At 71.8% G+C, this 56,728-nt stretch carries 50 protein-coding genes, 2 pseudogenes and 1 riboswitch (1 of these 53 cut by a window edge); of the genes and pseudogenes, 36 read left to right on the top strand and 16 right to left on the bottom strand.

Translation table 11 applies throughout. From position 1 onward, the window contains the following. Positions 1–1,058: the beginning of a DNA topoisomerase (ATP-hydrolyzing) subunit A gene (locus tag ACF068_RS27210; protein WP_392276928.1), read on the bottom strand. The gene continues 1,396 nt to the left of window position 1, outside the view; only the first 1,058 of its 2,454 coding nucleotides appear in the window; its start codon is at positions 1,056–1,058; its stop codon lies beyond the left edge, outside the window. A 261-nt stretch (positions 1,059–1,319) separates the two neighbouring features. Between ACF068_RS27210 and ACF068_RS27205 the strand changes: the two genes are divergently transcribed. The 4 genes from ACF068_RS27205 to ACF068_RS27190 all read left to right on the top strand — a co-directional run bounded on the left by ACF068_RS27205 (position 1,320) and on the right by ACF068_RS27190 (position 6,131). Then, the gene (locus tag ACF068_RS27205) at positions 1,320–2,657 is read left to right on the top strand and encodes a M16 family metallopeptidase (protein ID WP_392277000.1); all 1,338 of its coding nucleotides are present in this window, start codon (positions 1,320–1,322) and stop codon (positions 2,655–2,657) included. Beyond that, the gene (locus ACF068_RS27200; protein ID WP_392276927.1) at positions 2,654–4,048 is read left to right on the top strand and encodes a M16 family metallopeptidase; all 1,395 of its coding nucleotides are present in this window, start codon (positions 2,654–2,656) and stop codon (positions 4,046–4,048) included. Before ACF068_RS27205 ends, ACF068_RS27200 begins: the two co-directional genes overlap by 4 nt. A gap of 233 nt (positions 4,049–4,281) precedes the next feature. Further along, positions 4,282–4,443, top strand: a riboswitch (cyclic di-AMP (ydaO/yuaA leader). Between the two features lie 13 nt (positions 4,444–4,456). After that, positions 4,457–5,245 (top strand): M23 family metallopeptidase, encoded by a 789-nt coding sequence (locus ACF068_RS27195; protein ID WP_392276926.1) that lies wholly within the window; start codon positions 4,457–4,459, stop codon positions 5,243–5,245. 190 nt (positions 5,246–5,435) lie between these two features. Continuing rightward, positions 5,436–6,131 carry a GntR family transcriptional regulator gene (locus tag ACF068_RS27190; RefSeq protein WP_392276925.1) on the top strand — a complete coding sequence of 232 codons (696 nt, stop codon included), beginning with the start codon at positions 5,436–5,438 and terminating at the stop codon, positions 6,129–6,131. A gap of 166 nt (positions 6,132–6,297) precedes the next feature. Here ACF068_RS27190 and ACF068_RS27185 read toward each other — a convergent pair whose 3' ends face one another. Further along, positions 6,298–6,579, bottom strand: a complete 282-nt coding sequence (locus tag ACF068_RS27185) for an HPr family phosphocarrier protein (RefSeq protein ID WP_030021209.1) — start codon at positions 6,577–6,579, stop codon at positions 6,298–6,300. A gap of 174 nt (positions 6,580–6,753) precedes the next feature. On the opposite strand from ACF068_RS27185, the gene ACF068_RS27180 reads away from it, so the two are divergent. The 4 genes from ACF068_RS27180 to ACF068_RS27165 all read left to right on the top strand — a co-directional run bounded on the left by ACF068_RS27180 (position 6,754) and on the right by ACF068_RS27165 (position 12,241). Beyond that, positions 6,754–9,624, top strand: a complete 2,871-nt coding sequence (locus ACF068_RS27180; protein ID WP_392276924.1) for a GNAT family N-acetyltransferase — start codon at positions 6,754–6,756, stop codon at positions 9,622–9,624. Between the two features lie 126 nt (positions 9,625–9,750). Further along, a complete protein-coding gene (locus tag ACF068_RS27175; RefSeq protein WP_073755400.1) occupies positions 9,751–10,335 on the top strand; it encodes a DUF5998 family protein in 585 nt (194 codons plus the stop codon). After that, on the top strand, positions 10,335–11,540 hold the full coding sequence (locus ACF068_RS27170; RefSeq protein WP_392276923.1) for an alkaline phosphatase family protein: 1,206 nt from the start codon (positions 10,335–10,337) through the stop codon (positions 11,538–11,540). Before ACF068_RS27175 ends, ACF068_RS27170 begins: the two co-directional genes overlap by 1 nt. A gap of 53 nt (positions 11,541–11,593) precedes the next feature. Beyond that, positions 11,594–12,241: a thymidine kinase gene (locus ACF068_RS27165; protein ID WP_392276922.1), complete on the top strand. Its 648-nt coding sequence runs from the start codon at positions 11,594–11,596 to the stop codon at positions 12,239–12,241. 39 nt (positions 12,242–12,280) lie between these two features. Here ACF068_RS27165 and ACF068_RS27160 read toward each other — a convergent pair whose 3' ends face one another. Further along, the gene (locus ACF068_RS27160; RefSeq protein ID WP_392276921.1) at positions 12,281–13,075 is read right to left on the bottom strand and encodes a VOC family protein; all 795 of its coding nucleotides are present in this window, start codon (positions 13,073–13,075) and stop codon (positions 12,281–12,283) included. Between the two features lie 278 nt (positions 13,076–13,353). Here ACF068_RS27160 and ACF068_RS27155 point away from each other — a divergent pair, with 278 nt between their 5' ends. Continuing rightward, positions 13,354–14,181, top strand: a complete 828-nt coding sequence (locus ACF068_RS27155; protein ID WP_392276920.1) for a sulfurtransferase — start codon at positions 13,354–13,356, stop codon at positions 14,179–14,181. Between the two features lie 188 nt (positions 14,182–14,369). On the opposite strand, the gene sepH is transcribed toward ACF068_RS27155, so the two are convergent. From sepH to ACF068_RS27140, 3 genes are all read right to left on the bottom strand, one after another. Then, positions 14,370–15,416 carry a septation protein SepH gene (sepH, locus tag ACF068_RS27150; protein ID WP_392276919.1) on the bottom strand — a complete coding sequence of 349 codons (1,047 nt, stop codon included), beginning with the start codon at positions 15,414–15,416 and terminating at the stop codon, positions 14,370–14,372. Between the two features lie 552 nt (positions 15,417–15,968). Next, a complete protein-coding gene (locus ACF068_RS27145) occupies positions 15,969–17,294 on the bottom strand; it encodes a D-arabinono-1,4-lactone oxidase (protein ID WP_392276918.1) in 1,326 nt (441 codons plus the stop codon). After that, entirely contained in the window at positions 17,248–18,495 is a 1,248-nt protein-coding gene (locus tag ACF068_RS27140; protein WP_392276917.1) for an MFS transporter, read from the bottom strand. Before ACF068_RS27140 ends, ACF068_RS27145 begins: the two co-directional genes overlap by 47 nt. 142 nt (positions 18,496–18,637) lie before the next feature. On the opposite strand from ACF068_RS27140, the gene ACF068_RS27135 reads away from it, so the two are divergent. Together ACF068_RS27135 and ACF068_RS27130 are read left to right on the top strand one after the other, a co-directional pair. Continuing rightward, positions 18,638–19,765, top strand: coding sequence for a ferrochelatase (locus ACF068_RS27135; protein ID WP_392276999.1), 1,128 nt, complete (start codon positions 18,638–18,640; stop codon positions 19,763–19,765). A gap of 9 nt (positions 19,766–19,774) precedes the next feature. Further along, positions 19,775–20,584: an inositol monophosphatase family protein gene (locus ACF068_RS27130; protein WP_392276916.1), complete on the top strand. Its 810-nt coding sequence runs from the start codon at positions 19,775–19,777 to the stop codon at positions 20,582–20,584. Between the two features lie 160 nt (positions 20,585–20,744). Here ACF068_RS27130 and ACF068_RS27125 read toward each other — a convergent pair whose 3' ends face one another. Beyond that, complete coding sequence (locus ACF068_RS27125; protein ID WP_392276915.1) at positions 20,745–20,918, bottom strand: hypothetical protein; 174 nt, start codon at positions 20,916–20,918, stop codon at positions 20,745–20,747. Positions 20,919–21,249: 331 nt separating this feature from the next. Here ACF068_RS27125 and ACF068_RS27120 point away from each other — a divergent pair, with 331 nt between their 5' ends. The 4 genes from ACF068_RS27120 to ACF068_RS27105 all read left to right on the top strand — a co-directional run bounded on the left by ACF068_RS27120 (position 21,250) and on the right by ACF068_RS27105 (position 24,760). Further along, the gene (locus tag ACF068_RS27120; protein WP_189553714.1) at positions 21,250–21,903 is read left to right on the top strand and encodes a response regulator transcription factor; all 654 of its coding nucleotides are present in this window, start codon (positions 21,250–21,252) and stop codon (positions 21,901–21,903) included. Between the two features lie 3 nt (positions 21,904–21,906). Further along, positions 21,907–23,130, top strand: a complete 1,224-nt coding sequence (locus ACF068_RS27115) for a sensor histidine kinase (protein ID WP_392276914.1) — start codon at positions 21,907–21,909, stop codon at positions 23,128–23,130. A 394-nt stretch (positions 23,131–23,524) separates the two neighbouring features. Then, positions 23,525–23,821 (top strand): DUF4193 domain-containing protein, encoded by a 297-nt coding sequence (locus tag ACF068_RS27110; protein WP_003955561.1) that lies wholly within the window; start codon positions 23,525–23,527, stop codon positions 23,819–23,821. Between the two features lie 12 nt (positions 23,822–23,833). After that, positions 23,834–24,760 carry a hypothetical protein gene (locus ACF068_RS27105; RefSeq protein WP_392276913.1) on the top strand — a complete coding sequence of 309 codons (927 nt, stop codon included), beginning with the start codon at positions 23,834–23,836 and terminating at the stop codon, positions 24,758–24,760. A gap of 114 nt (positions 24,761–24,874) precedes the next feature. Here the strand turns inward: ACF068_RS27105 and ACF068_RS27100 are convergent, their stop codons facing one another. Next, entirely contained in the window at positions 24,875–25,360 is a 486-nt protein-coding gene (locus ACF068_RS27100; protein WP_392276912.1) for a DUF3093 domain-containing protein, read from the bottom strand. Positions 25,361–25,418: 58 nt separating this feature from the next. On the opposite strand from ACF068_RS27100, the gene ACF068_RS27095 reads away from it, so the two are divergent. The 7 genes from ACF068_RS27095 to ACF068_RS27065 all read left to right on the top strand — a co-directional run bounded on the left by ACF068_RS27095 (position 25,419) and on the right by ACF068_RS27065 (position 31,995). Beyond that, positions 25,419–25,994 (top strand): PaaI family thioesterase, encoded by a 576-nt coding sequence (locus ACF068_RS27095; RefSeq protein WP_392276911.1) that lies wholly within the window; start codon positions 25,419–25,421, stop codon positions 25,992–25,994. Beyond that, positions 25,994–26,506 (top strand): dUTP diphosphatase, encoded by a 513-nt coding sequence (dut, locus tag ACF068_RS27090; protein ID WP_189553709.1) that lies wholly within the window; start codon positions 25,994–25,996, stop codon positions 26,504–26,506. Before ACF068_RS27095 ends, dut begins: the two co-directional genes overlap by 1 nt. 1 nt (position 26,507) lies before the next feature. Then, complete coding sequence (locus tag ACF068_RS27085) at positions 26,508–27,272, top strand: DUF3710 domain-containing protein (protein WP_392276910.1); 765 nt, start codon at positions 26,508–26,510, stop codon at positions 27,270–27,272. A 281-nt stretch (positions 27,273–27,553) separates the two neighbouring features. Next, positions 27,554–30,100: a DUF4118 domain-containing protein gene (locus ACF068_RS27080; RefSeq protein ID WP_392276909.1), complete on the top strand. Its 2,547-nt coding sequence runs from the start codon at positions 27,554–27,556 to the stop codon at positions 30,098–30,100. Beyond that, on the top strand, positions 30,097–30,780 hold the full coding sequence (locus ACF068_RS27075; RefSeq protein ID WP_392276908.1) for a response regulator: 684 nt from the start codon (positions 30,097–30,099) through the stop codon (positions 30,778–30,780). Before ACF068_RS27080 ends, ACF068_RS27075 begins: the two co-directional genes overlap by 4 nt. A gap of 33 nt (positions 30,781–30,813) precedes the next feature. After that, positions 30,814–31,212 (top strand): OB-fold nucleic acid binding domain-containing protein, encoded by a 399-nt coding sequence (locus ACF068_RS27070; protein ID WP_392276907.1) that lies wholly within the window; start codon positions 30,814–30,816, stop codon positions 31,210–31,212. Positions 31,213–31,215: 3 nt separating this feature from the next. Further along, positions 31,216–31,995 carry a DUF3159 domain-containing protein gene (locus ACF068_RS27065; RefSeq protein ID WP_392276906.1) on the top strand — a complete coding sequence of 260 codons (780 nt, stop codon included), beginning with the start codon at positions 31,216–31,218 and terminating at the stop codon, positions 31,993–31,995. 107 nt (positions 31,996–32,102) lie between these two features. Here ACF068_RS27065 and ACF068_RS27060 read toward each other — a convergent pair whose 3' ends face one another. Then, the gene (locus ACF068_RS27060; RefSeq protein ID WP_392276905.1) at positions 32,103–32,780 is read right to left on the bottom strand and encodes a potassium channel family protein; all 678 of its coding nucleotides are present in this window, start codon (positions 32,778–32,780) and stop codon (positions 32,103–32,105) included. Further along, positions 32,780–33,448, bottom strand: a complete 669-nt coding sequence (locus ACF068_RS27055) for a potassium channel family protein (protein WP_392276904.1) — start codon at positions 33,446–33,448, stop codon at positions 32,780–32,782. The genes ACF068_RS27060 and ACF068_RS27055 overlap by 1 nt, the downstream gene beginning before the upstream one ends. A gap of 356 nt (positions 33,449–33,804) precedes the next feature. Here ACF068_RS27055 and ACF068_RS27050 point away from each other — a divergent pair, with 356 nt between their 5' ends. The 5 genes and pseudogenes from ACF068_RS27050 to ACF068_RS27030 form a co-directional block, all read left to right on the top strand. Beyond that, entirely contained in the window at positions 33,805–35,853 is a 2,049-nt protein-coding gene (locus ACF068_RS27050; RefSeq protein WP_392276903.1) for an APC family permease, read from the top strand. Positions 35,854–35,924: 71 nt separating this feature from the next. Beyond that, entirely contained in the window at positions 35,925–37,262 is a 1,338-nt protein-coding gene (locus ACF068_RS27045; RefSeq protein WP_392276902.1) for a class I SAM-dependent RNA methyltransferase, read from the top strand. Positions 37,263–37,553: 291 nt separating this feature from the next. After that, on the top strand, positions 37,554–37,748 hold the full coding sequence (locus tag ACF068_RS27040; protein WP_007445201.1) for a ribbon-helix-helix protein, CopG family: 195 nt from the start codon (positions 37,554–37,556) through the stop codon (positions 37,746–37,748). After that, positions 37,745–38,137: a type II toxin-antitoxin system death-on-curing family toxin gene (locus ACF068_RS27035; RefSeq protein ID WP_392276901.1), complete on the top strand. Its 393-nt coding sequence runs from the start codon at positions 37,745–37,747 to the stop codon at positions 38,135–38,137. The genes ACF068_RS27040 and ACF068_RS27035 overlap by 4 nt, the downstream gene beginning before the upstream one ends. Positions 38,138–38,402: 265 nt before the next feature. Next, positions 38,403–38,872, top strand: a pseudogene (locus ACF068_RS27030) (IS5 family transposase); the annotation flags it as partial. 650 nt (positions 38,873–39,522) lie between these two features. On the opposite strand, the gene ACF068_RS27025 reads toward ACF068_RS27030, so the two are convergent. Continuing rightward, on the bottom strand, positions 39,523–40,458 hold the full coding sequence (locus tag ACF068_RS27025; protein ID WP_392276900.1) for an MBL fold metallo-hydrolase: 936 nt from the start codon (positions 40,456–40,458) through the stop codon (positions 39,523–39,525). Positions 40,459–40,469: 11 nt separating this feature from the next. Continuing rightward, the gene (locus ACF068_RS27020; RefSeq protein WP_392276899.1) at positions 40,470–41,798 is read right to left on the bottom strand and encodes an MFS transporter; all 1,329 of its coding nucleotides are present in this window, start codon (positions 41,796–41,798) and stop codon (positions 40,470–40,472) included. Between the two features lie 147 nt (positions 41,799–41,945). Between ACF068_RS27020 and ACF068_RS27015 the strand changes: the two genes are divergently transcribed. From ACF068_RS27015 to ACF068_RS27005, 3 genes are all read left to right on the top strand, one after another. Continuing rightward, positions 41,946–42,152 (top strand): hypothetical protein, encoded by a 207-nt coding sequence (locus ACF068_RS27015; protein WP_249626581.1) that lies wholly within the window; start codon positions 41,946–41,948, stop codon positions 42,150–42,152. After that, positions 42,139–43,530, top strand: a complete 1,392-nt coding sequence (locus ACF068_RS27010; protein ID WP_392276898.1) for an amidase — start codon at positions 42,139–42,141, stop codon at positions 43,528–43,530. Before ACF068_RS27015 ends, ACF068_RS27010 begins: the two co-directional genes overlap by 14 nt. A gap of 142 nt (positions 43,531–43,672) precedes the next feature. Next, on the top strand, positions 43,673–44,305 hold the full coding sequence (locus tag ACF068_RS27005; RefSeq protein ID WP_392276897.1) for a TetR/AcrR family transcriptional regulator: 633 nt from the start codon (positions 43,673–43,675) through the stop codon (positions 44,303–44,305). Positions 44,306–44,712: 407 nt separating this feature from the next. Here ACF068_RS27005 and ACF068_RS27000 read toward each other — a convergent pair whose 3' ends face one another. Then, positions 44,713–45,639 carry a hypothetical protein gene (locus ACF068_RS27000; protein ID WP_392276896.1) on the bottom strand — a complete coding sequence of 309 codons (927 nt, stop codon included), beginning with the start codon at positions 45,637–45,639 and terminating at the stop codon, positions 44,713–44,715. Positions 45,640–46,001: 362 nt separating this feature from the next. Between ACF068_RS27000 and ACF068_RS26995 the strand changes: the two genes are divergently transcribed. From ACF068_RS26995 to ACF068_RS26980, 4 genes are read left to right on the top strand one after another with little or no spacing between them, the layout of a single operon-like run. Continuing rightward, the gene (locus ACF068_RS26995) at positions 46,002–47,585 is read left to right on the top strand and encodes a TIGR02677 family protein (protein ID WP_392276895.1); all 1,584 of its coding nucleotides are present in this window, start codon (positions 46,002–46,004) and stop codon (positions 47,583–47,585) included. Beyond that, entirely contained in the window at positions 47,582–48,814 is a 1,233-nt protein-coding gene (locus tag ACF068_RS26990; protein WP_392276894.1) for a TIGR02678 family protein, read from the top strand. The genes ACF068_RS26995 and ACF068_RS26990 overlap by 4 nt, the downstream gene beginning before the upstream one ends. After that, positions 48,811–52,926, top strand: a complete 4,116-nt coding sequence (locus tag ACF068_RS26985; RefSeq protein WP_392276893.1) for a TIGR02680 family protein — start codon at positions 48,811–48,813, stop codon at positions 52,924–52,926. Before ACF068_RS26990 ends, ACF068_RS26985 begins: the two co-directional genes overlap by 4 nt. Then, the gene (locus ACF068_RS26980) at positions 52,917–54,176 is read left to right on the top strand and encodes a TIGR02679 family protein (RefSeq protein WP_392276892.1); all 1,260 of its coding nucleotides are present in this window, start codon (positions 52,917–52,919) and stop codon (positions 54,174–54,176) included. Before ACF068_RS26985 ends, ACF068_RS26980 begins: the two co-directional genes overlap by 10 nt. Positions 54,177–54,230: 54 nt before the next feature. On the opposite strand, the gene ACF068_RS26975 is transcribed toward ACF068_RS26980, so the two are convergent. The 3 genes from ACF068_RS26975 to ACF068_RS26965 all read right to left on the bottom strand — a co-directional run bounded on the left by ACF068_RS26975 (position 54,231) and on the right by ACF068_RS26965 (position 55,791). Beyond that, positions 54,231–54,629, bottom strand: a complete 399-nt coding sequence (locus ACF068_RS26975) for a DNA-binding protein (RefSeq protein WP_392276891.1) — start codon at positions 54,627–54,629, stop codon at positions 54,231–54,233. Next, entirely contained in the window at positions 54,626–54,910 is a 285-nt protein-coding gene (locus ACF068_RS26970) for a hypothetical protein (RefSeq protein ID WP_392276890.1), read from the bottom strand. The genes ACF068_RS26975 and ACF068_RS26970 overlap by 4 nt, the downstream gene beginning before the upstream one ends. A gap of 332 nt (positions 54,911–55,242) precedes the next feature. Further along, positions 55,243–55,791, bottom strand: coding sequence for a tellurite resistance TerB family protein (locus ACF068_RS26965; protein WP_392276998.1), 549 nt, complete (start codon positions 55,789–55,791; stop codon positions 55,243–55,245). A gap of 228 nt (positions 55,792–56,019) precedes the next feature. On the opposite strand from ACF068_RS26965, the pseudogene ACF068_RS26960 reads away from it, so the two are divergent. Next, positions 56,020–56,235, top strand: a pseudogene (locus ACF068_RS26960) (DNA-binding response regulator); the annotation flags it as partial. 60 nt (positions 56,236–56,295) lie between these two features. Beyond that, positions 56,296–56,556 (top strand): SCO5918 family protein, encoded by a 261-nt coding sequence (locus ACF068_RS26955; protein WP_392276889.1) that lies wholly within the window; start codon positions 56,296–56,298, stop codon positions 56,554–56,556. Positions 56,557–56,728 lie beyond the last annotated feature (172 nt).

Genomic DNA, 56,728 nt, shown 5'->3' with positions numbered 1-56,728 from the left:
GGCTGCCCGTCGACCAGCGCCACGTTGTTGATGCCGAAGGACTCCTCCATCGGCGTCAGCTTGTAGAGCTGCTCCAGCACGGCCTCCGGGATGAAGCCGTTCTTGACCTCGATGACCAGCCGCAGCCCGTGCTCGCGGTCGGTCAGGTCCTTGACGTCCGCGATGCCCTGGAGCTTCTTGGCGGCCACCAGGTCCTTGATCTTGGCGATCACCTTCTCGGGACCGACCGCGAAGGGCAGTTCGGTGACGACCAGGCCCTTGCGGCGCGCCGTCACGTTCTCCACGGACACCGTCGCGCGGATCTTGAACGAGCCGCGGCCCGACTCGTACGCGTCCTTGATGCCCGACAGGCCCACGATCCGGCCGCCGGTCGGCAGGTCGGGGCCCGGCACGTACCGCATCAGGGTGTCCAGGTCGGCGCCCGGGTGCCGGATCAGGTGGCGGGCGGCGGCGATGACCTCGCCCAGGTTGTGCGGGGGCATGTTGGTGGCCATGCCGACCGCGATCCCGGACGCGCCGTTCACCAGCAGGTTCGGGAAGGCGGCGGGCAGCGCGGCCGGCTCGCGCTCCTGACCGTCGTAGTTCGGGTTGAAGTCGACCGTGTCCTCGTCGATCGACTCCGTCATCAGGGACGTCGCGTCGGCCATCCGGCACTCGGTGTACCGCATCGCCGCCGGCGGGTCGTCGTTGCCCAGGGAGCCGAAGTTGCCGTGCCCGTCCACCAGCGGCAGGCGCATCGAGAACGGCTGCGCCATGCGCACCAGGGCGTCGTAGATCGACGCGTCGCCGTGCGGGTGGAGCTTGCCCATCACCTCGCCGACCACCCGGGCGCACTTCACGAAGCCGCGCTCGGGCCGCAGCCCCATCTCGTTCATCTGGTACACGATCCGGCGGTGCACCGGCTTCATGCCGTCACGGGCGTCCGGCAGGGCCCGGGAGTAGATCACCGAGTACGCGTACTCGAGGAAGGAGCCCTGCATTTCGTCGACGACGTCGATGTCGAGGATCTTCTCCTCGAAGTCGTCGGGCTGCGTGGTCTTCGTGCTGCGGCGGGCCATCGCGGCTGCGGCTCCTTCACCAACAAGGTTGATCTGACGACGCCCATTGTGGACCGTCCCACTGACAACGCCGACCGCGACCCGGAAGAGGGACGCGACGGGGATCCGGGAACTCCACCGGGTGTCAGTCCGCTTGCATACAGTGGCAGGACTTCCACAGCGGTCCACGGCAGGTCGCGAGGGCCGCATACAGTGGCAGGACTTCCCAGCGGCCCGCAGCTGGATCTTTCCCCCATAGCGATCGAAGGGACGTACATGCCCATGGGTCACACGGCCACAGCCCAGGCCGGCTCCGGCGGCCTGACAGCGACCGAGCACCGCCTGGCCAACGGCCTGCGCGTGGTGCTCTCCGAGGACCACCTGACCCCGGTCGCCGCGGTCTGCCTCTGGTACGACGTCGGCTCCCGCCACGAGGTCGAGGGCCGCACCGGCCTGGCCCACCTCTTCGAGCACCTGATGTTCCAGGGGTCGAAGCAGGTCCAGGGCAACGGCCACTTCGAACTGGTGCAGGGTGCCGGCGGCTCCCTCAACGGTACGACCAGCTTCGAGCGCACCAACTACTTCGAGACCATGCCCGCCCACCAGCTCGAGCTGGCGCTGTGGCTGGAAGCCGACCGGATGGGCTCCCTGCTCGCCGCGCTCGACGACGAGTCCATGGAGAACCAGCGGGACGTCGTCAAGAACGAGCGCCGCCAGCGGTACGACAACGTTCCGTACGGCACGGCCTTCGAGAAGCTGACCGCCCTCGCCTACCCCGAGGGCCACCCGTACCACCACACCCCGATCGGCTCCATGGCGGACCTGGACGCCGCCACCCTGGAGGACGCGCGGAACTTCTTCCGCACGTACTACGCGCCCAACAACGCCGTCCTGTCGGTCGTCGGCGACATCGACCCCGAGCAGACGCTCGCCTGGGTCGAGAAGTACTTCGGCTCCATCCCCTCCCACGACGGCAAGCAGCCGCCCCGGGACGGGACGCTGCCCGAGGTCATCGGCGAGCAGCTCCGTGAGGTCGTCGTCGAGGAGGTGCCGGCCCGCGCCCTGATGGCCGCCTACCGGCTCCCGCACGACGGCACCCGCGAGTGCGACGCCGCCGACATCGCCCTCACGGTCCTGGGCGGCGGCGAGTCGTCGCGGCTGCACAACCGCCTGGTGCGCCGCGACCGCACGGCCGTGGCCGCCGGCTTCGGCCTGCTCCGTCTGGCGGGCGCCCCCTCGCTCGGCTGGCTGGACGTCAAGACGTCCGGTGGCGTCGAGGTCCCCGACATCGAGGCGGCCGTCGACGACGAGCTCGCCCGGTTCGCCGCCGAGGGCCCCACGCCCGAGGAGATGGAGCGCGCCCAGGCCCAGCTCGAGCGCGAGTGGCTGGACCGGCTCGGCACGGTCGCCGGCCGCGCCGACGAACTGTGCCGGTTCGCCGTGCTGTTCGGCGACCCCCAGCTCGCCCTGACCGCCGTCCAGCGCGTCCTGGACGTCACCGCCGAGGAGGTGCAGGCGGTGGCCAAGGCCCGCCTCCGCCCCGACAACCGGGCGGTGCTGGTCTACGAACCCGCCGGCACCGACCACAGCGACCAGGTAGAAGAGGGAGCCGACCAGTGAGCGACGCCGCTGTGTCCCTGACGTCCATGGAGTTCCACCCGCAGCCCCAGGCGGGCACGCCCAAGCCGTGGGCCTTCCCCGCGCCCGACCGCGGCACGCTGGACAACGGCCTGACCGTGCTGCGCTGCCACCGTCCCGGCCAGCAGGTCGTGGCCGTCGAGATCTTCCTCGCCGCCCCGCTGGAGGCCGAGCCCGAGGGCCTGGACGGCGTCGCCACGATCATGGCGCGGGCCCTCTCCGAAGGCACCGACAAGCACTCGGCGGAGGAGTTCGCCGCCGAGCTGGAGCGCTGCGGCGCCACCCTCGACGCGCACGCCGACCACCCCGGTGTACGCGTCTCCCTGGAGGTCCCCGTCTCCCGGCTCGGCAAGGCCCTCGGACTGGTCGCCGAGGCCCTGCGCGCCCCCGCGTTCGCCGACAGCGAGGTCGAGCGGCTCGTCCGCAACCGGCTGGACGAGATCCCGCACGAGATCGCCAACCCGGGCCGCCGTGCCGCCATGCAGCTCTCCAAGGAGCTGTTCCCGGCCACCTCCCGCATGTCCCGCCCCCGCCAGGGCACCGAGGAGACCGTCGCCCGGATCGACGCGGCGGCCGTGCGCGCCTTCTACGAGGCGCACATGCGTCCCGCCACCGCCACCGCGGTCGTCGTCGGCGACCTCACCGGCGTCGACCTCGACGCGGTGCTCGCCGACACCATCGGCGCCTGGACCGGCGACTCGGCCGAGCCCCGCCCCGTGCCGCCCGTGACGGCGGACGACAGCGGCCGGGTCGTCATCGTCGACCGCCCCGGCGCCGTGCAGACCCAGCTCCTCATCGGCCGGATCGGCCCCGACCGGCACGACCGGGTCTGGCCCGCCCAGGTGCTCGGCACCTACTGCCTGGGCGGCACGCTCACCTCCCGCCTCGACAAGGTCCTGCGCGAGGAGAAGGGCTACACCTACGGCGTACGGGCCTTCGGCCAGGTACTGCGCTCCGGCCCGGACGGCGGGGCCGCCATGCTCGCCATCAGCGGCTCGGTCGACACCCCGAACACCGGCCCGGCCCTCGACGACCTGTGGAAGGTGCTGCGTACCCTCGCCGCCGAGGGACTGACCGACGCCGAGCGCGAGACGGCCGTGCAGAACCTGGTGGGCGTCGCCCCCCTCAAGTACGAGACGGCCGCCTCCGTCGCGGGCACCCTCGCCGACCAGGTCGAGCAGCACCTCCCCGACGACTTCCAGGCGCAGATGTACGCCCGGCTCGCCGAGACGGGCACCGTGGAGGCCACCGCGGCGGTCGTCAGCGCCTTCCCGGTGGACCGTCTGGTCACGGTCCTCGTCGGGGACGCCGCTCGGATCAAGGAGCCCGTCGAGGCGCTCGGAATCGGCCAAGTGACCGTGGTCACCGGCTGATTGACGCTGTCGCCCCGCTTCCGCGACCGCTCCCGGACCCCGGCGTCCCCCGACGCCGGGGTCCACCCGTGTCCCCCTCCCGGATGCCCGGCCAAATGTCCGGTTTGTTGCGGAGATTCGGTGTCTGCCCTGTGGCGTGCGCTACAAAAAACCGTGTCTGTTTGGTGATTGAAAGATCGGCCGCTTAGCGTCTGATGGGCTGTCCGACCGGTACCCGCCGCACCCGCGGCACCGGGCAGCCATCGCCGAGTCCCCGTCAGGCGCGAGCCAGGGGAGCCGGGGACCCATGAAGTCCCTGGGGTGAATCGGACGCCTTCGCAGCCGCGGAGGGGCCCGTAGGAGACCTTCCTGCTCCGAACCCGTCAGCTAACCCGGTAGGCGAGAAGGAAGGAAAGGATCAGCCACTTCATGGCGTTCACCCGTGCCACCGGGAAGCACCGTGCCCCGAGCCGCCTGAGCCGCAAGAGCGCACACGTCGCCGGAGTCGCGGCCCTCGCCACCACCGGCGTCATCGGAACCCTCGCTTCCCCGGCGCTCGCCGCCGCCCCGGACGCCGCACCCGGCTCGCTCGAGGACACCGGCCTCAACCAGGCGGTCATCACCGACACGCTCGCCGAGCAGATCGACGCCCAGGCCGAGGCCCAGGAACTGGAGGCCCAGGAGACGGCGGCCAAGGCCGCCGCCCAGGCGAAGGCCGAGGCCGAGGCGAAGCTCAAGGCCGAGGCCCGGGTGAAGGCGGCCCGCGACGCCAAGGAGCGCGCCGACCGCGAGGCCGAGCGCAAGCGGCTGAACTCCTTCCAGGCGCCCATCGCCGGCAGCTACGTCAGCACCGGCTACCAGACCGGTGGCGCCATGTGGTCCTCCGGCAGCCACACCGGCGTCGACTTCCACGCCGCTTCCGGCACCACCGTCGTCTCCGTGGGCGCCGGCACCGTCGTCGAGGCCGGCTGGGGCGGCGCGTACGGCAACAACATCGTCATCCGGATGAACGACGGCACGTACACCCAGTACGGCCACCTGGCCTCGATCAACGTCTCGGTCGGCCAGACCGTGATGCCGGGGCAGCAGATAGGCCTCTCCGGCTCGACCGGCAACTCGTCCGGCCCGCACCTGCACTTCGAGGCCCGCACGGGCGCCGACTACGGCTCGGACATCGACCCCGTCGCGTACCTCCGCTCGCACGGCGTCAACGTCTGACCGCCTCCGCTCCTCCGACAGGCCCCGGTTCGGGACACGAACCGGGGCCTTCGTCGTGTCGCGTCCCGCACGAGGCCGAAAAGAACTCCATGGATTCCGGGCGACTGTCGGAATTTTCGGCCCGCTGCAATAGAGTCATCGCACAAGCGTCAAGCGTTTGAATTTCGCGCGGTTCACAGGGGGTTCTGGTATGCGCATTCCAGCGCACTCGGTATGCACGGCGATCCGCGACGACATCGTCAACGGCGTGTTCGAGCGCGGCAGCCGGCTCACCGAGGAACACCTGGCCCGCCGCTACGGCGTCTCCCGCGTCCCGGTCCGCGAGGCGCTGCGCACCCTGGAGTCGGAGGGCTTCGTCACCACCCGCCGCCATGCCGGCGCCTGCGTCGCCGAACCCACCGAGCAGGAGGCGGCCGACCTGCTGGAGATGCGCACGCTGCTGGAGCCCCTCGGCGCCGCCCGTGCCGCCCAGCGCCGCACCGAGGCCCACCTCAAGGTGCTGCGGGGCCTGGTCAGGCTGGGTCAGGAGCGGGCGCGCGCGGGTCGGACGGAGGACCTCCGCTCGCTGGGCGGGTGGTTCCACGAGACGCTCGCCCAGGCGTCCGGCAGCCCCGCCCTGACCGCGCTGCTCACCCAGCTCCGGCACAAGACCACCTGGATGTACGCGGTCGAGACGCCCGCCCGTCCGGCGGACGCCTGGGCCGAGCACGGCGCGATCGTGGACGCCGTGGCCCGGGGCGACGCCGAACGCGCCCGCACGCTCACCGCCGTCCACGTCGAGCGCTGGCTCGCCACCCACCGGTTGCGGCGCTCCCCGGCACGCCAGGCGGGCGCGTACGTGAGGACTTCGCAACACCGCGTAAACACCGCGGGCATCCCTCATTAACGGCGGTGCCGTATACAAACAGGGGGAATTATCGCCCCGCATTTCCCTCGCCGGAATTGGCGTGTGCCCGTTTCCCGTGACCGGACGGAAAAGGCGGAGCCGTTCCCCCGGTGTCTGGGGAACGGCTCCGCCCGAAGCTGTCGTGCGTGGTGCGCGACCGAGGGGGTCAGACCGTCTCGGGGAGCTCCTCGAGCCCCTCGGCGACCAGCTTCGCCAGACGGTCCAGGGCGGCGTCCGCGCCCTCCGCGTCCGAAGCGAGCACGATCTCCTCGCCGCCCTGCGCGCCCAGGCCCAGCACCGCGAGCATCGACGCGGCGTTGACAGGGTTGCCGTCGGCCTTGGCGATCGTCACGGGGACGCCGGCGGCCGTGGCGGCGCGGACGAAGATGGAGGCGGGGCGGGCGTGCAGGCCCTCGGCCCAGCCGACGTTGACGCGGCGCTCAGCCATGGTGTTGCCCTTCGAGTCTCGGAGGTTGTCTAGACCAGTTGTCGCAGCCAGTCTCTCATGTCCCGCAGGGTGCTCGAACCGGCCTCGCGGGCCCGGACCGCCGCTCGGCCCGCCTCACCCTGCGTTGTCCACAGCACCTCCGCGACCGGCGGCCCGCACCGTACCCTGGGGCCCATGCGGACCCCGTCGGATCAGCCGGAACACGTGTACCCCGACCACTGGGAGGCCGACGTCGTGCTGCGGGACGGCGGCACCGCGCGGATCAGGCCGATCACCACGGATGACGCCGAGCGCCTGGTCAGCTTCTACGAGCTGGTCTCGGACGAGTCGAAGTACTACCGGTTCTTCGCACCCTACCCCCGGCTCTCCGCCAAGGACGTGCACCGCTTCACCCACCACGACTACGTGGACCGGGTGGGCCTGGCGGCCACGATCGGCGGCGAGTTCATCGCCACCGTGCGTTACGACCGGATCAACGAGCAGGGGCTGCCCGCCTCCGCCCCGGCGGACGAGGCCGAGGTCGCCTTCCTCGTCCAGGACGCCCACCAGGGGCGGGGCGTGGCCTCCGCGCTCCTCGAACACATCGCGGCCGTCGCGCGCGAGCGGGGCATCCGGCGGTTCGCGGCCGAGGTCCTGCCCGCCAACAACAAGATGATCAAGGTGTTCACCGACGCCGGGTACACCCAGAAGCGCAGCTTCGAGGACGGTGCCGTGCGCCTCCACCTCGACCTGGAGCCCACCGACCGCTCCCTGGCGGTCCAGCGCGCCCGCGAACAGCGCGCCGAGGCCAGGTCGGTGCAGCGGCTCCTCGCCCCCGGCTCCGTCGCCGTCGTCGGCGCCGGCCGCGCGCCCGGCGGGGTCGGCCGCACGGTCCTCCGCAACCTCCTGGAGGCCGGCTACACGGGCCGGGTGTACGCCGTGAACCGCGCCCTTCCGGAGACGACGACCTCCCTGGACGGCGTGCCCGCCTTCCGGTCGGTCGCCGACATCGGGGAGCCGGTCGACCTCGCGGTCGTCGCCGTACCCTCCGAGCGGGTCCCCGAGGCCGTCGCCGACTGCGGCGAACACGGCGTGCGGGGCCTGGTGGTCCTCACCGCCGGGTACGCCGAACAGGGCGCCGACGGCAGGACGCGCCAGCGGGAACTGGTACGCCAGGCGCGTTCGTACGGCATGCGTATCATCGGCCCCAACGCGTTCGGGATCATCAACACCGCGCCCGGCGTCCGGCTCAACGCCTCGCTCGCCCCGCACCCCCCGGCCCGGGGCCGGATCGGGCTGTTCACCCAGTCCGGAGCCATCGGCATCGCCCTGCTGTCCGGACTGCACCGGCGCGGAGCCGGCCTGTCGTCCTTCATCTCGGCGGGCAACCGCGCGGACGTCTCCGGCAACGACATCCTCCAGCACTGGTACGACGACCCCGACACCGACGTCGTCCTGCTCTACCTGGAATCGATCGGCAACCCCCGCAAGTTCACCCGGCTCGCCCGGCGCACGGCGGCGGTCAAGCCGGTCGTCGTCGTCAAGGGAGCCCGGCACAGCGGCAGCGCACCCCCGGGGCACGCCGTACCGGTCACTCGCATCCCCCACACCACGGTGTCGGCGCTGCTGCGCCAGGCGGGCGTGATCCGCGTCGACACCGTCACCGAGCTGGTCGACGCCGGACTGCTCCTGGCCGGGCAGCCGCTCCCGGCGGGGCCCCGGGTGGCCATCCTCGGCAACTCGGAGTCGCTCGGCCTGCTCACCTACGACGCCTGCCTGACGGAGGGGCTGCGGCCCCGGCGGCCGCGCGACCTGACCACGGCGGCCACCCCGCAGGACTTCCGGGCGGCCCTCACCGAGGCCCTCCGGGACGACGGGTGCGACGCGGTGGTGGTCACGGCCATCCCCTGGGTCGGTGAGAACGGGGTGACCGAGTCCGGGGACGGCGAGGTCCTGGCCGAAGCGCTGCGGGCCGCCTCGGCGGAGGCCCCGGCCAAACCGGTGCTGGTCGTCCACGTCGAGATGGGCGCCCTCGCCGACGCCCTCGCGGCGGCCACCAGCACGGCGCCCACCGCCCCCGCCCCGCCCGCCCCGGGCGCACCCCCGGCCCCCGAGCCGCCGGCCGCCGCCGGGGCCACCGCCGCCGAGGCACCCGCTCCGGAGGCGCCCGCCGCGTCCGGCGTCCCCGCCGACGGACACCGGATCCCCGCCTACCCCGCCGCCGAGCGGGCCGTCCGGGCGCTGGCCGAGGCGGTCCGGTACGGACAGTGGCGCCGCCAGGTGGCCGACCCGGGGCGCGTACCGGAGTACGAGGGCATCGATGAGCCCGGAGCCGCCGCCCAGATCGAACGCGCCCTCTCGGAGGACGTGGACGAGCGGGGCGTCACCCTCGCCCCCGGCGCCGCCCGCGAGCTGCTCGGGCGCTACGGCGTCCCCGTACACCCCACCCTGCCCGCGCCCACCCCGGACGAGGCCGCCCGGGCCGCCGCCGGCCTCGGCTACCCCGTCGCCCTCAAGACCACCGCGCCGCACCTGCGCCACCGCCCCGACCTCGGCGGCGTACGCCTCGACCTGGCCACCGAGGAGCAGCTCCGCACCGCCTACGCGGAGTTGACCGAGACCCTCGGCAAGCCCGAGGAGCTCCAGCCGGTCGTCCAGGCCATGGTCCCGCGCGGCGTCGACACCGTCGTACGGGCCGCCATCGACCCCGCCGTCGGCGCCGTCCTGTCCTTCGGGCTCGCCGGCGCGGCCTCCGAGCTGCTGGGCGACACCGCGCACCGCCTGGTCCCCGCCACCGACCGGGACGTCGCCGAACAGATCCGCTCCCTCCGCACCGCGCCCCTGCTGTTCGGCTGGCGCGGCTCCGCCCCCGTGGACACCCCCGCCCTGGAGGAGCTGCTGCTCCGGGTGTCCCGGCTGGTCGACGATCACCCGGAGATCGTGGCCGTCGCCCTGGAGCCGGTGGTCGTCGCCCCGCGCGGCCTCTCGGTCCTCGGCGCGACCGTCCGGCTCGCCCCACCCCCCGCCCGCACCGACCTCGGCCCCCGCCGCCTCCCCAGCTACTGACCCGCCCCGGGGCCGCCCCCCGCCGCGCCCGGGCGACCGCCTCGCCCGGGAGCCGCCCCCTCCCCGCAACCACACCGGGCTCCACAGCGTCCCGCGCAGTCACCGCGCCCCCGTAGGATGGAGCTCATGGCGAAGACCGGTACGACCACCCAGGGGCTGCGCGCGGCGATCGAGCGCAGCGGCTACTACCCGGCCCTCGTGGCCGAGGCGGTCGAGGCCGCCGTCGGCGGCGAGCCGATCGCGTCGTACCTGGTCCACCAGGAGACCACCTTCGACGCCAACGAGGTGCGCCGCCACGTGACGGTCCTCGTCCTGACGGCCAACCGCTTCATCGTCAGCCACACCGACGAGCAGAACGCCGACACCAGCTCCCCGACGCCCTACGCCACGACCTCCACCGAGTCGGTCAAGCTCGGCCGGATCTCGTCCGTCGTCCTGAGCCGCGTCGTCGCCAACCCGGAGTCGTACACGCCGGGCACCCTGCCGCGTGAGGTGGTCCTCACCATCGGCTGGGGCGCCGTCTCCCGGATCGACCTGGAGCCCGCCGCCTGCGGCGACCCGAACTGCGACGCCGATCACGGCTACACCGGCAACTCCACGGCCGACGACCTGAGCCTGCGCGTCAGCGAGGCCGGCGACGGCCCCGAGACGGTCCGCCAGGCGCTCGCCTTCGCCCAGGCGCTGTCCGAAGCCACCGCGGCCACCCGCTGATGGTCCAGCCCGCACACATGGCGTCCACCTGGCCCGACGAGCCGGCCCCGCTGGCGCTCGACACCGCGCCCGTGCCCGAGTACGGCTCCGGCTCGCTCGCCGACCTGCTGCCGACCCTCGCCGCCGGCCTCGGCGTCCCCGGGTGCGAGCACCGCATCACCGAGCTGACGCCCGCCGACCGGAACTGTGTGTTCCTGATCGACGGCCTGGGGTGGGAGCAGATCAAGGCCCACCCCCAGGAGGCCCCCTATCTGACCTCGCTCCTCGCCGGCTCCCGGGGCGGCACCGGCCGGCCCATCACCGCCGGCTTCCCCGCCACCACCGCCACCTCGCTGGCCTCGGTCGGCACCGGCCGGCCGCCGGGCGAGCACGGCCTGCCCGGCTACACCGTGCGCGACCCCGCGATCGGCGCGCTGATGAACCAGCTCCGCTGGAAGCCCTGGACGCCGCCGCACGCCTGGCAGCCGTACCCGACCGTGTTCCAGCTCGCCGACGCGGCAGGCGTCCACACCGCGCAGGTCTCCTCCCCGACCTTCCGGGACACCCCGCTGACCAAGGTCGCGCTCAGCGGCGGAACGTTTCACGGGCGGCTCACCGGCGAGGAGCGGATGGACCTCACCGCCGCGCAACTGGCCGCCGGGGACCGGTCCCTCGTCTACACGTACTACAGCGAGGTCGACGGCAGCGGACACCGCTTCGGCGTCGACTCCGACGCCTGGCGCGGCCAGCTCATGTGCGTCGACCGGCTCGTCCAGCGCCTCGCCGAGCAGCTACCGGACCGCAGCGCGCTGTACGTCACCGCGGACCACGGCATGATCGACATCCCGTTCGACGAGCGGTCCCGCATCGACTTCGACGAGGACTGGGAGCTGCGCGCCGGGGTGGCCCTGCTCGGCGGCGAGGGCCGGGCCCGCCACGTCTACGCCGTGCCGGGAGCCGCCGCCGACGTACTGGCGTGCTGGCGCGAGGTGCTCGGCGAACAGTTCTGGGTGGCGAGCCGCGACGAGGCGATCGACGCCGGCTGGTTCGGCCCGGCCGTCGACGAGCGTGTCCTCGGCAGGATCGGTGACGTCGTCGCCGCCGCCCACGACGACGTCATCATCACGGCGTCCGTCAACGAGCCGAACGAGTCCGCGATGGTCGGCGTGCACGGCTCGATGACGCCCGTGGAGCAGCTCGTCCCGCTCCTCGAAGTACGCGCGTAACCGCCCGCAGCGGCCCTCCCTTCCCGCCTGACCCGAAAGGTCGTCACTTCCCCATGCCCGAGCTGGTGTTCTTCTCCGGAACGATGGACTGCGGAAAGAGCACCCTCGCTCTGCAGATCGAGCACAACCGGTCCGCGCGCGGTCTCCAGGGCATGATCTTCACCCGTGACGACCGCGCCGGCGAGGGCAAGCTGTCGTCCCGCCTCGGCCTGGTCACCGACGCCGTCGAGGCCGCCGAGGGCTTCGACTTCTACGCCTACCTCGTCGCCCACCTCTCCAAGGGCGGCCGCTGCGACTACGTGATCGCGGACGAGGCGCAGTTCCTCGCCCCGGAGCAGATCGACCAGCTCGCCCGCGTCGTCGACGACCTCGAACTGGACGTCTTCGCCTTCGGCATCACCACGGACTTCCGCTCCAAGCTGTTCCCCGGCTCCCAGCGCCTCGTCGAGCTCGCCGACCGGGTCGAGGTGCTCCAGGTCGAGGCCCTGTGCTGGTGCGGGGCGCGGGCCACGCACAACGCGCGCACCGTCGGCGGCGAGATGGTCGTCGAGGGCGCGCAGGTCGTCGTGGGCGACGTCAACGCCGGTGACGAGGTCGGGTACGAGGTGCTGTGCCGCCGCCACCACCGGCGCCGTATGACGGCCGCCAGCGCCCGCGCCGCCGCGCTGTCCCCGGATGTCCTCCCCGTCCCGGCCGAGTAGCCGGCGGGTCGCCCGGTACCGCCGTCCCCGCGACCACCGTCACCTCTCCGCCGCCGGGCGCCCGGCCGCGGACGACCGCACCAGAGTGAAGACCGCGCCCTCCGGGTCCGCGACCGTCGCCACCCGCCCGGCCGGCTCGTCGTGCGGGCCCACCAGCACCCGGCCCCCGAGCCCGGTCACCCGCCGCGCCGCGTCATCGGTGTCCGCCACCTCGAACCAGGTCATCCAGTGAGCGCCCCGGTCGCGCGGCAGGGAGGTGCCGACGCCCCGCAGGGAGGCGACCGGCCGGTCGCCCACCCGCAGCGTCACCAGGTCCGCCTCGGCCGAGTCGACGGGATCGAGCTCGTACCCGAACACCGTCTTGTAGAACTTGCCGACCGCCTCGGTCTCCTGCGTCAGCAGTTCGTTCCACACGGGCGTCCCGGGCACGCCCCCCACGGTCGTGCCGAGGTGCGCCGCGGCCTGCCAGACCCCGAAGACCGCCCCGGTCGGATCGGAGCAGATCACCAGCCGTCCGGCGTCGCCCGCGGTGAGCGGACCGACGGCGACCGTGCCGCCACCGCAGCGGATCGCCTCGGCGGTCGCGCCGGCGTCGTCGGACGCCAGGTACGTCGTCCAGGCGGTCGGCAGGTCCCGGTCGGCCGGAAGCTGGCCGATACCCGCCACTTCCTCGCCGTCCAGCAGGCCGCGCACGTACGGACCGAGCTGCTGCGGGCCCGGTTCGAACCGCCAGCCGAACAGCTCCCCGTAGAACCGCTGCGTCGCGTCAAGGCGATGTGCCATCAAGCTCACCCAGCAGGGTGTACCGGGTTCGCGCCGAGCCGCCTCGCTCATCGTCATTCTCTCCTCGGACCATCGTCGTGGCCGTACGGGGACCCGGCGCTGCCGTGCCGGTGCGGCGGGGCCGTCGCGGTGGCGGCCACGGGCCGTGGGCCCGGCCGTACGCCCCGTCAGATGCTTGCACCATCGGCCGCGCGGTGGGCCCCGGCCGCGCCGTGGAATGGCGCGATTCCGCAGGAGGATGCCCAGAATTCCGTTTCCCATCCCCGCCGCGACCGGCCCGGTCCTCCCGGCTCGTCCGCGACGGCCCGCGTCTGCGCGAGGATGGCGTCATGAATCCCATCATCTCGGCATCCGATCTGGTCGATGAGCTCACCGGCGCGCGCCCGCCGGTCCTCCTGGACGTCCGCTGGCAGCTCGGCGGCCCGCCCGGCCGGCCCGTCTACGAGGCGGGGCACATCCCGGGCGCCGTGTACGCCGACCTCGACACGGAGCTCGCGGGGCCGCCCGGCGCCGGGGGCCGCCACCCGCTGCCGGACGTGGCGGAGTTCGGCGCGGTGATGCGCCGGGCCGGGGTACGCGCCGGCTGGCCGGTCGTGGTGTACGACGGCGGCCAGGGCTGGGCGGCCGCCCGTGCCTGGTGGCTGCTGCGCTGGACGGGACACCCGGACGTGCGGGTGCTGGACGGCGGCCTCGCGGCCTGGCGGGGCGAACTGACGACCGAGGAGCCCACGCCCGTGGTCGGGGACTTCACGCCCGAGCCGGGTGCCCTGCCGCTGCTGGACGCGGACGCGGCGGCGGCGCTGGCGCGCACGGGCCTGTTGCTGGACGCGCGGGCGGGGGAGCGGTACCGGGGCGAGGTGGAACCGATCGACCCCGTGGGCGGGCACATCCCGGGCGCGGCCTCGGCCCCGACGACGGAGAACGTGGACGAGGACGGCCGCTTCCTGCCCGCCGAGACCCTGGCGGCCCGCTTCAAGGCCCTGGGCGCGACCGACGCCCCGGAGGTCGGCGTGTACTGCGGTTCGGGCGTGTCGGGCGCCCACGAGGTCCTGGCCCTGGAACTGGCCGGCATCCGGGCCGGGCTGTACGCGGGGTCCTGGTCCGAGTGGTCCTCCGACCCGGCCCGTCCGGTCGCCAAGGGCCCGTCCCGCGGCTGATCGGGCCGCCCGCAACCCGCCGCCCGCCGGTCACCGAAGCCACCGGCCACGCACACCGCCGCCCCACGCCCCGGACGGTACCGGGGACGTGGGGCGGCGGTTCACGCGCTCACGCGTCACGCGTTCACGCCAAGCGCCTACGGAGCCTGGCCGCTCCGGCCGCTTCCGCTGCTCCCGCTACTCGTGCGCTACTCCTGCTTCTTGCGGCGTGTACCGAAGACGATCTCGTCCCAGCTCGGGACCGCCGCCCGGCGGCCGGGGCGGACGCCGTCCGCTTCGGCCTGGCGGTCGGTCGTGCCGGTCAGGCGGTCGCGGTGACCGCTCACCGCGCGCGGCATCAGGACGTCCGCGTACGCCGAACCCGCGCCCGCCGAGGCGGCCGGGGCCGGGGGCTCCTCGGCGTCCGGCTCCTGGTCGGCTTCGGCCGCCGCCGCGGGTTCGGCGGCCGGGAGCTCGGGCACGACCATGTCGCCCCGGAAGCTCGGCACCGCCTCCAGCAGGCTGGTCAGCGAGTCGCGCTCGGGCTCGTCCTCCGACTCGGGGGCCGGAACGGGCGCCGGGCGGTCGATCTGCCGGTCGAGTGCGCGGTCGAGCGGCCGATCGCGGGGGAGGCGCGCGATACGCGGTACGAACGGGAAGCTCGGTTCCTGGACGGCCACCGCGTCGTCGGTCTCGCCGATCAGCGCGCGCGCCTCGTCGTCCACGGCCTGGACGAGCCGGCGGGGCGGGTCGTACGTCCAGCTCGCCGAGTGCACCTCACCCGCGACCCGGTAGACCAGCAGCACTTCCCAGGTGCCGTCGTCGCGGCGCCAGGAGTCCCAGACCACGGTGTCCTTGTCGGCGCCGCGCAGCAGCAGCCGCTCCTGCACCGCCTCGCCGAGCTGCGGACCGGTGTTCTCGCCGGGCCGGCGGACGGGGGTCTTGCGGGCCCGCTCGGCCATGAAGGCGCGCTCGGCGAGGACGGGGCCCTCGAAGCGTCGTACCCGCTCGACAGGGATGCCGGCGAGCTGGGCGACCTCTTCGGCGGAGGCACCGGCGCGTATACGCGCCTGGATGTCCCGGGGCCTGAGGTGGCTCTCCACCTCGATCTCGATCTGGCCGAGGCGGGCGCGGTCGTTGCGCACGGCGGCGCGCAGCCGCTCGTCGATCGGAAGCGTGTACTCCGTGCTGTCAGCAGCCTTCAGCACCAGTCGTGTGCCGTCGTTGGAGACGGCCACGACACGCAGTTCGGGCATGGGGACCTCCCGGGTGGTGCCTGCCGACGTCACCTGCGTCGCTGCTTCCGCTAGTCGAGTGTGGCCTGCCCGGGTGCAGCCTGCCACAACCTTGCCGTGTTGCCCGGCGTGTCGGGCGTGGGCCCTGAACGCCGTTATGGCACGGTTACCTGTTCGCCACGCAGGGTGACCGTCGAGGTCACTCCGTGCAGCAGGCGGCCGTGCGGTGCTGCGGCGCCGCCGGAACGAGTGCCGCTTTTCGGCCCCCTCCCGTTGGTCCCGGACACCCGAAAGGGATCGGGGCCCAGGGCTCGCCACAGTACTCCATTCGGGCCACCTGGGTGGACCGGCGCGCCGCCGAAGTTCTCCAGGCGTACGGCAGTTGGGCTCCCTGACCGGCCGTCACCCGTGGCCTCGTGCATGGAATCCGTAGAAATGGAACTATTCGCTTCTCCTAAAGGTCTCTTCTCCTTGCATGTTGGGGCAGATGGGTGAACAGAGAGTAGAGAGGGACGAGAGGGTGTACACGCGGAAAACCGGTACAGAAGGGACGGGGCGACGGCCGGTGGACGGTCAGTCGCCCAGCACCCGTCGCAGATAGTCGTTGCCGAACACCCGGTCCGGGTCCAGACGGTCACGCAGCGCGGTGAACTCGCCGAACCGCGGGTACACCTCCGCGAGGTACGCGGCGTCCCGGGTGTGCAGCTTCCCCCAGTGCGGCCGTCCCCCGTGGGCCGTCATGATCCGCTCCGCCGCCGTGAAGTACGCCCGGTGCGGCGTGCCCTTGTACATGTGGACCGCGATGTACGCGGTGTCCCGGCCCGAGGCCGTCGAGAGCGTGATGTCGTCCGCGGGCGCCGTCCGCACCTCCACCGGGAAACTGACGCGGAGCGGCGACCGGTCGACCATCGCCTTCAGCTCGCGCAGCGCGCCCACCACCGCCTCCCTCGGCAGCGCGTACTCCATCTCCACGAATCGCACCCGGCGTGGACTTGTGAAGACCTTGTAGGGGATGTCCGTGTACGTACGGGCCGACAGGGCGCGGCTGGAGACCTTGGCGATCGCGGGGACGGCCGCCGGAACCGCCCGCCCGATCGAGTTCACCACCTGGAAGAGCCCGTTGGAGAGCAGTTCGTCCTCGATCCAGCCGCTGACGCGCCCGGGCGGGGCCGCCGGGCCCGCGCTGCGGTTGTTGCGCTTGGTGTTGCAGTTGCCGGTGTGGGGGAACCAGTAGAACTCGAAGTGCTCGTTCTCCGCGTGCAGCGCGTCGAACTCCGCGGTGACCCGGTCGAAGGTCATCGGCTCCTCCCGCGCGGTCAGCAGGAAGACCGGCTCCACCGCGAAGGTGATGGCCGAGACGACCCCGAGCGCGCCCAGCCCGATCCGGGCGGCCGCGAACACCTCCGGGTTCTCCTTCTCCGAGCAGGTCAGCACCCGCCCGTCGGCCGTGACCAGCTCCAGCTCCCGGATCTGCGCGGCGATCGACGCCGAGTCACGGCCCGTGCCGTGCGTACCGGTGCTGACGGCGCCCGCCACCGTCTGCTCCATGATGTCGCCCATGTTCGTGAGCGACAGGCCCTCCCGCGCCAGGGCCGCGTTCAACCGCTTCAGCGGTGTGCCCGACTCCACCGTGACGGTCAGCTCACGCCGGTCGATCCGACGGATGCCGGTCAGCAGGTCCGGGCGGACCAGCACGCCGTCGGTGGCGGCGATGGCCGTGAACGAATGACCCGTCCCGACCGTCTTGACCCTCAGACCCTCTTCCGCGGCGCCCCGCACCGTGTCCGCCAGCTCCTGGACCGAAGCGGGACGCGCCTCCCGTACGGGTGTGGCGGCCACGGTGCCCGCCCAGTTACGCCACGTGGTGCTGCCGCTCCGGCTGTTCCGGGTCCTGCTCACGCTGCCCCTCCCACGTCGGCACCGGCTTGCGCAGCCGGCGGTACCCCAGGAACGCCACCGCGGCCGCGAGCACTCCCGCGACGCCGGGGACCGCGTACCCCGCGGCCGCCCCGTGCGCGTCGACCACCCAGCCCGCGGCCGAGGAGCCGAGCGCCACGCCGACCGCGAGCCCGGTACCCGTCCAGGACATGCCCTCGGTCAGTTTGGTGCGCGGTACGTGGGCCTCGACGAGGGCCATGGTCGTCACCATCGTCGGTGCGATGGCGAGGCCCGCGACAAAGAGCGCCACGGCCAGGAACGGCAGGCTCCCGGCCAGTTGGAGGGGGATCATACTCACGGCCATCGCACAGACACCCAGAACCCACCTGCGCGACGGCTCGCCCTTCAGATGCAGCAGCCCGAAGACCGCGCCCGCGAGGCACGAACCCAGCGCGTACACCGCCAGCACCAGGCTGGCCGCGGCCTTGTGGCCCTCCTCCTCGGCGAACGCCACCGTCACCACGTCCACCGCGCCGAAGATCGTGCCGGTCGCGACGAACGCGGCCACCAGCACCTGGAGGCCGGGGGAGCGCAGCGCCGAGCCGCCGGTGTGCTGCTCGATCGGGTGCGGCGTCGGCTCCGTGCCCCGCTGCGCGGTCAGCCACCAGACGCCGGTCAGCAGGAACAGGGCGGCCAGCAGCGGCCCCGCCTCCGGGAACCAGACGGTCGACAGGCCGATGGAGACGATCGGGCCGAAGATGAAGCACACCTCGTCGACGATCGACTCGAACGAGTACGCGGTGTGCAGCTCGCGCGGTGAGCCCCGGTAGATCGCCGCCCAGCGCGCCCGGGTCATCGCCCCGATGCTCGGCACGCACCCGGCGGACGCCGAGAACACGAACAGCGTCCACTCCGGCAGCCCCTGCTGGGCGCAGACCAGCAGCCCCGCGACGGCCACCACCGTGATCAGGGTGGCCGGGCGCAGCACCCGGCGCTGCCCGTACCGGTCGACCAGCCGGGAGACCTGCGGGCCGAGCACGGCGGCCGAGACGGCGAGCGTCGCGGACAGCGCGCCGGCCAGCCCGTACCGGCCGGTGACCTGGGAGATCATCGTGACGATGCCGATGCCCATCATGGCCAGCGGCATCCGGCCGAGGAAACCGGCGGCGGAGAAACCGACGGAGCCGGGGGCGGAGAAGATCGCGCGGTAGGGACTGGGCAAGACGGTCTCCGGCCAGTGAGCATGGGGCGCCTGCGTAAGGCGTATGGGCAGCCTTCACAGGTTACGTCCGAACGGGTGACGGCGCACGGCGGTTTCCCGGCTGTCGGACCCTGGTGGCAGGATCGATCCCATGTCCGATGCCATGGCCGATCAGCGCGATCCAGCCCCGTACGACGCCCTGCTGCTGCTCTCCTTCGGCGGCCCCGAGGGCCCCGACGACGTGGTCCCGTTCCTGGAGAACGTGACCCGGGGGCGGGGCATCCCCAAGGAACGCCTCAAGGAAGTGGGGCAGCACTACTTCCTCTTCGGCGGCGTCAGCCCCATCAACGACCAGAACCGCGCGCTGCTGGCCGCGCTGCGCAAGGACTTCGCGGACGCCGGCCTCGACCTGCCCGTCCATTGGGGCAACCGGAACTGGGCGCCGTACCTCACCGACGCGCTGCGCGAGATGGTCACCGACGGGCACCGCCGCATCGCGGTCCTCGCCACCAGTGCCTACGCCTCGTACTCCGGCTGCCGCCAGTACCGGGAGAACTTGGCGGACGCCCTGGCCACGCTGGAAGCGGAGGGCCTGCCGCTGCCCCGGGTGGACAAGCTGCGGCACTACTTCAACCACCCCGGGTTCGTCCGGCCCATGATCGAGGGCGTCCTGAAGTCGCTGGCCGAGCTCGACGAGCCGGTCCGCGCGGGCGCCCACCTCGCCTTCACCACGCATTCCATCCCGACCGCCGCCGCCGACACCTCCGGCCCCGCCGGCGAGCACGGCGAGGGCGGCGCGTACGTCAGGCAGCACCTGGAGGTCGCCCGGCTCATCGCCGACGCCGTACGGGACGAGACCGGGATCGACCACCCCTGGGAGCTCGTCTACCAGTCGCGCAGCGGCGCCCCGCACATCCCGTGGCTGGAGCCGGACATCTGCGACCACCTGGAAGCCCTGCACGGCGCCGGGGCACCGGCGGTCGTCATGGTCCCGATCGGGTTCGTCTCGGACCACATGGAGGTCCTGTACGACCTGGACACCGAGGCCACCGCCAAGGCCGCCGAGCTCGGCCTGCCGGTACGCAGGTCGGCGACGGTGGGCGACGACCCGCGCTTCGCGGCCGCCGTCCGCGACCTGCTCCTGGAGCGCGCGGCCGCCGAGCGGGGCACCGCGGTGGAGCGCTGCGCGCTGGGCGCCCTCGGCGCCTCGCACGACCTGTGCCCGGCCGGCTGCTGCCCGGCCCGCGCCGAGCGGCCCGCGGCGGCCGGCGCCGACAGCCCGTACGCGTAAGGAGACGCTGTGACCGACCCGCGCGACCCGCTCCTCACCGAGCTCCTGGACCTCGCCCTGGAGGCCGGGCGCCGGGCCGGTGCCCTGCTGCGCGACGGCCGCCCGGCCGACCTCGGCGTCGCGGCGACCAAGTCGAGCCCCATCGACGTCGTCACCGAGATGGACATCGCCGCCGAGAAACTGATCACCGCCTTCCTCGCCGAGCACCGCCCCGACGACGGCCTCCTCGGCGAGGAGGGCGCCGCCATGGACGGCACCACCGGCGTCCGCTGGGTCGTCGACCCCCTGGACGGCACGGTGAACTACCTGTACGGCCTGCCGACCTGGGCGGTCTCCATCGCCGCCGAGCGGAACGGCGAGACCGTCGTCGGGGTCGTCGAGGCCCCGATGCGCGGGGAGACCTTCCGCGCGGTGCTCGGCGGCGGCGCCTTCCTGAACGACCGGCCCATCCGCTGCCGGCCCGCCCCGCCGCTGGACCAGGCACTGGTGTCGACCGGCTTCAACTACGTGGCCGAGGTCCGCGCCCACCAGGCCGACGTGGCCCGGCGCCTGATCCCCCGGCTCCGCGACATCCGGCGCAGCGGCTCCGCCGCGGTCGACCTCTCCGACGTCGCCGCCGGCCGCCTGGACGGCTACTACGAGCGCGGGCTCCGCCCCTGGGACCTGGCGGCCGGTGCCCTGATCGCCCGCGAAGCCGGCGCCCTGACCGGCGGCCGCCCCGGCACCGCCCCGTCGGGCGAACTGACGGTGGCGGCGTCCCCGGGCGTCTTCGCACCGCTCCAGGCCCTCCTGGAGGACTTCGGCGCCTGGCACGACTAGGACCCCGCCCAAGCCCCACCCGGACCCCACCCGGACCGCGCCCAAGCCCCACCCGAGCCCCACCCGGACTCGGGCCGCGCCCCGGGCGTACGAAAGGCCCCGGTCGCCGCGGGGTTCCGCGGGGGCCGGGGCCGGTGGGCTGCGCGCCCTTCGTGTCGTGTCAGGCGTGCGCGGGGGTGACGTCCACGCCGTGTTCCGCGGCGAGCCGGCGGAGGTCGTCGAGCTCCGCCTGCTCGACATCGGCCAGGAAGTCGTCTCCCGTCTCGCGAGCCCGCGTGAGGTCGGTCTCCGTGGCCCTTATGCGCTGCAGCAGTCCTGCGGTGAAAGCGTCCATCGTGCGCCCCCTCGTCATGGGTCGGTGGCACGGGGGTGTGCCGAGGGTTGTCGTTCGATCACGCATTGCACCCTCTGGGAGACAGAGCGGTTCGTGGCGCGCCACATACGCGGCGTGATCTCGGGTGTGCAGTCGTCCTCCCCAATGGCTTCCTCACGGAAACCTCAACTGCTCCGGGAATTCCGTCGATTCCCGCGCCGCCCCGCCGGGTCCGTCGCTGCCGCAGGCCGCCTTACAGCCGGTTTACGCGCGTAAGGGGCAGGATGGACACCCGCACACTCCGTGCGGAAATACCTGCCCGGAAACCGGGCTCGGAGGAAGGAACAGCGCCGTGCGCGTACTCGTCGTCGAGGACGAGCAGCTGCTCGCCGATGCGGTGGCCACCGGTCTGCGCCGGGAGGCCATGGCCGTCGACGTCGTGTACGACGGGGCGGCCGCCCTGGAGCGCATCGGGGTCAACGACTACGACGTGGTCGTCCTCGACCGCGACCTGCCGCTCGTCCACGGGGACGACGTCTGCCGCAAGATCGTCGATCTGGGCATGCCCACCCGGGTGCTGATGCTGACCGCCTCCGGGGACGTCAGCGACCGGGTGGAGGGCCTGGAGATCGGCGCCGACGACTACCTGCCCAAGCCGTTCGCGTTCAGCGAGCTCACCGCCCGGGTGCGGGCGCTCGGGCGGCGGACGACGGTGCCGCTGCCGCCGGTGCTGGAGCGGGCCGGGATCAAGCTCGACCCGAACCGGCGCGAAGTCTTCCGCGACGGCAGGGAGATCCAGCTCGCACCGAAGGAGTTCGCCGTCCTGGAGGTACTGATGCGCAGCGAGGGTGCCGTCGTCTCGGCCGAGCAGCTTCTGGAGAAGGCCTGGGACGAGAACACCGACCCCTTCACCAACGTGGTGCGCGTCACGGTGATGACCCTGCGCCGCAAGCTCGGCGAGCCGCCGGTGATCGTCACCGTGCCTGGCTCCGGTTACCGGATCTGACCCGTGGCCGCGACCCCCGCGCCGCCACAGGCGCCCCCGAAGCCGACCTGGGACCCCCGGGAGCCCGTCCGCCCCTGGCTGCGTCCGACGATCCGCATACGGCTCACGCTGCTGTACGGCGGCATGTTCCTGATCGCCGGCATCCTGCTGCTGTCGATCATCTACCTGCTGGCCGCGCAGGCCCTGCACGTCGGCAGCGAACTCCCGTTCAAGATCGTCAACGGCCAGGTGGCGAGCAACGTCTGCATCTTCCCGGTCGAGGCCGGTCCCGACGAGTTCAACCGGGCGATGAACTCGTGCGTGAACGAACAGCGCCAGCACGCCCTGGACGATCTGCTGCGCCGTTCCCTGTTCGCGCTGCTCGGCCTGAGCGTCATCGCCTTCGCCTTCGGGTACGCGATGGCCGGCCGGGTCCTGTCGCCGCTGGGCCGGATCACCCGTACCGCCCGCAACGTGGCCGGTACGGACCTCTCCCGCCGGATCGAGCTGGACGGGCCGGACGACGAGCTCAAGGAGCTCGCGGACACCTTCGACGACATGCTGGACCGCCTGGAGCGGGCCTTCACCGCCCAGCAGCGCTTCGTCGCCAACGCCTCGCACGAGCTGCGCACGCCGCTGGCGATCAACCGCACCCTGCTGGAGGTGCACCTCTCCGACCCCGGGGCGCCCGTGGAGCTCCAGCAACTGGGCAAGACGCTGCTGGCCACCAACGAGCGCAGCGAGCAGCTCGTGGAGGGCCTGCTGCTGCTGGCCCGGAGCGACAACGAGATCGTGGAGCGCAAGCCCGTGGACCTGGCGGAGGTCGCCTCGCGTGCCCTCGACCAGACCCGGGCCGAGGCCGGGGCGAAGGGCGTGGAGATCCGCGGCGAGCGGGCGCCCGCCGTCGTCCAGGGCAATGGTGTGCTGCTGGAGCGGATCGCCCTGAACCTGGTCCAGAACGCGGTCCGGTACAACGTGGACGAGGGCTGGGTCGAGGTCACCACCGAGACGCAGCACGGCCAGGCGGTCCTGGTCGTCTCGAACACGGGACCAGTGGTTCCCGCGTACGAGATCGACAACCTCTTCGAGCCGTTCAGACGCCTGCGACAGGAGCGGACCGGCAGTGACAAGGGGGTCGGACTGGGCCTGTCGATCGCCCGGTCGGTCGCGCGGGCCCACGGGGGCCGTATCATCGCGGAGCCCCGCGAGGGCGGCGGCCTCGTCATGCGTGTCACGCTTCCGTTGTGACACGCCGGTCGAGCCGTCCGAGCTGTTCGCTTTGCGCGGAATTCTCGTGACCTGTTCACGAGAGTTACGTGTGTGATCGATCACAAGGGAATCGTTCCGGCCATCTACTCTCCGTGATCAAGAATTCCCCCGGAAAACCAGGAAAAGTCCGGGTTTCCGGGGGGTGAGATCACGGGAAGTACAGGGGGTGGCGCCTGTAGGGCGCGGCTCCCGGACCGTGTACGGTCCCGTTCGCCATCCAAACCCGATCACTCTCGAGGGGTCCGGTTGGGTGTCGATTGAGTAACAGACCTTGATGTGAGGCAAAATCTCCGCCTCAGGTCGGGCACAAGTCCGGCCTCTCACGCGTTACGTGCGCTGGAGACACCGCAACCACCCAGAGGGGGAGAGCGACATGGCAACGGATTACGACACCCCACGCAAGACCGACGACGACGTCGACTCGGACAGCCTTGAAGAGCTGAAGGCCCGGCGCAACGACAAGTCGACCTCGACCGTCGACGTCGACGAGTTCGAGGCGGCCGAGGGCCTGGAGCTGCCCGGCGCGGACCTCTCGAACGAGGAGCTGGCCGTCCGGGTGCTGCCCAAGCAGGCGGACGAGTTCACCTGCATGAGCTGCTTCCTGGTCCACCACCGCAGCCAGCTGGCCCGCGAGAAGAACGGTCAGCCGATCTGCCGAGACTGCGACTGAGGTCCGTCGGCCGTGGCAGGCGACACCCCGTCTCGGAAGCGACGCTTCCGGCTCCATCGGAAGCCGGAGGCGTACCAGGGCGGCACAGGCCCGGCACCAGGCGCACAGGACGCGCCCGCCGAGTCCTCCGCCCTCCTGCCCTCCCCCGGCGCGCGTGAAGACGAGCGAGGCCCCTCGGCCTCGCTCGAGGCGGCCGGAAGGGCGGGGGCGCCGGTCGACCTGACCGCCACGTCCGCCCCGTCCACCGGGGCACGGCGCATCGACGCCGTCCGGCGTGGCGTGCTCAAGAGCCGTGACGGTGCCAAGGCGGGCCTCGCCCACCTCGCCGACCGGCTCATCGAGAACGCCCCGCGCGTTCCCGTCCGGGACCTGGCCACGTTGCGCCGGCAGTTCCCGGGCCTGACCCCCGAGCAGCTCGCGGACAAGCTGATCGCGGGCGCCGCCAACGCCACCTCCACGGTGGGCGCCGGCGTCGGCGCGGCCGCCATGCTGCCTGTACCGCCCGCGATGCCGGCCGAGATGGCCGCCGAGATCACGGGCGTCGCGGCGATCGAGCTGAAGCTCATCGCCGAACTCCACGAGGTCTACGGACAGCGGCCCCCGGGCAACCTCAAGGAGCGTGCGACGGCGTACCTGACCTCCTGGACGGAGGAGCGGGGCATCGACGTCACCAAGCCCGCCACCGTCAACGCGGCCCTCGGCGGCCGCATGAAACGCGAACTGCGCCAGCAGATCATGAAGCGCATGGTCCGCAACCTGCCGAACCTGATGCCGTTCATGGTCGGCGCGGCCGTCGGTGCCGTGATGAACCGGCGCGACACCAAGAAGCTCGCCGAGCGCATCCGCAAGGACCTCCGCACCCGGCAGGTGCCCTGGGACGCGCTCCCCGCCCTGCCCCCGCTGGAACAGCCGGACAACCCCAAGGAGCTCGGCCTCTAGGGGGTGTCTCGCCGATCTTTCCGGACACTCCCTCGCCCGCCCCCGGGACCGCCCCCGGCTCACGCGCGGTCGCCCGCCCGGGGAAACGCCCCCGCGCGGTCGCCCGCCCGGGACCTACGCCTGGGCCCGTACGGCGGTCAGCGCCGCCGCCAGGGCCTCGGGGTCGCGGCTGGAGAGGTACACGTACGGGGTCGGATCGTCCGGGTCGGTGACCTCGACGCGCACCGCCGCCGGAACGTAGCCGCGCATCAGCATGAACGCGCGCGTGTCCGCCTTGTACGTCCGCCAGGCCCGCGCCTCCTCGGCGTCCAGCACCTCGGGCTCGCCCAGCGCCGACACCGGGATGCGCGCGTCCCCGGCGACCAGCGAGCCCGCCACCACCCGGATCCGTGCCGAGCCGTACGAACTGACCGCCATCGCCGCCAGCGCGCCCCCGACGATCAGTCCGCCCAGCGTGGGCAGGGTGCCCAGCGGCATCGTCATCAGCGCCCCCGAGACGCCGACCAGGGCGGCCAGCAGCCACCAGGAGCGGGGAGCGGTGAGACGCTCGTCGTACTGCGGGGCGGAGGCCGGAACGGAAGCCGCTGCGGAAGGCTGCATACACCCAAGCTTGGCACGGCGCGACCGGTGCTCCGCCGCGCGGGTAAGGTCTCCCGCTGTGAGCACTGCACTGACGCCCCCGGCCGACGCCATACCGCCGGCACGGCACCCCGACGCGCCCGCCCCCGGCGAGCTCCTGGGCGCCCATTACGAGCACTGCTTCGGCTGCGGCGGCGGACAGCCCCACGGGCTGCACCTCGCGGCCAGGGCGGGCGAGGGCGTGACCGTCACCGCCGAGTTCACGGTCACCACCGACCACCAGGGCGCCCCGGGCCTCGCGCACGGCGGCATCCTCGCCACCGCGCTCGACGAGACGCTCGGCTCGCTGAACTGGCTGCTGCGGGTGATCGCGGTGACCGGCCGGCTGGAGACCGACTTCGTGCGCCCGGTGCCCGTCGGCACGGTCCTGCACCTGGAGGCCGAGGTCACCGCCGTACACGGCCGGAAGATCTACTCCACGGCGACCGGCAGGATCGGCAGCCCCGAGGGGCCCGTCGCCGTCCGCGCCGAAGCCCTCTTCATCGAGGTCAAGGTCGATCACTTCATCGACAACGGGCGCCCGGAGGAGATCCGGGCGGCCATGGCCGACCCCGACCAGGTCCGGCGCTCCCGCGCCTTCGAGGTGAACCCCTGATGCGTAACCCTGTCGACGTCCTGATCCGCCGCGTGGACCCGGAGGTGCCGCTCCCGTCGTACGGGCACCCGGGCGACGCGGGCGCCGATCTCGTCACCACCGAGGCCGCCGAACTGGCCCCCGGCGAGCGCGCGGTCCTGCCCACCGGGGTGTCCATCGCGCTGCCCGACGGGTACGCCGCGTTCGTGCACCCCCGTTCGGGTCTCGCAGCTCGTTGCGGAGTGGCCCTCGTGAATGCCCCAGGGACGGTGGATGCCGGGTACCGTGGGGAGATCAAGGTGATCGTGGTCAACCTGGACCCGCGCGAGAGCGTGCGGTTCGAGCGGTTCGACCGGATCGCCCAACTGGTCGTTCAGCAAGTCGAGAAGGTCCGTTTCCACGAAGTGGCGGAGCTTCCCGGCTCGGCGCGGGCCGAGGGGGGCTTCGGGTCCACCGGCGGTCATGCCGCCACGGAGGGCTGGACGGGTGGGAATCGATACGCTTCGGTCGTATCCGACCGGGAAGGACAGTGACGTGTTCGGACGTCGCAAGAAGAGCGGTGCCGCTGCCGACGCGGCGGGCGAGGCCGAGCAGGTCGTCGACGAGGTCGGCACTGACGACGCGGCGGACAGCGAGCCGCGCCGGGTGAACCTTCCGCCGGCGCCCCGGCCCGACGGCCCCTGGGACGTCTCCGAGGTCTCCCGGCCCGAGGAGGGCCGCGTGGACCTGGGCGGCATGTTCGTGCCCGGGGTCGAGGGCATGGAGCTGCGCGTGGAGGTCGCGGGCGACGCGATCGTCGCGGCGACGGTGGTGCTGCGCGACAGCGCCGTCCAGCTGCAGGCGTTCGCGGCCCCCAAGAAGGAGGGCATCTGGGGCGAGGTCCGCGAGGAGATCGCCTCCGGGATCACGCAGCAGGGCGGCATCATCGACGAGGTCGAGGGCCCGCTCGGCTGGGAGCTCCGGGCCCAGGTGCCGGTCAAGCTGCCGGACGGCACCGGCGGCGTACAGCTCGTGCGTTTCGTCGGCGTGGACGGCCCCCGCTGGTTCCTGCGCGGGGTCATCTCCGGCCAGGGCGCGGTCCAGCCGGAGGCCGCGGGCCTGCTGGAGCAGATCTTCCGGGACACCGTCGTCGTACGGGGCGAGGGCCCCATGGCGCCCCGTGACCCGATCGTCCTGAAGCTGCCGAACGACGCGCAGATGGTGCCCGAGGGCGTCCAGCAGGAGGACCAGGAGTCGTCGCGGTTCTCCGGCGGCATGGGACAGCTCCAGCGCGGCCCGGAGATCACCGAGGTCCGCTGACCCCTCTCTCCCGCACGCATGATGGGCCGTACCCGTACGACGGGTGCGGCCCACCGCGTTGTCCCCAGGCGGAACCGGGCGACGCCACCCCGCCCGCCGGCGGCATCGGCCCCCGACCGCACCCCGCACCCGCCTGCCGGCGTCGGCCCCCGACCGCACCGCCGGCCGCATCAGAATCCCGTCAAGACGCCCGGGAACCCCCCCCGCGTCCGGTTCGCCGCCACCACCGGTCGTAAGGTCTACGCACAAGCAGTCGAACGACAAATGACGACAATGAGGCCATGGGACGCGGCAAGCTACGGATCTACCTGGGTGCGGCACCGGGCGTCGGCAAGACGTACGCGATGCTCTCCGAGGCGCACCGCCGCGTCGAACGCGGCACCGACTGCGCCGTCGCCTTCGCCGAGCACCACGACCGCCCCCGTACGGAGGTGATGCTGCACGGACTGGAACAGATACCCCGCAAGGAGCTCGCCCTCGACGGCGCCCACCACGCCGAAATGGACGTGGACGCGGTCCTGGCGCGGCGCCCGGCCGTCGCCCTGGTCGACGACCTGGCCCACACCAATCTCCCCGGCTCGCGCAACGCCAAGCGCTGGCAGGACGTCGAGGAACTGCTCGCCGCCGGCATCGACGTCATCTCCACCGTCAACATCCAGCACCTGGAGTCGCTGGGCGACGTCGTGGAGTCCATAACCGGCGTACGGCAACGGGAGACCGTGCCCGACGAGGTCGTCCGGCGCGCCGACCAGATCGAGCTGGTCGACATGTCGCCCCAGGCGCTGCGCCGCCGCATGGCCCACGGCAACATCTACCAGCCCGACAAGGTCGACGCGGCCCTCTCCAACTACTTCCGCCCCGGCAACCTCACCGCCCTGCGCGAGCTGGCCCTGCTGTGGACCGCCGACCGGGTCGACGAGTACCTCCAGCAGTACCGCGGCGAGCACAACATCCGCACCACCTGGCAGGCGCGTGAGCGCATCGTCATCGGCCTCACCGGCGGCCCCGAGGGCCGCACCCTCATCCGCCGCGCGTCCCGGATGGCGGCCAAGGGCTCCGGCAGCGAGATGCTCGCCGTCTACATCGCCCGCAGCGACGGCCTGACCTCCGCCTCGCCCAAGGAGCTGGCCGTCCAGCGCACCCTCGTCGAGGACCTCGGCGGCTCCTTCCACCACGTCATCGGCGACGACGTGCCCTCCGCGCTCCTGGAGTTCGCCCGCGGCGTCAACGCCACCCAGATCGTCCTCGGCTCCAGCCGCCGCAAGACCTGGCAGTACGTGTTCGGCCCCGGCGTCGGCGCCACCGTCGCCCGGGACTCCGGACCCGACCTGGACGTCCACATCGTCACCCACGAGGAGGTCGCCCGGGGCCGCGGCCTGCCCGTCGCCCGCGGTGCCCGCCTCGGCCGCTCCCGCACCATCTGCGGCTGGCTGACCGGCGTCGCCGGCCCCGCGCTGCTGACGCTGCTGCTCACCCACATCGAGGCGGACCTCGGCCTCGCCAACGACATGCTGCTGTTCCTGTCGCTCACCGTGGCCTCCGCGCTGCTCGGCGGCCTGGCCCCGTCCCTGGCCTCGGCGGCCTTCGGCTCCCTGCTGCTCAACTGGTTCTTCGCCCCGCCCCTGTACCGGTTCACCGTCGCCGACCCCCGCAACATGGTCGCCATCGCCGTCTTCTTCGGCGTCGCCGTCTCCGTCGCCTCCGTCGTCGACCTCGCCGCGCGCCGCACCCACCAGGCGGCCCGGCTGCGCGCCGAGTCCGAGGTGCTGTCCTTCCTGGCCGGCAGCGTGCTGCGGGGCGAGACCGCCCTGGACGCCCTGCTGGAGCGGGTCCGCGAGACGTTCTCCATGGAGTCGGTGGCGCTCCTGGAGCGCGAGAGCGACGTCGAACCGTGGACCCGCGCGGGGAGCGTGGGCCGCCGGCCCGTGGCGCGCCCCGAGGACGCCGACGTCGACATGCCCGTCGGCGACCACATGGCCCTCGCCCTGTCGGGCCGCGTCCTGCCCGCCGAGGACCGCCGGGTGCTCGGCGCCTTCGCCGCCCAGGCCGCCGTCGTCCTCGACCGGCAGCGGCTGGTCGGCGAGGCCGAGGAGGCCCGCAAGCTCGCCGAGGGCAACAAGATCCGCACCTCGCTGCTGGCGGCCGTCAGCCATGACCTCCGTACGCCCCTCGCGGGCATCAAGGCCGCCGTGTCCTCGCTGCGGTCCGACGACGTCGAGTGGTCCGAGGAGGACCGCGCCGAGCTCCTCGAAGGCATCGAGGCGGGCGCCGACCGGCTCGACCACCTCGTCGGCAACCTGCTCGACATGTCCCGCCTCCAGACCGGCACCGTCACCCCGCTGATCCGCGCCATCGACCTCGACGAGGTCGTCCCCATGGCGCTCGGCGGCGTGCCCGACGGCAGCGCCGAGCTGGACATCCCCGAGAGCCTCCCGATGGTCGAGGTCGACAAGGGCCTGCTGGAGCGGGCCGTCGCCAACGTCGTCGAGAACGCCGTCAAGTACGGGCTGGGCGCCGCACCGGTGCTGGTGTCGGCCAGCGCCATGGCCGACCGCGTCGAGCTGCGCGTCGTCGACCGTGGCACCGGCGTGCCCGACGAGGCCAAGGACCGCATCTTCGCCCCCTTCCAGCGCTACGGCGACGCACCGCGCGGCGCCGGGGTCGGCCTGGGCCTCGCCGTCGCGCGCGGCTTCGTGGAGGCGATGGGCGGCACCATCACCGCCGAGGACACCCCCGGCGGTGGCCTCACCATGGTCCTCACCCTCAAGGCGGCCGCCCCCGCCGCTGTTCCCCCCGTCCCCCCGCTGGAGAAAGCAGGCCCCTCATGACGCGGGTGCTCGTGGTCGACGACGAGCCGCAGATCGTGCGCGCCCTCGTGATCAACCTGAAGGCACGCAAGTACGAGGTCGACGCGGCACCCGACGGCGCGACGGCGCTCGAACTGGCCGCCGGCCGCCACCCCGACGTGATCATCCTCGACCTCGGCCTGCCCGACATGGACGGCGTCGAGGTGATCAAGGGCCTGCGGGGCTGGACCCGCGTCCCGATCCTGGTGCTCTCCGCCCGCCAGACCTCCGACGAGAAGGTCGAGGCCCTGGACGCCGGCGCCGACGACTACGTCACCAAGCCCTTCGGCATGGACGAGCTGCTGGCCCGGCTGCGCGCCGCCGTGCGCCGGGCCGAACCGGTGGGCGGCGACGACGGCACCGTCGTGGTCGAGACGGCCGGCTTCACGGTGGACCTCGCCGCCAAGAAGGTCCAGCGCGGTGGACGTGACGTACGTCTGACGCCCACCGAATGGCACCTCCTCGAGGTCCTCGTCCGCAATGGCGGCCGGCTCGTCGGCCAGAAGCAACTGCTCCAGGAGGTGTGGGGACCCTCCTACGGCACCGAGACCAACTACCTCCGCGTCTACATGGCCCAGCTCCGCCGCAAGCTGGAGGCCGACCCCTCGCACCCCCGGCACTTCATCACCGAGCCCGGGATGGGGTACAGGTTCGAGCGCTGATCCGCCGCCAATGAGGGCCGGTACGCTTTCTGTATGAGTGCTGCACCGCGAACCGAGAAGCAGACCGGCCGTTTCCGCCGGATGCTCGACCGGCTCTCCAGCTCCCAGGGGGAGCTGGAGTCGGAGGAGCTCCGGGAGGACACGCAGGCTTCGGGGTGCATCCGTATCTCGGACTGCGACGACCGGCAGATCGTCAAGGTGACTGGTACCTTGCGGACGGTCACCCTGCGCCCGCGGGCCGGCGTGCCCGCGCTGGAGGCGGAACTCTTCGACGGCACGGCCCCGCTGGACGTGGTGTGGCTGGGCCGACGGTCCATCGTGGGCATAGAACCGGGCCGTAAGCTCATCGCCTCCGGCCGGATCTCCATGAGCCACGGCCGCAGGGTCCTCTTCAATCCCAAATACGAACTCCGACCGCTGGGACAGGAGTAGCCGGTGACGTCACTCGACAAGCCGACCCCCACCGACCAGGCCGCCGCGCCGGGCCCCGCCCACGGCGCGCACGACTCCAGGGCCGTGACGGAAGCGGCCCTGTTCGACGCCTTCGGCGGCGTGCGCGGCATGGTGGAGACAGTCCTCCCCGGCCTGCTCTTCGTCACGATCTACACGATCAACAAGGACCTGCACCTGTCGGCCCTCGCGGCGCTGGGCGTGTCCCTGCTGCTGGTCGCGGTCCGCCTGGTCCGCCGCGACACCGTCAAGCACGCCTTCAGCGGTGTCTTCGGCGTCGCCTTCGGCGTGGTCTTCGCGATGATGACCGGCAACGCCAAGGACTTCTACCTGCCGGGGATGCTCTACACGCTGGGCCTGGCGATCGCGTACATCGTCACCACCCTCGCGGGCGTCCCGCTGATCGGCCTGATGCTCGGCCCGGTCTTCAAGGAGAACCTCTCCTGGCGCACCCGCAACCCCGGCCGCAAGAAGGCGTACGCCAAGGCAAGCTGGGCCTGGGGCCTGATCCTGCTCGCCAAGTGCGCGATCCTCTTCCCGCTGTACTGGTGGGCGGACACCACCCAGCTCGGCTGGGTGCTGGTCATCCTGAAGATCCCGCCCTTCCTGCTGGCGGTCTACCTCACCTGGCTGTTCCTGGCGAAGGCGCCGCCGCCGATCGACGTGTTCGCGGAGATGGAGGCGGAGGAGCGCGCCGAGGAGGAGCGCAAGGCCGCCGCGGCAGGCCAGGCGCCCCCGCCCCACCCCCACCACGGCGACGTCTGACACCGCGCCGGACGCCACGGCGCGCTGCGCCGGACACACCGGACCGGTGTACGCGGAGGGGCCCTGGACCGTATGTGGTCCAGGGCCCCTCGCCGTACGGCACGGCCTCAGCTCGTGGCGTCCTCGCGGCGCACCGAGAGCAGATCCTCCAACTGTTCCTCGCGGGCCTGGGCCGCGACGAACAGCAGCTCGTCACCCGCCTCCAGGGTCTCCTCCGGGCCCGGCGTCAGCACGCGCGAACCGCGGATGATCGTCACCAGCGAGGTGTCCTGCGGCCAGGCCACGTCGCCCACCGACGTACCGGCCATCGCCGACTCCGGCGGGAGCGTCAGCTCCACGAGGTTCGCGTCGCCGTGGCTGAAGCGCAGCAGCCGGACCAGGTCGCCGACGCTCACCGCCTCCTCCACCAGCGCCGACATCAGGCGCGGCGTGGAGACCGCGACGTCGACGCCCCACGACTCGTTGAACAGCCATTCGTTCTTCGGGTTGTTCACCCGGGCGACCACCCGGGGCACCCCGTACTCGGTCTTCGCGAGCAGCGAGACGACCAGGTTCACCTTGTCGTCACCGGTCGCCGCGATCACGACGTTGCAGCGCTGCAAGGCGGCCTCGTCCAGCGACGTGATCTCGCACGCGTCGGCCAGCAGCCACTCGGCCTGCGGCACCCGCTCCACCGAGATCGCCGTCGGCGCCTTGTCGATGAGGAGCACCTCGTGCCCGTTCTCCAGCAGCTCGCCCGCGATGGAACGGCCCACCGCGCCGGCGCCCGCAATAGCGACCCGCATCAGTGACCGCCCTCCTCAGGACCTTCGGCGAAGGCCGCCTCGACCTTCTCGATCTCGTCCGTACGCATCATCACGTGCACCAGATCGCCCTCCTGGAGCACGGTCTGCGACGTCGGCAGGACCGCCTCGCCCAAGCGGGTGAGGAAGGCCACGCGTACGCCGGTCTCCTCCTGGAGCCGGCTGATCTTGTGGCCGATCCACGACGCGGACGTGTGCACCTCGGCGAGCTGCACACCACCGCTCGGGTCCCGCCACAGCGGTTCGGCACCGGACGGCAGCAGCCGCCGCAGCATCTGGTCGGCGGTCCAGCGCACGGTGGCGACGGTCGGGATGCCCAGGCGCTGGTAGACCTCGGCACGGCGGGGGTCGTAGATACGGGCGGCGACGTTCTCGATGCCGAACATCTCGCGCGCGACCCGCGCCGCGATGATGTTGGAGTTGTCACCGCTGCTCACCGCGGCGAACGCTCCGGCCTCCTCGATCCCCGCCTCACGCAGGGTGTCCTGGTCGAAGCCGACACCGGTGACGCGCCGTCCGCCGAAGCCGGAGCCGAGGCGCCGGAAGGCCGTCGGGTCCTGGTCGACGACGGCGACCGTGTGTCCCTGCTGTTCCAGGGTCTGCGCGAGTGCGGCTCCCACTCGCCCGCAGCCCATGATGACGATGTGCACGTCCGCTTACCCCGCACTCCTGGTCATCTTGCTGACCTGCGAAAACACCCTGCTCACTCTTCTCTCTCAGCCTGCGTGCGGTGTTGCCCGATGACGAGCTTATGCCGCCACCCCTCCGTTGCCCTCATCCGAGGCGGCAGACGCGGCCGCGGCACGTTCCGGCCACGGGCCGCCCGCACACCCCCGGCCCGGCGCCGGCCCTGCGGCCGGTGGCCCCGGTCACGCCCCTCTTCCGGTGCCGCTGAGCGATCACCCGGTACCGTCCCGTGCCGTCCGCGTTAAGGGATCGCAAGTTTCCTCGGCAAGCAGGGGTGGTGGGTGGGCGGGGCTCATTTCGAGCGCTTACGATCCTCTGCGTGTCCAAACTGACCGACGTGCCCAAACGGATCCTGATCGGCCGGGCGCTGCGCAGCGACAGGCTGGGAGAAACCCTTCTCCCCAAACGCATCGCGCTCCCCGTCTTCGCATCCGACCCGCTTTCCTCGGTGGCGTACGCGCCGGGAGAAGTCCTGCTGGTCCTCTCCATCGCGGGTGTGTCGGCGTACCACTTCAGCCCCTGGATCGCGGTCGCCGTCGTGGTCCTGATGTTCACGGTCGTCGCCTCCTACCGGCAGAACGTCCACGCCTACCCCAGCGGCGGCGGCGACTACGAGGTCGCCAACACCAACCTCGGCCCCAAGGCCGGCCTCACCGTCGCCAGCGCGCTCCTCGTCGACTACGTCCTCACGGTCGCCGTCTCCATCTCCTCCGGAGTGGAGAACCTCGGCTCGGCCGTCCCGTTCGTCGTCGAGCACAAGGTGTTCTCGGCCATCGCGATAATCGTCCTCCTCACCCTCATGAACCTCCGGGGCGTGAAGGAGTCGGGCAAGCTCTTCGCCATCCCGACGTACGTCTTCGTCGCCGGCGTCTTCATCATGATCGCGTGGGGCGCGTACAAGGGGCTCGTCCTCGACGACGCCATGAAGGCCCCCACCGCCGACTTCGAGATCCGGCCCGAGCACGAGGGCCTCGCCGGCTTCGCCCTCGTCTTCCTCCTGCTGCGCGCGTTCTCCTCCGGATGTGCCGCGCTCACCGGCGTCGAGGCCATCAGCAACGGCGTACCCGCCTTCCGCAAGCCCAAGAGCAAGAACGCCGCCACCACCCTCGCCCTCATGGGCGGCCTGGCCGTCACCATGTTCTGCGGCATCATCGGCCTGGCCATGGCCACCGACGTGAAGATGGCCGAGCAGCCCGCCCACGACCTGATCCGCGACGGCGTCCCGGTCGGCCCGGATTACGTGCAGAACCCGGTGATCTCCCAGGTCGCGGCCGCCGTCTTCGGCCAGGACACCTTCTTCTTCATCCTGCTCGCCGCGGCCACCGCGCTCGTCCTGTTCCTCGCCGCCAACACCGCGTACAACGGCTTCCCGCTCCTCGGCTCGATCCTCGCCCAGGACCGGTACCTGCCGCGCCAGCTCCACACCCGTGGCGACCGGCTCGCCTTCTCCAACGGGATCGTGCTCCTCGCGGGCGCGGCCATCCTGCTGGTGTGGCTGTACGGGGCGGACTCCACGCGGCTGATCCAGCTCTACATCGTCGGCGTCTTCGTCTCCTTCACCCTCAGCCAGACCGGCATGGTCCGGCACTGGAACCGCCACCTGCGCACCGAGCGCGACCAGGCCGCCCGCCGCCGCATGATCCGCTCCCGGGCGATCAACACCTTCGGCGCGTTCTTCACCGGCCTGGTCCTCGTCGTCGTCCTGGCGACCAAGTTCACCCACGGCGCCTGGGTCGCCCTGCTCGGCATGGTCATCTTCTACGGGACGATGACCGCGATCCGTAAGCACTACGACCGCGTCGCCGACGAGATCTCCGCACCGGACGAGCCCAGCGACGACACCGTCCGCCCCTCCCGCGTCCACTCCATCGTCCTGGTCTCCAAGGTCCACCGCCCCACGCTGCGGGCGGTCGCGTACGCCCGGCTGATGCGCTCCGACAAGCTGGAGGCGCTCAGCATCAACGTGGACCCGGCCGAGACCAAGGCGCTCAAGGAGGAGTGGGAGCGGCGCGGCATCAACGTACCGCTGAAGATCCTCGACTCCCCGTACCGCGAGATCACCCGCCCCGTGATCGAGTACGTCAAGAGCATCCGGCGCGAGAGCCCCCGCGACGCGGTGAGCGTGATCATCCCGGAGTACGTGGTCGGCCACTGGTACGAGCACCTGCTGCACAACCAGAGCGCGCTGCGCCTGAAGGGGCGGCTGCTGTTCACCCCGGGCGTGATGGTCACCTCCGTCCCGTACCAGCTCCAGTCCTCCGAGGTCGCGAAGAAGCGGGCGAAGAAGCGCCAGGAGTGGAACGCGCCCGGTTCGGTGCGCCGCGGCCCGGCGGTGGAGCGCCCCAAGGAGCCGACGGGGAAGAGCTGACCCGGGAGGCACGTAGACTGGAGGGCTGCCGCCGCCTGGCAGCCCCCCTCAGCCCTTGGAGTCACCCCCTCATGCAGAACGCACCCGAGTCCTCGTCGTCCTCGTCCCTGGTCGGGGACGAGTACGAGGTCGAGGTCGGCCCCGTCGCGCATGGCGGCCACTGCATCGCCCGAACCGACGAGGGCCGCGTGCTCTTCGTCCGGCACGCGCTGCCCGGCGAGCGGGTCGTCGTCCGCGTCACGGAGGGTGCCGAGGACTCCCGGTTCCTGCGCGCCGACGCGGTCCGCGTCCTCACCGCTTCCAAGGACCGGGTCGAGGCGCCGTGCCCGTACGCCGGGCCCGGCAAGTGCGGCGGCTGCGACTGGCAGCACGCCAAGCCCGGCGCGCAGCGCCGCCTGAAGGGCGAGGTCGTCGCCGAGCAGCTTAAGCGGCTGGCCGGCCTGACGCCCGAGGAGGCCGGCTGGGACGGCACCGTCATGCCCGCCGAGGGCGACAAGGTCCCGGCGGGCGAGGTCCCTGCCTGGCGCACCCGCGTCCAGTACGCGATCGACGCCGACGGGCACGCGGGCCTGCGCAAGCACCGCTCGCACGAGGTCCAGCCCATCGACCGCTGCCTGATCGCGGCGCCGGGCGTCGGCGAACTGGGCATCGAGCGGCGTGACTGGTCCGGCATGGAGTCCGTGGACGCCATCGCCGCGACCGGTTCCCAGGACCGCCAGGTCGTCCTGACCCCCCGCCCGGGCGCCCGCCTCCCGCTGGTGGAGCTCGACAAGCCGGTCTCGGTCCTGCGGGTCGCCGAGGACGGCGGCGTCCACCGGGTCCACGGCCGCCCGTTCGTGCGCGAGCGCGCCGACGACCGCACGTACCGCGTCGGCAACGGCGGCTTCTGGCAGGTCCACCCCCAGGCGGCCGACACCCTGGTGCGCGCCGTCATGCAGGGCCTGCTGCCCCGCAAGGGCGACACGGCCCTGGACCTCTACTGCGGCGCCGGCCTCTTCGCGGGCGCCCTGGCCGACCGGGTGGGCGACAAGGGCGCCGTCCTCGGCATCGAGTCGGGCAAGCGCGCGGTGGAGGACGCCCGCCACAACCTCCAGCACTTCGAGCGCGTCCGCATCGAGCAGGGCAAGGTCGAGCAGGCCCTCCCGCGCACGGGCATCACCGAGGTCGACCTCATCGTCCTGGACCCGCCCCGCGCGGGCGCCGGCAAGCAGACCGTCAAGCACCTGGCGGGCCTGGGTGCGCGGAGGATCGCCTACGTCGCCTGCGACCCGGCCGCCCTCGCCCGGGACATCGCCTACTTCGCGGAAACGGGCTACCGGGTGCGCACGCTGCGGGCGTTCGACCTGTTCCCGATGACGCATCACGTGGAGTGCGTGGCGATTCTTGAGCCTGCCGTAAAGGGCTCCTGACCTGCGGTCTTGTTGTTCGGGCGGGTTACTCGACCCGTTTCCCTCCGTGCAGCGGTTCGAGCGGGCGGATCGATCTTTGAGAGCTCTCTGACCTGCGGATTCGTGAGTGATGCGCTTGCCACGGCGACGCCTCAAGTGGCTCTTGCGGGGTTCTTGACGCTCGGATGACGCTCGAAATGGAAGTCTTCGGGCCTCCGCGGTTGCGATGCGCACGGCCGTCTGGTTCCACGCTCCGCGGAGCCGAGTGCGGCCCGACCGCGCCACTTGATACCGGACTGGTATCATCTCTGTATGGCGATGACACTTCGACTCCCCGACGACCTTGACGCGAAGCTCACCGAGCGGGCTCGCCGGGAGGGCCGCAGCAAGCAGGAACTTGCCATTGAGGCCATCCGTGATGCCCAGGACCGGGCCGAGCTGAAGGTCGATGACGTCCTGGCCGAGCTCATGGACAGCGATGCGGAGATCCTGGACTACCTGAAGTGACCGACGTGCGCTACATCCAGCTCGACGAAATCCTGGCCATCGCCCGTACGGTCAACGGTACGGAGCACAGCGTGCGTGACATGGGCCTTCTGGTGTCGGCGATCGAGCGACCCCGGACGAACGTGTTCGGAGCCGAGCTGTATCCCACGCTGCACGAGAAGGCTGCGGCGCTGCTGCACTCTGTCGCCCGCAACCATGCGCTGATCGACGGCAACAAGCGCACCGCCTGGCTCGCCATGCGTGTCTTCCTGCGGTTCAACGGCGTCAGCGCGAGTACCGTCCCGCCGCCCGTCTCCGTGGCCGGCCCGTTCGTCGAGGAAGTCGCGCAGGACAACGTCGATGTACCGGCGATCGCCAAGCGCCTCGCGACCTGGTTCCCCGTTTCCTGACGTTCGACGAGGCAAGGGCGCCTCATGTGGAGTGCGTGGCGATTCTGGAGCTTACTGCAAAGGGGATCTGACCTGCGGTTTTCGTGGGCTGCTCGGGCGTAGCCGGGCGGGCTCGACACCTGCGGTTCCAATCCCGGACGGGAAGGTGGGCGAGTGTTGCCACCGGTATTCACAGGGTCCGCGCAAGGCGGCCCTGACGCTCATGGGACATTGGCTTTGATAGGGCGTCAGCTTACTGATCATTTCAGAATGACTGTGGCTCCCTGAAAGGGGGGCTCACACCGGACCTTCGCCGGTCGACCGTGGCCGCCCCGGCAGCAAGCACCACTTGATCACCGACCGGCACGGAACACCCCTCGTCGTGTCGCTGACCAGCGGAAACCGACACGACGTCACCCAGCTCATACCCCTGCTGGACACGACCCCCGTATCCGCAGCCCGGTGGGCCGGCCCCGCCACCGGCCACAGCGGTTGTTCGCTGACCGCGGTTACGACTACGACAAGTACCGACGTCTGCTCCGTGGCCGTGGCATCACGCCGAAGATCGCACGCAAGGGCACCGTCCACGGATCCGGTCTGGACAAGACCAGATGGGTCGTCGAGCGGACCTTCGCCTGGCTCCACCAGTTCAAACGCCTGCGGACCCGCTACGAGATACGAGCCGATCTCCACCTTGGACTTCTCCAACTCGCCCGCAGCATCATCTGCTTGCGACGCCTCCGAACCTCATCCTGAAATGATCAGCCACCCTGTGGCGCTCCCTGCTGACGGGAACCGAGCCCACCTCGGCCGCACCGGTGGTGCTGCGTAGGCACGACCACCGCAGCCTGCGCGGCTGGGCCCAGCGCATCAACATGTTCCACACGGCAGGCGACACCAGAAATCCTGGTGGACCGCGTGACCTCCTCCGTGCTGCTCAGGGCTGAACAGACTGCGGCAACCGGATCATCCCGAGGGATCCGCCTCGCTCGCCCGCGAGACCGAGTGGCCCGACACCGACCCGGCACTGTCCGCCGTGACGCTCGTTTGACGCTCTGGGCCCCTTCAGGCTGCGCATCAAGCCGAGAAGGCGCCTCTGACCCAGCCTTTTCTGTGGCTTGCTCAGGCCGACACCTTTCCGATGACCTCGCACGTGGAGTGCGTGGCGATTCTTGAAAAGGCCGCAAAGGACGTCTGACCTGCGGTTGCGCGGCCCAGGTGGGTCGCTCGACCTGGTTTCCTCCGATCGGTCATGACGTCGTCCGGCCCCATCGGTGACGACGGAGCGCATGCCGGAGGAGTCTCATAGCCGCTCCCGGGCCGTCCGGTCGCGGACGCCCAGGACGTCACCCGCACGGACTCGGTGCGACTCGGTGCGCGGCACGTCCCGGGTGCTCCGATCCGCTTCAGCCGCCGATGGGCGTTACCCCCGAGGGAGCCGGGACCAGTCGGAACCCGCCGTCCTCGCGTAGCACGTGTCCGGCGGTCGGCGGCGGGAAGTGGCTCCCAAGCAGGAGAGTTGACGTACCGGCCAGTGAGCCGAGCACCTGGTTCCGGGTCCTGACCGCGAGTTCGGGAGCCACGTCCACACAGCTGCAGAGCTCCGGATGTGCCATCTGGACCGGGTGGTGGATGCTGTCACCGGTGACCAATGCGGTCTCGCCACGGCTGCTCAGTTCCACCGCTACCTGCCCCGGTGTGTGGCCGGGGGTGGGCAGCAGACGGATGCCCGGCGCGACGTCCGTGCCCTCGTCCGCGACATCGATGAGGTCGAACAGACCTGCTTCCCGGACGGGATGGACCGAGTCCCGGAACATCTGCCGACGCGCCTCCTCCATGTCGACACCCGCCCAGTAGTCCCACTCGGTGCGCGAGGTGAGATAGCGCGCGTTCGGGAAGGTGGGCACCCAGGCGTCGCCCTCGGCACGCGTGTTCCACCCCACGTGATCGGCGTGGAGGTGGGTCAGGACCACGAGGTCAACGCTCTCCGGCGCGAAGCCCGCCGCCCGTAGCCGTGCTTCGTAGTCGCTGTTCAGGTTGTGCCAGGCGGGGTTGGCGCGCCACTTCCCGTTTCCGATGCCGGTGTCCACCAGCACCCGCATGCCGTCCACCTCGACGGCGAAGCTGTGACTCGCCAGGCGCAGGACGCCTTGTTCGTCGGCGAACTCGGGGCTCAGCCAGGAAGTCCGGCTCACGAGGTCGGTGGTTGCCCCGGGCAGCAGCCACGGACCGGTCCGGGCGGGCAGGACCACTTCGTCGATGCGTCGTACGGTGTGGTTGCCCACCGTCCAGTCAGAGACGGGGGGAGTGATGGACTTGGTCGTTTGCGATGAGGTGAACACGGCCACTTTCCTTACCTGTTATGGGTCGCGAGGACGGAGATGTCTGGAGCGGGTGTGTCGGGTGAGGTGGATGAGTAGTTGTTCGCTGCCGGGCGGGAGTGGGTGTCCGGGGACGGTGCCCGGCGCCGACTGTGCAGCGACGCGGTCAGCGTCGCGACTGCGACGGTCGCCAGTACGGCCACGCAGCCGGCATAGGCCAGTGCTGCCGCACGCAGCCCGAAGCCGGCGGTGAGGGCGCCGGCGCCGATGGCGGGCAGACTCATCGCCAGGTAGCTGAGTACGTAATAGGAGGCGAGCGTGCCGCCCTTCTCCCGGGCCGGGACCGAGTCGACGACCGCGCGCAGCGCACCCTGGGAGACGGCTCCGAACCCGAACCCGGCCAGCGCCGCCCCGGCGAAGAGAAGTACGGAGCCGGCGGCGAGATGGAGGGCACCCAGGGGCAGGACGGCCGCCGGAATCACCGCGCAGCTCCCGAGAAGAGCGGAGACGTCGGCACGCATCCTGCGCGTGAAGTACACCGTCGGGACGGCGACGGCCGTCAGCGTGAAGAAGACCATGCCGCCGGCGTATTCGGGTCCGCCGGGGGAGATGAGCCGTGTGAAGCCCGGTCCCAGGGACGAGTAGAAGCCGCCGAGTGCCCAGACGGCGACGACGCCGGCGCCGTTGAGCAGGAGAGCGTGGGCGGCCGCCGACGGCAGCGCCAGGTCGGGCCGCGTCGAGCGCAGTGCTCCGGGACGGCGACGGACGGTCTCGGGCGTCGAGGCAAGGGCGATGGCCTGCGCGGCGAACACGGCGATCAGGGCCGCGTACACCGTGATCGTCGGAACGGGGGCGAAGCGCACCATGAGGGTGGCTGCCAGGACGCCGGCCGCCATGCCCGTCATTGGCGCGATGCTGTTGGCCAGAGCGGGGCGACCCGGCCGGGCGGGGTCTTCCAGGTCGAGGAGAGCCGCACCTGCTGCGCTGGTCGCCGCGCCAGTCGCGATGCCCTGCAGCACGCGGGCGCCGATCAGGGTGGTCAGGCCGCTGGCCGTCGCGAACAGTGCCATGGAGGCGACCTGGACCGCGAGCGCGCCCAGGAGCACGGGGCGGCGTCCGACATGGTCGGAAAGGGTTCCGGTCGTCAGCAGTGCGATCAGGAGCGCCAGGGCGTAGGCGCTGAAGACCACGGTGATGTCGAGGTACGACAACTGCCACTGAGCCTGGTAGTGGGGGTACAGCGGGGTCGGCGCGCTGGATGCGGCGAGCAGCGCGATCAGGATCGAGGCGTGCAGTGCGAACGGCAGGCGTCCGGATGGGGAGGTGCGGGGAGGCGCGAGGCCCACAGGGGCGCTCTGCATGAGGGTCCTTCCAGCGCTAAAAGCGATTCGTTTGCTTTAGACCACCGTAGGTCCTACGATCGACTAAAGCAAACGATTCGCTTTTACGGTGGTCGGAGGTCCTGTACCAGCCCGGCACGTCGCGCCGTACAGATCCGGAAGGAAGCCATGACCAGCGAACTCACCCCCCAAGAGGCAGCCCGAGGGGCGCTGCGGGCGGGGCTCCCCCTCGGGGACGGCCGACACGAGGGAGTGGCCATGACGGCCAACTACATCCACTCCGTGATCAGCACGTTGCGCGAGCTCGATTTCGGCGAGACCCCTCCCGCGTCCTCCTACCGAGCCGGACAGGGGAACGCCGATGCAACCGTTTGAGCTGTCGCTGACCGAAGCCTCCCGTGCGGTGCGCGCACGGGAGCTGTCCCCCGTCGAACTCACCGAATCGGTGCTCGCCCGTATTGCCGCCGTCGAAGGACGGCTGGGCGCCTACGTCACTGTCGCCGCCGACGCGGCCCTGGCCGCAGCGGTCCGCGCCGAACGGGAGATGTCCGGAAGCGGACCGCGCGGGCCACTGCACGGGATCCCCATGGCGCTCAAGGATCTGATCGACGCAGAGGGGATACCCACCACGGCGAGCTCGCACGTCCGGGCAGGGCATGTGGCGGAACGCGACAGCCGGGTGGCCGAGCGGCTCGGCGCCGCCGGGGCCGTCCTCCTGGGCAAGACGCACACGCACGAGTTCGCCTACGGCCTGACCACTCCGCAGACGAACAACGCCTGGGACCACAGCCGGGTTGCGGGCGGGTCGAGCGGCGGCTCGGCGGTAGCTGTCGCCGTCGGCGGGGCGACGTTCGCCATGGGCACGGACACGGGCGGTTCCATCCGGGTCCCCGCTGCCCTGAACGGCGTGGTGGGCCTCAAACCGACCTACGGCCTGGTCTCACGCACAGGCGTGACCTCGCTGTCCTGGTCCCTGGACCACGTGGGCCCTCTCGCCCGCACCGTCCAGGACGTCGCGCTGGTGCTGTCGGCGACCGCCGGCCACGACCCGCGCGACCCGGCGAGCGTGTCCGGCCCGATGCTGGACCGCTTCCCGGGAGGTGACCTGCGAGGACTGAAGGTCGGCGTACCGCGGAACCACTACTTCGACCGGGTCGCGCCCGAGGTCGAGGAGGCTGTACGCGGCGCGATCGAGCGGCTGGCGGAGCTGGGGGCGGAGCTCGTCGACGTCGAGATCCCGATGGCGCGTTACGTCCAGGCGGTTCAGTGGGGGCTGATGGTTCCCGAGGCCACCGCCTACCACGAGCGGCCGCTGCGGGCCACCCCCGACCTGTACGCGGCGGACGTTCGCATCCTGCTGGAGGCCGGCGAACTCACCTCTGCGGGCGACTACCTCCGCGCCCAGCGGGCCCGCACCATGATGCGAGACGCCTGGGCTCGCATGTTCGACGGAATCGACGTCCTCGCCGCGCCGACGGTGCCGATGACCGCCGCCGAGGCGGGGCAGGAAGCCGTCGAGTGGGCCGATGGCACGACCGAGGCCGTGTCGGACAGCTACGTCCGCCTCTGTGCCCCAGCCAACATCACCGGCGTCCCGGCCCTCACCCTGCCGGTCGGTCACGACCGCGCCGGACTGCCGATCGGTATGCAGCTGATGGCGCGCCCCTTCCACGACGCGACGGTGCTCCGTGTGGGCCGGGTCTACGAGGAGTCGGTGGCCGGCGCGGGGCGGCTTGCTCCCCTCGCTGCCTGAGGGAAGGCGGACGTTCCAGCCGGCATGCGGTCGCGTCCCTGCAGGGGCGTCCGCCGTGCTCGGCCGCCCGGACACGTAGCCCCGCGGGTCGCCGACGCCGGCCACCGCCTAGAAGCAACAAAATCGCATTAAGGTGGAACGCATGAGTCCCAAGCCCATGGTCCGCCCCGGCGGGCGCAGCGCACGCGTACAGGAGTCCGTCCATGCGGCGGTACGTGAACTCGTAGGGGAGGTGGGCCGCGACGCGCTCACGGTCCCGATGGTGGCCACTCGGGCGGGCGTGACCCCCTCCACGATCTACCGTCGTTGGGGCGACCTGCAGGAACTCCTGTCAGACGTGGCCGTCGAACGACTGCGCCCGGAAACGGATCCGGCCGATCTCGGAAGCCTGCGGGCCGATCTCGACGCGTGGGCGGAACAGTTCGTCGACGAGATGGCCTCGCCGCCCGGGCGCGCCTACATCCGGGACGCCCTGCTCGGCGACCCCGACGGAGCCAATGCCGGTCAGTGTTCGGCGTATGCCGCAGAGCAGATCGACGTCGTGTTGGCCCGTGCGGTGCAGCGGGGGGAGCCGGTGCCCGAGACGGAACTGCTGATCGACCGTGTCGTGGCGCCGATCATGTACCGCATCCTCTTCCGCCCTGGCCGACTGGACGCCGCATACGCGCGCGAGCTCGTGACGAACGCCGTGTACGCCCAGCAGACCGAGGCCGGCGGCGCTCGCTCCACCCAGGCCGCCGCCCCTCGGCGCTCGAAGAAGAAACCCGACAACTGACCACTTCGCTCATCGGGCGGTCTGGCCACTGGGCCGTGGAGGCCAAGTGGCTGGCTGTACTGGCAGGGGTCATGAATTCCCCAGCAATGACCGACCAGGACGTGGCCCTTGGGCATGACGCCCGTTTGACGCTCCGTGCGCACGAAGGGCCCTTCGGCGGAGCAGGAAATGGCTCCTGACCTGGTGTTATGCGAGATCCATCCTGCCGGGACACCTTTCCGATGACGCATCACGTGGAGTGCGTGGCGATTCTGGAGCCGGTGAAGTAGGACGCCTGGCCTGGGGTTTTGTGCGTGCGCATTATGTGCGTTGTGGGCGTTACGGGCGATATCTTGACGCTGAAATGACGCTCGTGACGCCCACTTGACGCTCTTTCTGATGGGACGTCAGCTGGCTGATCGCGCAGGTCACGCTGGTTGGGAGGCGCACCCGGGGGGCATGGCCTCGACCCGGGTGCGTACGGCGCTCACGTACTCCGTCAGTCGAGTGGCGCGGCGCCATGTCGCTTCCTGCGCTTCAAAATGCCTGACCGCGGTACGCCTCGGCTCTTCCACGGCGGCTTCCCAGCGGATGCGCTTCTGGCGTGCCGCTTCGATCTCGTCCAGGCGTCTGCGTTCGGCGGCTTCGCCGCGGAGGGTGACTTCTTGGGCGATCTCGGCGAGCTGGTCTTCGAGGGGGCGGCCGGGGGTGTCGGCCCATTCGCCCGCCCGGTGCGGTTGGCCGCCGCTGAGGACGAAACGGAGGCGTTCGGACGGGGTGTAGTCGAAGCGGGGGATCCTGATCCAGGAGTTCTTGGCCTGGGCGAGTTCCTTCTCGGTGGCGACGTGCTCGGTACGGTCTTGCTCCTGGAGGACAAGGAGCCCCACGGTCTGGCCCTGTGCCGTGATGGTGAAGTGGGGAGATGCCCCGCGGCGGCGATGAGACGGGGGCGCGAAGCCGGTCGGTCCTGCCGAACTGGAATGTCCATCGGCCTCGGCAGCGGTGATCAGCGCCTGGACGAGCCGGAGGGCACGTCCTTGGACGGGCTTCGTGAGGCCCAGTGGCTGTTGTTCGTTCTGCATGGCCCGGACCACGGTGTGCGGGCGCGTGAGCCGGGAGGGAACGGGGACGGGTTCGATGACGGCGAGGCGCCAGGCGGGGATGTCGACGAGCTTGATCTCGTACCCGCCCTGGCACCAACCCCCGTACAGCTCCTTCGTCTCCGGGACCCTTCCGGACCTGCGTGCCGCGGCGACGCGGGACGGCCACTTCTCCAAGTCCGGACCGCTGCCGCTCTTGACGATCCTGCTGCCGGCCTCCGCGAGCTCTTGCAGCAGTTGCTCCGTGAAGGTCACGCGAGGCTGTGATGGAGGGCTTGGCTTCCGCCCGGCGGCCGGAGTCTCCTGCGCTCGGGTGGACTGGGGCCGTGGAGCGACGGCCTGGGTCTTCCGCGGGCGCGACCCGCGAGGAGGGTACGTGCCGTGCGCCAGGTAGTGAGTTCGGCGAGGCCGCGTCGTCTCGAAGCGATGCCGACGTGGTCATCGGGCCCTCTGCCCGGGAGGTCTGGCCCCGGACGAGGCCGCACTGGTCGCCGCGCGCATCGCGCAGGGCGTTGGAGCCGCCATGAGAACCGCATGGATCCGGTCACTCCCGCGGGAATCGGACAGGTGCGTTCGTCCCTGCCGGTAGCTGCCCCGGGTGCGGGACAATGGGGGCGATGACCGTCACCGCCTCGGCCGATCCAGCTTCCGAGCCGGACGGATTCGGCCCCTTCGCCCACCTCACCGTGCCGAACACCCCGCTCTACCGCCAGGTGATGCGGGTGTTTCTCGTGGCCAAGGAGCGGTTCGCGGTCCATCTGCGCCCCGAGGAGGTGCATGCCGCGCTTCCGGCGGACATCCGCCCCGCCGAGCCGGAAACGGTCGCCGCCGCGCTCGACAGGCTCGTCGTCTGGGGCAATCTGCGAGCCGATCCGGACACCGCGCGGGTCACAGCCGTCGAGGACTTCTACCGGAAGCGGTTCATCTACCAGCTCACGCGCGAGGGGGAGGCCGCCGAGGCGGCGCTGTCCGCATACGACGAGGCGCTCGGCCGTCGTGGCGCGCTTCAGGCAGTCGCGCTGCACGACATCGTCACCCAGCTGCGCGCGCTCCTCGTCCTGGCCGCCGAGGACGAGCCTGACCCGGCCAAGACACACCTGACGCTCGACGCCTTGGCCAGCCGCTTCGCCGCGCTGGCCGACAACGCCCGGGCCTTCATGGGATCGCTCCAGAGGACCATCGACCTGCACGACGTCGAGGAGGAAGTCTTCCTCGCGTACAAGGACCGGCTCATCCAGTATCTGGAGCGGTTCATCCAGGACCTGATCACGCTGGGCGGGCGGATCGCCCGGCTGATCCTGGAACTGGAGGAGGGCGGCAGGGTGGATCCGCTGCTGAGGGCCGCCGCCGGACGCGAGGCCGCCGACGCCTCGCCGGAGGAGGCCGCCGCCGCCGAGCGCGAGGTGTACGAGCGGTGGGCCGCGCGCTGGGAGGGGCTCGGGGCGTGGTTCATCAGCAGGGACGGACGTGAGTCCCAGGCCCGGCTCCTGCGCGGCCGGGCACTGGGGGCGATTCCGCAGCTCCTGGCGGTCGTACGGGCGCTGAACGAGCGCAGGGCAGGGCGTTCGGACCGGTCCGCCGACTTCCGGACCCTGGCCCGCTGGTTCGCCGAGGCACCCGACGATGACGCCCGGCACCGGCTGTGGCGAACGGCTTTCGGCCTGTACTCGGCCCGGCACCTCACCGTCGACGCCGACACCCTCGCCGCCCGGGCGGCGAAGCCCGTGCCGGCAGCCACACCTTGGGCCGGGGCGGAGCCGTTGCGGATCAGTCCCCAACTGCGCCGCACCGGTAGTTACGAGCGGCGTGGCAAGCCACGCAAGGTCGAGGACCGTGAGGCCAGGCGGCGCGCTCTTGCTGAGGCGGCTTCCAAGCAGGCTGCGGAGACCGCCGCCGCCCGCGTCCGGCTCGTCACCGACGGGGTCACGCGCCTGTCCGAGCTCGGCGAGCTCGACCCGGCCTCCTTCGGCCTGTTCCTCCAACTTCTCGGCGACGCGCTGGCCAGATGGCGCCCAGGGATGAGGCACACCGTGGCCACCAGCAACGACGGCTCCATGGAGATCCGCCTCACCGCGCTCGCCGACGGCACCACCGCAGAGGTCCGTACGCTCGGCGGAGTCTTCAGCGGCCCGGACCATCTCATCGAGATCGTCGACCTGACGGACGCAGACGCCCTGACGGACAGGACCCCCGGCCGATGACTACTCCCCTCGCCGAAGTGCTGGACGGCCAGCACGCCGCCGACCTGCGCAAGGCAGCGCGCGCCTTGCTGAAACACCCCCTCCTCCTGGCGCGCGGCCGGTACGCCGACGAATTCCGCCTCGTCCGCCGGCACGCGCCCGAACTCCGTGAGTGGTTCGACCGCAACACCGGCTGGTCCCTCCAGGTGGACGCCGAGACGGCGCGGCTGCGCAAGATACCCGGCGTCCTCACCGACCCCACGCACCCGGCCCGCGAGGCGAGCCGCGGTACCGCCCCCTTCACCCGCCGGCGCTACGTTCTGCTCTGCCTAGCGCTCGCCGCCCTCGAACGCGGCGAGGCCCAGATCGCTCTCGGGCGCCTCGCCGACCAGATCGTCCTCGACGCCGCCGATCCCCGACTCGCCGCGACGGGGATCGAGTTCGCCCTGGAACGCCGCGACGAGCGCCTCGACCTCGCCGCCGTCGTACGGCTTCTGCTCGACCTCGGCGTGCTGCGTCGGGTGGCGGGCGAGGAGGAGGCGTACGTCAGCGGGGCGGGCGACGTCCTGTACGACGTCGAACGCCGGGTCCTCGCCGGACTTCTGGCCTCCCGCCGCGGCCCCTCCACCGTCCATGTCGAAACCCTCGACGACCGCCTCGCCGAGCTCGTCGCCGAAACCGCTCTGGACAGCGACGAACTGCGTTTCCGCGCCATGCGCCACTCGCTCACCCGCAGACTGCTCGACGACCCGGTGCTCTACTACGACGACCTGACCGACGCCGAGCTCGGCTACCTCACCCGGCAGCGCGGCTTCCTCACCGCCCGGATCACCGAGCTGACCGGACTGGTCGCGGAGGTGCGGGCCGAGGGGATGGCCATGGTCGATCCCGATGACGACCTCACCGACGTTCGCATGCCCGAACAGGGCACGCACGGCCACGTCACCCTGCTGCTCGCCGAGCACCTGGCCGGCGCCGGCAGACCGGTCACCCTCGACGAGCTGGCCCTCCGGGTCCGTGAACTCGCCGCCCAGCACGGCAGCTTCTGGTCGAAGTCCGCCCGGGAGCCGGGCATGGAGACCGAGCTCGTCGAACAGGCCGTCGCCCGGCTCACGGCGCTCGGTCTGGCCTCCCGTACCCCGGACGCGATCGCGGCCCGCCCCGCCCTCGCCCGGTACGCGGTCGGCGAGACCGTCATCCGCGAACCCGGCTTCGCCCCCATGCCTCCGCAGCGAAAGGCCACCTCGTGACCCGCCTCCCCACCCCGCGGCGTTCCCGCTGGCAGCCCCTGCGCGTCGGGCTCGTCGACCTGTTCCACTACGACGTGGAGGAGTTCCACTTCCGGGACGGGCGCCTGTTGCTGCGTGGCAACAACGGCACCGGTAAATCCAAGGTGCTCGCCCTGACCCTGCCGTTCCTGCTCGACGGTGACCTCAGCCCGCGTCGTGTCGAACCCGACGGCGACCCGGGCAAGCGGATGGAGTGGAACCTGCTCCTCGGTGGCGAGCACCCGCATTCCGAACGGCTCGGCTACACCTGGGTCGAGTTCGGCAGGCTCGACGACACGACCGGTGAGCAGCACTTCCGTACGCTGCTGTGCGGGCTCAAGGCCGTCAGCGGGCGGGGCATCGCCCGGCACTGGTACGCCGTCACCCGTCAGCGCGTCGACCACAGCTCCGTCGAACGTACGGAGGAGACCTTCCGGCTGCTCGACGCCACCGGCACGGCCCTGTCCCGGGACCGCCTCGCCGAGGCCGTCGCCGGGTACGGCATGGTGTACGACCAGGCCAAGACGTACCGCAGAGCGGTCGACGAAGGGCTCTTCGGCCTCGGCGAGCAGCGGTACGCCGCCCTGGTCGACCTGCTCATCCAGCTGCGCCAGCCCCAGTTGTCCAAGCGGCCCAACGAGGCGGCCCTCTCACGCGCACTCACCGAGGCGCTGCCGCCCATGGACCAGGCCGTCGTCGCCGACGTGGCCGAGGCGTTCCGTTCCCTGGACGAGGAGAAGGACGAGCTGGCTGCCGCGTCCGCCGCCGAGCGGGCGGCTTCTGCCTTCCTGGAGCACTACCGACGGTACGCCCGGGTCGCCAGCCGGCGCCGTGCCCGTCTTCCGCGCGCCGAGCACTCCCGCTACGAGCGCGTGCAGCGAGATCTGGCCGAGGTGCAGGAGCGGCGCACCCGCGCGGAGGAGAAGCGGGCGGCAGCCGAAGAGGAGATCGGCTCCCTGGCTGAGACCGGGGAACGCCTGAGGGCCCAGGAGACAGCGTTGCGCGAGGCGCCCGAGATGCGCGACGCCCGAGAGCTTGAGCATGCCGCGCAGGCCGTGACGCGAACGGCGCAGGCGGCGGACCGGGCGCGGGGGGACCGGGAGCAGGCGGACGCCCTGCACACCAAGGCGCTCGGGCGGCTCGGCGCCGCCGAGAACCGGCTGCGTGCCACGCGGCTCCGGGTCGAGGAGACCTTCGCCCACGCGCGGGAGCAGGCAGCCGCCGCGCGCGTCGTCCTGCCGGGGGGCGACCGGCTGCCCGAGCTCGAACTGCGGCGCGCCGTCGAGGACGCCGCGGCCCGCGCCCAGCGAGCCCTCGTCCACATCGAGGGCCTCCTCGAAGCCTCCGAGCGGGCCACCGACGCGCACCGCCGCGCCTCGGGCCGTCTCGACGAGGCGGAGACCGACCTCGCGCTGGCCGCTGAGACACAAGGTGAGGCGGAGGAAAGTGCGGCGCGGGCAGGCCGGACCCTCCTGGACGCCGTACACGAACGCGCCCGCGTCTGGAAGGAGCTGGCCTTCTCTGACGAGACCGGTCTCCTGGACGAACTCCAGGAATGGACCCATCACCTCGACGGCCCCTACCCGGCGCGGGTCCATGCAACCCGGGCACACACCGCCCGCTCGGCGGACCTCGCCGACCAGGCGGCCGAAGCCGCCCGCAGGACCTCGGAGCTGGCGGCGCGCACCGACGAGGCACGGTGCGAGCTCGCCGCGCTGGAGTCCGGCGGCGGACGCGAGCCCCAGCCCCCGGCGACGCGCACCCCCGGCCTGCGCGAACAGCTGCCGGGCGCGCCGCTCTGGCGCCTGGTCGACTTCCGTGACGAACTGGCCGAACCAGAGCGTGCAGGGCTCGAAGCGGCACTCGAAGCCTCCGGCCTCCTCGACGCCTGGGTGCTGCCCGACGGCTCCGCCCTCGCCGTCGACGGGCACGACATCCTGCTCTCCCCGTCGAACGGACCGGTCAGCGGCCCCTCGCTGGCAGACGTGCTGTGCCCGGCCGTGGACCACGGTGATGGGCAGGCCGCTGCCCTGGACGAGACGACGGTGACCCGCCTGCTCGCCGCCATCGGCCTCGACGGCGGGGGAGAAGCCGGGACATGGGTGGCACCCGACGGACGTTTCAGGGTCGGTGCACTCACCGGCGCATGGGCTAAGCCCGCCGCCACGTACATCGGCAAGGGCGCGCGCGAGGCGGCGCGCCGGGCCCGCGCCGCCGTGCTCGGCATCGAACTCGCCTCCCTGCGCGAGGAGTCGGACACACTCGCGGCTCGGTCCGAGATGATCGCGGCACGCCGTCGCACACTCGACGCCGAGCTCGCCGACGTCCCCGACGAGTCGCCGCTCACCAGGGCACACGCGCTCGTGAGCGCCGCCGCCGAGACCGTACGCAAGGCCCGCACGCGGTACGAGGAGCGTGTTGGCGAGGTCACTGAGGCAGCCGGGCACGCCGAGAGGGCCGCCGCCGAACTCGCCGAGGTCGCCGCTGATCTGGGACTGCCCGCCGACAGGGCCGGACTCACCGCCGTGCGTCACGCCCTCGGCTCCCTCGCCACCGCGCTGGCCGCTCTGTGGCCCGCGCTACGTGAACAAGGCGAGGCCGTACGACAGGTGGACGACGAACGCGCCGAGGCGGCCGAGGCGGAGCAGCGGGTCATCGACCTCGCCGAGCGGGCCGAAGACGCGGCGCGCGAGGCGGCGGCGGCCGGCGAGCGCCACCGGACCCTGCGCTCCACCGTCGGCGCCGCCGTCGCCGAACTCGAACGGCGACTCGCCGAGACCGCCGAGGCACAGCGGATCTGCCAGACCGACCAGAAGAACGCCCGACGGCGTCACACCGAGGCGGACCGGGAGGCCGGGCGGTCCGAGGGGCGGATCGAGCAGCTGGAGATGGACCTTGCCGAAGCCGTCGACGCACGAGCGGAGGCCATCGCCGCGCTCCAGCGCTTCACGGCCACCGGGCTCGTCGCGGTCGCGCTGCCGGAGCTCGCCATCCCCGGCTCGGACGACGGCCCCTGGGCCGCCACCCCGGCCATCGCGCTTGCCCGCGCCATCGACTCCGGCCTGTCGGCCACCGACGACACGGATGCCGCCTGGGAACGTGTCCAGCGACGGCTCGGCGAGGAACTCAAGACCCTGCAGGACACCCTCTCCCGGCACGGGCACAGCGCATCCGCCCGCATGGTCGAGGACGGCATGGTCGTCGACATCGTCTACCAGGGCCGCGAGCGGGCCGTACCCGAACTCGCCGACGCGCTCGCTACGGAGGTCGGAGAGCTCACCCGCATCCTGTCCGCGCACGAACGCGAGATCCTCGAAACCCACCTGATCACCGAGGTCGCCGGCACCCTCCAGGAACTCATCGGCACCGCTGAACGGCAGGTGCGGGACATGAACACCGAACTGGAGGACCGCCCCACCTCCACCGGCATGAAGCTCCGCCTGATGTGGCGGGCCTCACGCAAGGCCCCGCCCGGACTCGCCCAGGCCCGTGACCGGCTGCGCCAGTCCGCCGACGCCTGGACGGCCGAGGACCGCACGGCGGTCGGCGAGTTCCTCCAGGCCCAGATCGCCCGCCAGCAGTCCGACGACGGCTCGGGCAGCTGGCTCGAACACCTCACGGCGGCTCTCGACTACCGCTCCTGGCACGAGTTCGGTGTCGAACGCCACCAGCACGGGCGGTGGGTTCCGGCCACCGGCCCCGCCTCCGGCGGCGAACGCGTCCTCGCCGTGTCCGTACCGCTGTTCGCCGCAGCCTCCTCGCACTACGCGAGCGCCGGCAGCCCGTACGCGCCCCGCCTGGTCACCCTCGACGAGGCGTTCGCCGGCGTGGACGACGACTCCCGCGCCAAATGCCTCGGCCTGCTGAACGCCTTCGACCTCGACGTGGTGATGACCAGCGAACGGGAGTGGGCCTGCTACCCGCAGGTGCCCGGCATCGCCATCGCCCAGCTGTCCCGGATCGACGAGGTGGCGGCGGTCCTCGTCACCCGTTGGGAGTGGGACGGTACGCGACGGCAGCGCCGCGAGGACCCCGTACGGGACGCGCCCCAGGACATGCCCGGCGTAGCGGAGTCCGAGCCGCTGTGGAGCTGACACACGGGGCTGAGCCTGAGAACGGAGCGATCGACGGCCCGCGTCTCGCCCGGCTGCTCGGCACACCGGACCTCGCCTGGCTCGTCGAACGAGCGCGCCGACGTCTGGTGACCGGGCAACCCCTGACCGGTTCCGTGTCTCTGGGCGATCCCACTCCGGCCCAGCGGGCGGCGGTCGAACGGCTACTCGCCCGAGCCCCCGGTGCCGGCAGGTCCCTGACCGTACGGCTGGACGCGGTCGACGCCGTACTGCGCCGCTCGGGCGCCAGCCCTGACGGCCTCGCCGTCGCCGTCGAAGCGCTCGTCGGCCCCGTAACCCCGCTCGCCCAGGCCCGACACGAGGAGGAAGCAGCATGGGAGCGGGCGCACGCCCCCCTTGACGAACTCACCGCGTCGGTCCCTCCACTGGCGGACTGGGCCGCCCGGGTACGGGCCGATGGCCTCGCGCGACGCCTCGGCCGTGCCCCCGACACCACGCGAACCCTGCTCGCCGGGGCGTGCGCCGCTCTGCGGGTACTTCCCGCCGATCCGGCCGTCTCGCTGCCCGCCTTCGCCGCCCATGTCCTCGGCTCGGCCCACGCACTGGACGACGGCACACCGCTGGCCACGCTCACCCTGTCCGGGGCCCGCGCGCTGACCGGCTTCCCCGACGGCCAGGGCGCCGAATGGCGACGCGAGGCGTGGGCCTCGGCGGGACTGCTCCGCGACGAGCTGTCCTCGACCGTCCTGACTCTGAACCTGCGTGGCACCCCGGCCCTGGACCGGATGGCCGAAGGGGGCGAACCGTTCGTACTCACCCTGCGCCAGCTCACCCGCCGGCCGCCGAAGTTCGCTCCTCCGACGGTGTGGATCTGCGAGAACCCGACCGTCCTCGCGGCGGCGGCCGACACCCTCGGCCCCGCGTGCCCGCCCCTGGTCTGTCTTCAGGGTCAGCCCTCCTCCGCCGCCCTCACGCTGCTCCGTGGACTGCACGAACACGGAGCGACCCTGCGCTACCACGGTGACTTCGACTGGGGCGGGCTCCGGATCGCCGGCGTCCTTCACCGCCGCGTCCCCTGGCGGCCCTGGCGCTACACGGCTGCGGACTACCGCGCAGCCGTGTCCCGCAACGCCTCACCTCCGCTGTCACCCCTCGTCGGCACCCCGACGGAGACCCCCTGGGAACCCGCGCTCGCGGCGGCCGTCGCGGAACTCGGTGTACGCGTTGAGGAGGAGAGGGAGCTGGAGTTGTTGTTGTCCGACCTTGCGTGAGGTGGACGGGCACTCGGGGACAGGCGTTGCGCGGGCCCGGCGTGGCGTTGTGAGTCAAATCTTCTCGGCGATCACGCGTGGGTGGTCGGTGGTGAGCATGGTGATGTCCTCGACGTCGGACGTCAGGATCGTGACTCGGCCCGGCTGAGTGAGGGCGGTGGCGCAGAGCATGCCGGCGATGGCGTACGTGTGACCGGGCAGCCCGGCCGCGCGCAGCAGAGCGGTGGCGGACTGGGCGAGGGCCTGGGTGACCGGCTCGACTCGGAGCCGGGACAGCGTCCACTTCAGCGCGGCGTCATTGACCCTGGGGTGGATCACCTCGAGGAGCACCGCGGCTGAGGTGCTGACGGGCAGGTCGGCGTCGCGGGCGGCGGTGAGCCATTCGTGGACCTCGGGGTCGCGCTGCACGGCCTTGGCCAAGCTCTCGCTGTCCAGGATGAGGGCGCCGCTCACGCGGCAGCCCCGGCCCCGGTGGAGGAGCTGCCGGTGAGCTTGGCCCGCTTGGAGGCCGCCGCTTCGGGATCGGCGGGGCCGTTGGTCTTGTCGAAGTCGGCGATCAACTCGTCCAGGTTGTCGCGCTCGATCTGCCGTTGCGGGGCCTTCTCCAGGTACGCGGACACACCCCGCTTGCCGGCCCGCTCACGGATCGCTCGGAGGGTGCCGGCGGTTAGGGAGACAGAGATGCCGCTGCTGGGGCCGCCGCCGAGAAGGAAGTCGGTGTCGTCGTCAGCCATGGCACGAGGATGGCATTTTAAATGCCATACGGCGGGATCCGTGCTGGATCTCCGTTGTCGCCGAGCCGGGGTTGCTGCGAGCAACGGGGCGGATTTGACGCCCGACACGGTGATTCAGGCGGCGACAGCCCTTCTGGCCGGTTCCGGCTGCCCGCCCTCGGGCGCCGCAGTTCAACCGTCGAGGTTGTTGTTGGCTTCCGGTGATGAACCAGACCCCGGCATCCTCATCGGCCTCCCGAGCGCCGCTTCTGGCCACCGGACGGCATGCCGGCCGTCCGGCTCCCCTGATGTGACCCTGCGTCAGCCGCCTAGGGGTCCGGACCGCGGGCAGATCAGAGCTGGAACTCGGCGGGAGACACTCCCAGCACGGTGCAGGCATCCCGGATGATCATTTGCTCGGCCTGGGAGAAGTCGCCGTCGGCCCCGGCGATGACGATGCCGGTCTGGATCACCGCCCTCGCCTCGGTCGGCTTTTTGGCGGTCTTGGCGATGTCCTGCATCGCCTCGGCCTTGCCCTGCTGGAAGTTGTGCGTCAGCTGGTCCACATGCTTGTTGAAGCGCTGGCGCAACTGCTCCGGCGGAAAGTTCTGCAGCACCTCATTGCTGAGGATCATCGACTCGACGTGCTGCCGCTCGGCCGGGTCCACATGCCCGTCCGCGGCCGCGACCAGTGCGCACATCGCCATGCTCGCGTCCCGGTACGCACCGCTCTTCAGCTCGGTCTTGAGGGAGCCGAGCTGCGTCTTCAATGTGCTTACCAGCTGGGCGCGTGGTCCACCGCCGGACCCTGCGCCGCGGCTCGGTCCGTGGGTCGCACCGCCCCCGCGCTGGGCCTGCTGCAGATTCTTGGCCTGGTCCTTGAGTCGGTCCCACATAGCCATCGACGTCACCTCGGTATTCCTCTGAGCCATCGGTCGCGATTCCGCTCGCGCGTTCACCTGACCAACGGCTGCCTCCGGGCAAAGGTTCCGCAAAATGCACTGGCCCCCGCCCCTTGCCGGCTTCAAGGCAGTAAGGAACCGGGCGGGCAAGTCTGGCAGGCAAAGGATCACTGCCGTTTCCTGGGAGCCGCGGCCAGGTCCACTCCGTCGAGAGCCCGACCGCGATCGATGTGGAGCTGTCGTGCTGTGGTGATCGCCGAGGACAACACCTTGACTGCAGGAGGGGCTGGTCCTGCTGCTCACCTCGGCGGGTCACGAGGTCGTGGCCGCCGTCGGTACCGTGCACGAGACCTGCCCGCGCCGCTTGCCCACCGCCCGGACGTGGCGGTGCTGGATGTCCGAATGCCGCTCGGGTTCCGCGACGAGGGACTGCGTGCGGTGCTCGGGCTGAATAATATCTGCGCTCGCGAGGGGGGAGTTTAACGGACCGTACAGTGAGAGTCATTGAAGCAAAGGTCGGAGGGCATCAAGCCCGAACCGGTCACCGGTGAATCGGTAACCATCGGCCGCCGTCACTACCCCGTCGAGCAAGTCGGCCAGGTCATCACCCGCCAGGACCGCCGTGACTTCAGCGCCGCCGAAGTCCTCCGGGCCATGACTCGGCTCGGTTTCACGTGCCGCTCCCTCCCCACGGCCGCACCCGTACGGATCCTCAGCTCGCTCCAGCAGGCTTCCGCGATGCTCGGCACCCCCGCATCCGTCTGACCGAGGGGACAGGCACAGGCCGACACCTGAACAGCAGTGTGGGGGGGGGCCGGGGCGCGGGGGGGCCCCCCCCCCGGGGGGGGGGGGGGCGGGGGGGGGCGGGGGGCGGGGGCGGGGGTTGTGTAATGCGCCCAGGGCCCCGCCGGGGGCGGGGGGGTCGGGCGCCGGGGAC

The organism is Streptomyces sp. NPDC016309, from assembly GCF_043077235.1.
Classification (GTDB): Bacteria; Actinomycetota; Actinomycetes; order Streptomycetales; family Streptomycetaceae; genus Streptomyces.
This window is presented reverse-complemented; position numbering and strand designations above follow the sequence as displayed.

What these genes read in the sequence shown, in the direction of transcription:
- ACF068_RS27170 (WP_392276923.1), top strand. Translation starts at nt 10,335, where the DNA reads ATGGTCCAGCCCGCACACATGGCGTCCACCTGGCCCGACGAGCCGGCC.
- ACF068_RS27160 (WP_392276921.1), bottom strand. Translation starts at nt 13,075, where the DNA reads ATGAGCGAGGCGGCTCGGCGCGAACCCGGTACACCCTGCTGGGTGAGC.
- ACF068_RS27015 (WP_249626581.1), top strand. Translation starts at nt 41,946, where the DNA reads ATGACCAGCGAACTCACCCCCCAAGAGGCAGCCCGAGGGGCGCTGCGG.
- ACF068_RS27070 (WP_392276907.1), top strand. Translation starts at nt 30,814, where the DNA reads ATGAGTGCTGCACCGCGAACCGAGAAGCAGACCGGCCGTTTCCGCCGG.
- ACF068_RS27045 (WP_392276902.1), top strand. Translation starts at nt 35,925, where the DNA reads ATGCAGAACGCACCCGAGTCCTCGTCGTCCTCGTCCCTGGTCGGGGAC.
- ACF068_RS27060 (WP_392276905.1), bottom strand. Translation starts at nt 32,780, where the DNA reads ATGCGGGTCGCTATTGCGGGCGCCGGCGCGGTGGGCCGTTCCATCGCG.
- ACF068_RS27010 (WP_392276898.1), top strand. Translation starts at nt 42,139, where the DNA reads ATGCAACCGTTTGAGCTGTCGCTGACCGAAGCCTCCCGTGCGGTGCGC.
- ACF068_RS27205 (WP_392277000.1), top strand. Translation starts at nt 1,320, where the DNA reads ATGGGTCACACGGCCACAGCCCAGGCCGGCTCCGGCGGCCTGACAGCG.
- ACF068_RS27005 (WP_392276897.1), top strand. Translation starts at nt 43,673, where the DNA reads ATGAGTCCCAAGCCCATGGTCCGCCCCGGCGGGCGCAGCGCACGCGTA.
- ACF068_RS27075 (WP_392276908.1), top strand. Translation starts at nt 30,097, where the DNA reads ATGACGCGGGTGCTCGTGGTCGACGACGAGCCGCAGATCGTGCGCGCC.
- ACF068_RS27135 (WP_392276999.1), top strand. Translation starts at nt 18,638, where the DNA reads ATGGCCGATCAGCGCGATCCAGCCCCGTACGACGCCCTGCTGCTGCTC.
- ACF068_RS27165 (WP_392276922.1), top strand. Translation starts at nt 11,594, where the DNA reads ATGCCCGAGCTGGTGTTCTTCTCCGGAACGATGGACTGCGGAAAGAGC.
- ACF068_RS27155 (WP_392276920.1), top strand. Translation starts at nt 13,354, where the DNA reads ATGAATCCCATCATCTCGGCATCCGATCTGGTCGATGAGCTCACCGGC.
- ACF068_RS27080 (WP_392276909.1), top strand. Translation starts at nt 27,554, where the DNA reads ATGGGACGCGGCAAGCTACGGATCTACCTGGGTGCGGCACCGGGCGTC.
- ACF068_RS27125 (WP_392276915.1), bottom strand. Translation starts at nt 20,918, where the DNA reads ATGGACGCTTTCACCGCAGGACTGCTGCAGCGCATAAGGGCCACGGAG.
- ACF068_RS27190 (WP_392276925.1), top strand. Translation starts at nt 5,436, where the DNA reads ATGCGCATTCCAGCGCACTCGGTATGCACGGCGATCCGCGACGACATC.
- ACF068_RS27185 (WP_030021209.1), bottom strand. Translation starts at nt 6,579, where the DNA reads ATGGCTGAGCGCCGCGTCAACGTCGGCTGGGCCGAGGGCCTGCACGCC.
- ACF068_RS26965 (WP_392276998.1), bottom strand. Translation starts at nt 55,791, where the DNA reads ATGGCTATGTGGGACCGACTCAAGGACCAGGCCAAGAATCTGCAGCAG.
- ACF068_RS26995 (WP_392276895.1), top strand. Translation starts at nt 46,002, where the DNA reads ATGACCGTCACCGCCTCGGCCGATCCAGCTTCCGAGCCGGACGGATTC.
- ACF068_RS27195 (WP_392276926.1), top strand. Translation starts at nt 4,457, where the DNA reads ATGGCGTTCACCCGTGCCACCGGGAAGCACCGTGCCCCGAGCCGCCTG.
- sepH (WP_392276919.1), bottom strand. Translation starts at nt 15,416, where the DNA reads ATGCCCGAACTGCGTGTCGTGGCCGTCTCCAACGACGGCACACGACTG.
- ACF068_RS27175 (WP_073755400.1), top strand. Translation starts at nt 9,751, where the DNA reads ATGGCGAAGACCGGTACGACCACCCAGGGGCTGCGCGCGGCGATCGAG.
- ACF068_RS26970 (WP_392276890.1), bottom strand. Translation starts at nt 54,910, where the DNA reads ATGGCTGACGACGACACCGACTTCCTTCTCGGCGGCGGCCCCAGCAGC.
- ACF068_RS27040 (WP_007445201.1), top strand. Translation starts at nt 37,554, where the DNA reads ATGGCGATGACACTTCGACTCCCCGACGACCTTGACGCGAAGCTCACC.
- ACF068_RS27020 (WP_392276899.1), bottom strand. Translation starts at nt 41,798, where the DNA reads ATGCAGAGCGCCCCTGTGGGCCTCGCGCCTCCCCGCACCTCCCCATCC.
- dut (WP_189553709.1), top strand. Translation starts at nt 25,994, where the DNA reads ATGCGTAACCCTGTCGACGTCCTGATCCGCCGCGTGGACCCGGAGGTG.
- ACF068_RS27110 (WP_003955561.1), top strand. Translation starts at nt 23,525, where the DNA reads ATGGCAACGGATTACGACACCCCACGCAAGACCGACGACGACGTCGAC.
- ACF068_RS27100 (WP_392276912.1), bottom strand. Translation starts at nt 25,360, where the DNA reads ATGCAGCCTTCCGCAGCGGCTTCCGTTCCGGCCTCCGCCCCGCAGTAC.
- ACF068_RS26990 (WP_392276894.1), top strand. Translation starts at nt 47,582, where the DNA reads ATGACTACTCCCCTCGCCGAAGTGCTGGACGGCCAGCACGCCGCCGAC.
- ACF068_RS27180 (WP_392276924.1), top strand. Translation starts at nt 6,754, where the DNA reads ATGCGGACCCCGTCGGATCAGCCGGAACACGTGTACCCCGACCACTGG.